General features: G+C 58.0%; 49 protein-coding genes and 2 pseudogenes (1 of these 51 only partly in view). 29 read left to right on the top strand and 22 right to left on the bottom strand.

All coding sequences use genetic code 11. The features are described 5' to 3' along the window. The 10 genes and pseudogenes from C5J22_RS19180 to C5J22_RS19135 form a co-directional block, all read right to left on the bottom strand. Positions 1-293: pseudogene (locus C5J22_RS19180) on the bottom strand (P-type conjugative transfer protein TrbG); the annotation flags it as partial. Between the two features lie 17 nt (positions 294-310). Further along, positions 311-973, bottom strand: a complete 663-nt coding sequence (locus C5J22_RS19175) for a conjugal transfer protein TrbF (RefSeq protein ID WP_105439484.1) — start codon at positions 971-973, stop codon at positions 311-313. A 20-nt stretch (positions 974-993) separates the two neighbouring features. After that, positions 994-2,175 (bottom strand): P-type conjugative transfer protein TrbL, encoded by a 1,182-nt coding sequence (gene trbL / locus C5J22_RS19170; protein WP_105439483.1) that lies wholly within the window; start codon positions 2,173-2,175, stop codon positions 994-996. After that, positions 2,169-2,369 (bottom strand): entry exclusion protein TrbK, encoded by a 201-nt coding sequence (gene trbK / locus C5J22_RS19165; protein ID WP_105439482.1) that lies wholly within the window; start codon positions 2,367-2,369, stop codon positions 2,169-2,171. Before trbK ends, trbL begins: the two co-directional genes overlap by 7 nt. Further along, on the bottom strand, positions 2,366-3,163 hold the full coding sequence (gene trbJ / locus C5J22_RS19160; protein WP_105439481.1) for a P-type conjugative transfer protein TrbJ: 798 nt from the start codon (positions 3,161-3,163) through the stop codon (positions 2,366-2,368). The genes trbK and trbJ overlap by 4 nt, the downstream gene beginning before the upstream one ends. Then, positions 3,141-5,591 (bottom strand): conjugal transfer protein TrbE, encoded by a 2,451-nt coding sequence (locus C5J22_RS19155; protein ID WP_105439480.1) that lies wholly within the window; start codon positions 5,589-5,591, stop codon positions 3,141-3,143. Before C5J22_RS19155 ends, trbJ begins: the two co-directional genes overlap by 23 nt. Positions 5,592-5,601: 10 nt before the next feature. Beyond that, positions 5,602-5,901: a conjugal transfer protein TrbD gene (locus C5J22_RS19150; protein ID WP_105439479.1), complete on the bottom strand. Its 300-nt coding sequence runs from the start codon at positions 5,899-5,901 to the stop codon at positions 5,602-5,604. Then, positions 5,894-6,277, bottom strand: a complete 384-nt coding sequence (locus C5J22_RS19145; protein ID WP_105439478.1) for a TrbC/VirB2 family protein — start codon at positions 6,275-6,277, stop codon at positions 5,894-5,896. The genes C5J22_RS19150 and C5J22_RS19145 overlap by 8 nt, the downstream gene beginning before the upstream one ends. Then, the gene (gene trbB / locus C5J22_RS19140) at positions 6,267-7,244 is read right to left on the bottom strand and encodes a P-type conjugative transfer ATPase TrbB (protein WP_105439477.1); all 978 of its coding nucleotides are present in this window, start codon (positions 7,242-7,244) and stop codon (positions 6,267-6,269) included. Before trbB ends, C5J22_RS19145 begins: the two co-directional genes overlap by 11 nt. Before the next feature lie 10 nt (positions 7,245-7,254). Then, the gene (locus C5J22_RS19135) at positions 7,255-7,878 is read right to left on the bottom strand and encodes an acyl-homoserine-lactone synthase (protein WP_105439476.1); all 624 of its coding nucleotides are present in this window, start codon (positions 7,876-7,878) and stop codon (positions 7,255-7,257) included. Positions 7,879-8,265: 387 nt separating this feature from the next. On the opposite strand from C5J22_RS19135, the gene repA reads away from it, so the two are divergent. The 4 genes from repA (at position 8,266) to C5J22_RS31290 (ending at position 12,890) form a co-directional block, all read left to right on the top strand. Then, positions 8,266-9,480 (top strand): plasmid partitioning protein RepA, encoded by a 1,215-nt coding sequence (gene repA, locus C5J22_RS19130; RefSeq protein ID WP_105439526.1) that lies wholly within the window; start codon positions 8,266-8,268, stop codon positions 9,478-9,480. After that, positions 9,477-10,499: a plasmid partitioning protein RepB gene (gene repB / locus C5J22_RS19125; protein ID WP_105439475.1), complete on the top strand. Its 1,023-nt coding sequence runs from the start codon at positions 9,477-9,479 to the stop codon at positions 10,497-10,499. The genes repA and repB overlap by 4 nt, the downstream gene beginning before the upstream one ends. Positions 10,500-10,654: 155 nt before the next feature. Next, the gene (gene repC, locus C5J22_RS19120; RefSeq protein WP_105439525.1) at positions 10,655-11,869 is read left to right on the top strand and encodes a plasmid replication protein RepC; all 1,215 of its coding nucleotides are present in this window, start codon (positions 10,655-10,657) and stop codon (positions 11,867-11,869) included. 664 nt (positions 11,870-12,533) lie between these two features. Then, a complete protein-coding gene (locus C5J22_RS31290; protein WP_172746702.1) occupies positions 12,534-12,890 on the top strand; it encodes a hypothetical protein in 357 nt (118 codons plus the stop codon). Positions 12,891-13,519: 629 nt separating this feature from the next. Here the strand turns inward: C5J22_RS31290 and C5J22_RS19110 are convergent. Then, a complete protein-coding gene (locus tag C5J22_RS19110) occupies positions 13,520-14,104 on the bottom strand; it encodes a hypothetical protein (RefSeq protein ID WP_105439474.1) in 585 nt (194 codons plus the stop codon). A gap of 15 nt (positions 14,105-14,119) precedes the next feature. Continuing rightward, positions 14,120-15,295, bottom strand: a complete 1,176-nt coding sequence (locus C5J22_RS19105) for a zinc-dependent alcohol dehydrogenase (RefSeq protein ID WP_105439473.1) — start codon at positions 15,293-15,295, stop codon at positions 14,120-14,122. Positions 15,296-15,854: 559 nt separating this feature from the next. Between C5J22_RS19105 and C5J22_RS32075 the strand changes: the two genes are divergently transcribed. Then, on the top strand, positions 15,855-16,004 hold the full coding sequence (locus C5J22_RS32075) for a transposase (RefSeq protein WP_105439472.1): 150 nt from the start codon (positions 15,855-15,857) through the stop codon (positions 16,002-16,004). Between the two features lie 270 nt (positions 16,005-16,274). Continuing rightward, positions 16,275-16,540, top strand: a pseudogene (gene repC / locus C5J22_RS31740) (replication initiation protein RepC); the annotation flags it as partial. A 249-nt stretch (positions 16,541-16,789) separates the two neighbouring features. Here the strand turns inward: repC (C5J22_RS31740) and C5J22_RS19095 are convergent. Continuing rightward, positions 16,790-17,953 (bottom strand): ATP-binding protein, encoded by a 1,164-nt coding sequence (locus tag C5J22_RS19095; protein ID WP_105439471.1) that lies wholly within the window; start codon positions 17,951-17,953, stop codon positions 16,790-16,792. Between the two features lie 347 nt (positions 17,954-18,300). On the opposite strand from C5J22_RS19095, the gene C5J22_RS19090 reads away from it, so the two are divergent. Beyond that, positions 18,301-18,543 (top strand): type II toxin-antitoxin system Phd/YefM family antitoxin, encoded by a 243-nt coding sequence (locus C5J22_RS19090; protein WP_040126068.1) that lies wholly within the window; start codon positions 18,301-18,303, stop codon positions 18,541-18,543. Continuing rightward, complete coding sequence (locus C5J22_RS19085) at positions 18,543-18,977, top strand: type II toxin-antitoxin system VapC family toxin (protein WP_105439470.1); 435 nt, start codon at positions 18,543-18,545, stop codon at positions 18,975-18,977. Before C5J22_RS19090 ends, C5J22_RS19085 begins: the two co-directional genes overlap by 1 nt. 88 nt (positions 18,978-19,065) lie before the next feature. On the opposite strand, the gene C5J22_RS19080 is transcribed toward C5J22_RS19085, so the two are convergent. Next, the gene (locus tag C5J22_RS19080; RefSeq protein ID WP_105439469.1) at positions 19,066-20,220 is read right to left on the bottom strand and encodes a tyrosine-type recombinase/integrase; all 1,155 of its coding nucleotides are present in this window, start codon (positions 20,218-20,220) and stop codon (positions 19,066-19,068) included. Next, positions 20,220-20,507 carry a hypothetical protein gene (locus C5J22_RS19075; RefSeq protein ID WP_105439468.1) on the bottom strand — a complete coding sequence of 96 codons (288 nt, stop codon included), beginning with the start codon at positions 20,505-20,507 and terminating at the stop codon, positions 20,220-20,222. Before C5J22_RS19075 ends, C5J22_RS19080 begins: the two co-directional genes overlap by 1 nt. Positions 20,508-20,677: 170 nt before the next feature. On the opposite strand from C5J22_RS19075, the gene C5J22_RS19070 reads away from it, so the two are divergent. From C5J22_RS19070 to C5J22_RS19025, 9 genes are all read left to right on the top strand, one after another. Continuing rightward, positions 20,678-21,808, top strand: a complete 1,131-nt coding sequence (locus C5J22_RS19070; protein ID WP_172746708.1) for an RHE_PE00001 family protein — start codon at positions 20,678-20,680, stop codon at positions 21,806-21,808. A gap of 85 nt (positions 21,809-21,893) precedes the next feature. Further along, a complete protein-coding gene (locus tag C5J22_RS19065) occupies positions 21,894-22,517 on the top strand; it encodes a hypothetical protein (protein ID WP_105439466.1) in 624 nt (207 codons plus the stop codon). A 12-nt stretch (positions 22,518-22,529) separates the two neighbouring features. Further along, entirely contained in the window at positions 22,530-23,630 is a 1,101-nt protein-coding gene (locus tag C5J22_RS19060) for an ImmA/IrrE family metallo-endopeptidase (RefSeq protein ID WP_105439465.1), read from the top strand. 22 nt (positions 23,631-23,652) lie between these two features. Further along, complete coding sequence (locus tag C5J22_RS19055; RefSeq protein WP_105439464.1) at positions 23,653-24,147, top strand: hypothetical protein; 495 nt, start codon at positions 23,653-23,655, stop codon at positions 24,145-24,147. A 15-nt stretch (positions 24,148-24,162) separates the two neighbouring features. Next, positions 24,163-25,152, top strand: coding sequence for a hypothetical protein (locus tag C5J22_RS19050; protein WP_105439463.1), 990 nt, complete (start codon positions 24,163-24,165; stop codon positions 25,150-25,152). Positions 25,153-25,377: 225 nt separating this feature from the next. Further along, positions 25,378-26,136, top strand: a complete 759-nt coding sequence (locus C5J22_RS19045; protein WP_245440466.1) for a DUF5677 domain-containing protein — start codon at positions 25,378-25,380, stop codon at positions 26,134-26,136. 23 nt (positions 26,137-26,159) lie between these two features. Then, complete coding sequence (locus tag C5J22_RS31735; RefSeq protein ID WP_245440465.1) at positions 26,160-27,233, top strand: hypothetical protein; 1,074 nt, start codon at positions 26,160-26,162, stop codon at positions 27,231-27,233. Between the two features lie 153 nt (positions 27,234-27,386). Next, positions 27,387-27,974, top strand: a complete 588-nt coding sequence (locus C5J22_RS19030; protein WP_105439524.1) for a helix-turn-helix domain-containing protein — start codon at positions 27,387-27,389, stop codon at positions 27,972-27,974. After that, positions 27,967-29,202 carry a type II toxin-antitoxin system HipA family toxin gene (locus C5J22_RS19025; RefSeq protein ID WP_105439461.1) on the top strand — a complete coding sequence of 412 codons (1,236 nt, stop codon included), beginning with the start codon at positions 27,967-27,969 and terminating at the stop codon, positions 29,200-29,202. Before C5J22_RS19030 ends, C5J22_RS19025 begins: the two co-directional genes overlap by 8 nt. Before the next feature lie 84 nt (positions 29,203-29,286). Here the strand turns inward: C5J22_RS19025 and C5J22_RS19020 are convergent, their stop codons facing one another. Further along, a complete protein-coding gene (locus tag C5J22_RS19020; RefSeq protein ID WP_105439460.1) occupies positions 29,287-30,426 on the bottom strand; it encodes a UvrD-helicase domain-containing protein in 1,140 nt (379 codons plus the stop codon). After that, positions 30,423-32,054 carry an ATP-dependent endonuclease gene (locus C5J22_RS19015; RefSeq protein WP_105439459.1) on the bottom strand — a complete coding sequence of 544 codons (1,632 nt, stop codon included), beginning with the start codon at positions 32,052-32,054 and terminating at the stop codon, positions 30,423-30,425. The genes C5J22_RS19020 and C5J22_RS19015 overlap by 4 nt, the downstream gene beginning before the upstream one ends. A gap of 151 nt (positions 32,055-32,205) precedes the next feature. Between C5J22_RS19015 and C5J22_RS19010 the strand changes: the two genes are divergently transcribed. From C5J22_RS19010 to qatD, 4 genes are all read left to right on the top strand, one after another. Continuing rightward, positions 32,206-34,056: a P-loop NTPase fold protein gene (locus C5J22_RS19010; protein WP_105439458.1), complete on the top strand. Its 1,851-nt coding sequence runs from the start codon at positions 32,206-32,208 to the stop codon at positions 34,054-34,056. Positions 34,057-34,370: 314 nt separating this feature from the next. Then, positions 34,371-34,943, top strand: a complete 573-nt coding sequence (gene qatB / locus C5J22_RS31730; RefSeq protein WP_245440464.1) for a Qat anti-phage system associated protein QatB — start codon at positions 34,371-34,373, stop codon at positions 34,941-34,943. 35 nt (positions 34,944-34,978) lie between these two features. Beyond that, complete coding sequence (qatC, locus tag C5J22_RS19000) at positions 34,979-36,214, top strand: Qat anti-phage system QueC-like protein QatC (RefSeq protein WP_245440463.1); 1,236 nt, start codon at positions 34,979-34,981, stop codon at positions 36,212-36,214. After that, positions 36,211-36,951 (top strand): Qat anti-phage system TatD family nuclease QatD, encoded by a 741-nt coding sequence (gene qatD, locus C5J22_RS18995; protein ID WP_105439455.1) that lies wholly within the window; start codon positions 36,211-36,213, stop codon positions 36,949-36,951. Before qatC ends, qatD begins: the two co-directional genes overlap by 4 nt. A 1,098-nt stretch (positions 36,952-38,049) precedes the next feature. Here qatD and C5J22_RS18990 read toward each other — a convergent pair. Together C5J22_RS18990 and C5J22_RS18985 are read right to left on the bottom strand one after the other, a co-directional pair. After that, entirely contained in the window at positions 38,050-38,637 is a 588-nt protein-coding gene (locus C5J22_RS18990; RefSeq protein ID WP_245440462.1) for a transglutaminase-like cysteine peptidase, read from the bottom strand. A 200-nt stretch (positions 38,638-38,837) separates the two neighbouring features. Then, positions 38,838-39,302 (bottom strand): hypothetical protein, encoded by a 465-nt coding sequence (locus C5J22_RS18985; RefSeq protein WP_172746701.1) that lies wholly within the window; start codon positions 39,300-39,302, stop codon positions 38,838-38,840. Between the two features lie 269 nt (positions 39,303-39,571). On the opposite strand from C5J22_RS18985, the gene C5J22_RS18980 reads away from it, so the two are divergent. After that, on the top strand, positions 39,572-41,128 hold the full coding sequence (locus tag C5J22_RS18980) for a hypothetical protein (protein ID WP_172746700.1): 1,557 nt from the start codon (positions 39,572-39,574) through the stop codon (positions 41,126-41,128). A 1-nt stretch (position 41,129) separates the two neighbouring features. Beyond that, on the top strand, positions 41,130-41,807 hold the full coding sequence (locus C5J22_RS18975) for a hypothetical protein (RefSeq protein ID WP_105439453.1): 678 nt from the start codon (positions 41,130-41,132) through the stop codon (positions 41,805-41,807). A gap of 683 nt (positions 41,808-42,490) precedes the next feature. Here C5J22_RS18975 and C5J22_RS18970 read toward each other — a convergent pair. Further along, a complete protein-coding gene (locus tag C5J22_RS18970) occupies positions 42,491-43,969 on the bottom strand; it encodes an NAD-dependent succinate-semialdehyde dehydrogenase (RefSeq protein WP_105439452.1) in 1,479 nt (492 codons plus the stop codon). 3 nt (positions 43,970-43,972) lie between these two features. Continuing rightward, complete coding sequence (locus tag C5J22_RS18965) at positions 43,973-45,253, bottom strand: 4-aminobutyrate--2-oxoglutarate transaminase (protein WP_105439451.1); 1,281 nt, start codon at positions 45,251-45,253, stop codon at positions 43,973-43,975. Positions 45,254-45,406: 153 nt separating this feature from the next. Between C5J22_RS18965 and C5J22_RS18960 the strand changes: the two genes are divergently transcribed. Then, a complete protein-coding gene (locus C5J22_RS18960) occupies positions 45,407-46,234 on the top strand; it encodes a MerR family transcriptional regulator (RefSeq protein WP_205837200.1) in 828 nt (275 codons plus the stop codon). A 153-nt stretch (positions 46,235-46,387) separates the two neighbouring features. On the opposite strand, the gene C5J22_RS18950 is transcribed toward C5J22_RS18960, so the two are convergent. Beyond that, on the bottom strand, positions 46,388-46,645 hold the full coding sequence (locus C5J22_RS18950; protein WP_105439521.1) for a transcriptional regulator: 258 nt from the start codon (positions 46,643-46,645) through the stop codon (positions 46,388-46,390). Between the two features lie 498 nt (positions 46,646-47,143). On the opposite strand from C5J22_RS18950, the gene C5J22_RS18945 reads away from it, so the two are divergent. From C5J22_RS18945 to C5J22_RS18925, 5 genes are all read left to right on the top strand, one after another. Next, positions 47,144-47,566, top strand: coding sequence for a hypothetical protein (locus C5J22_RS18945; RefSeq protein ID WP_105439450.1), 423 nt, complete (start codon positions 47,144-47,146; stop codon positions 47,564-47,566). Between the two features lie 192 nt (positions 47,567-47,758). Then, positions 47,759-48,001: a DUF982 domain-containing protein gene (locus C5J22_RS18940; RefSeq protein ID WP_105439520.1), complete on the top strand. Its 243-nt coding sequence runs from the start codon at positions 47,759-47,761 to the stop codon at positions 47,999-48,001. 336 nt (positions 48,002-48,337) lie between these two features. After that, complete coding sequence (locus C5J22_RS18935; protein WP_172746699.1) at positions 48,338-49,735, top strand: C1 family peptidase; 1,398 nt, start codon at positions 48,338-48,340, stop codon at positions 49,733-49,735. Further along, positions 49,732-50,274, top strand: a complete 543-nt coding sequence (locus tag C5J22_RS18930) for an OmpA family protein (RefSeq protein WP_105405179.1) — start codon at positions 49,732-49,734, stop codon at positions 50,272-50,274. Before C5J22_RS18935 ends, C5J22_RS18930 begins: the two co-directional genes overlap by 4 nt. A 51-nt stretch (positions 50,275-50,325) precedes the next feature. Further along, a protein-coding gene (locus C5J22_RS18925; protein ID WP_105439448.1) for a caspase family protein crosses the window boundary here: on the top strand, positions 50,326-54,069 show its 5' portion. The gene runs 12 nt beyond the window's last position; 3,744 of the gene's 3,756 nt are visible here — the first part of the coding sequence; its start codon is at positions 50,326-50,328; the stop codon falls past the right edge of the window.

Raw genomic sequence — 54,069 nt, 5'->3', positions numbered from 1 at the left:
ACTTTCCAGCGCACGGTGTCGCCGATGAGGACGTCGCGAACGATCTCGCCACCCTGAAGTTCTATGTCGCAGACCTGAAGCGGTGAGCAGATGACCGACGGCTGCGTCTCCCCAAACAGGAAAATCACCTTGCCGTCGGGTCCTGTCGTGACCAGCCCCGGTGTGCCGCGCCACTTCCTGGACAGATTTGTTCCCTTCACCTCGTTGCTCGTCATGCTTTGCGCCGGTGCGCCCGCCGCAGCTAAGAGTCCGGCCATGCAGCCGGCGGCTGCGATCATTCCCGTTTTCTTCATCGAAAGAATCCCTGCCCTTAGAGCTGTGCCGTCCAGTCGAAATCCCGGACGTAAAGGCCGATTGGATTGAGGCGGATCGTCGCCTCATCCTGTGGCGCGGTGAGCGTCACCGTTGCGATCCCGCGGAACCGCCGCGTGCCGGTTTCCTTGCCCTTGCGGTCCCGCTCGTATTCCGTCCAGTCGATCTGATAGGTCTGGTTCGAGATTGCCACGATGTTGTTGACCTCGATGGCAACTGTCGAGGACTTCGCCTTCTCGAATGGAGAATTGCCTCGAAACCAGGCGTTGACCTTCTCCGTCGACGGATCGGAAGTGCGAAGAAGGGCGTAGGTGCGGTCGATATATTGCTTCTGCACCACCGCATCCGGCGTGATTGAGCGAAAGCTTGTGACAAAGTTCCCGAGTGTCGCGCGCACCACGCGGACATCGGCGTACTCGATCTGCTCGGGGAAACCTGCCGTGACTGCGGTTCCGAGCTTGTCGACCTCGACGATGTACGGCACGAGCCTCACTTGCATGCTCAGATACATCGCGTAGCTGAAGCCGATGACGGCCATGACCAGACCGAGGACACCAACAATGCGCCATGCGGCTGCGGCCTTCACATAGGAGCCATAGCGTTCGCTCCATTCCTGGCGGGCGGCAAGATACGGGTTTTCCGGGGCGCGGTTCGCTGCCATTTACTCTTCCCTTGTCTCGATTACGGTTTGTCATTGCGTTCGGGAGAAGGCTTCGGCCCGCTATGACCGCGGCGCTGTTCATCTAACTTGGCGTTGGCCAAGCCGAGAATGGACCCCGCATAGGCGCCGGGAGAGCCGATTGCCTTTTCCTTGGCGGCCGAGCCTGCTGCTCGCGCGCCGGAACTGAAGCTTGCACCTATCCCCCGTAGGGCAGCGCCGGCGACGGATGAACCGCCAGCTCGCGCGGCTTGGCCAGCCGCAAAGCCAGCGCCGGCGGCGCCGGCGGCGAGGAAGCCGGCGCCCGCGGCGAAGGACGCCGCCTGCCCGCCGTGGCGGACCGCTTCCATTCCTCCGGACACCGATGCGCCCTGGACGACGCCTTGGATGATGCTTGGGACGTACATGGCGATGATGAAGACGACGACGGAGATTCCGGCAATGGCCAAGGTCGTGACGAACTGATCCGATGAGGCAGTCGGAGCTTGGGCAAGGCCAAGGAGGACGCTCGATCCTATCTTCGCGATCATCACCAAGGCCATGAGCTTCATGCCGACGCCGAAGGCATAGACGAGGTAGCGAACAGCAAAGTCTTTCGTGAAGGAAGAGCCGCCCAGTCCGAGCATGATCATGCCGGCGAGCAGGCCGACATACATCTCAACCATGACCGACACGAAAATCGCTGCGACCAGTGAGAAGCAGATAACGACGATGCCCATCGCCAACACCGCCGCGATCGCAAGCGCATTGTCTTCGAACACCCCGAACTGTGCCTGCTCCGACATCTGCGAGGCGACCCGGATGCCTGCATCGAACACTTCCGCGGGCGAAGCAGAACCACCGCCGGCGCCAATCTGGAAGAGGCTGTCGACCACTGCTCGCGCAAAGGTCGGACCTTGATTAAGGACGAATGCGAAGAACCCGATGAACATGATCCGCCGCACCAGTTCGGCGAACCACCTGTCCAATGAGGCTGACGCGATTGCCAACCAAACGGCCGCAATCCCGATCTCGATCGTTGCGAGAATCCAGAATAGGGATTTCGCCGCCTCCATGATGGTGGTCTCCCACCCTTTCGCAGCGGAGGAGACCTGGTTTTCCAGTTCCGTGAGGACCTGTCCCTGCTGCGCGAATGCGGGAACAGCATAGGCGAGGAGAAAGAGACCTGTAATCAGGAAACAGCGCCCAACAGTTACCTTCACCATCTCGGGCGCATCTCCGGGCCTTCCTTGATCGGCGGCAGCTCCTTGTTTGAGCCAAATATTTTTTCCCGGATGGCGCGCTGCTCCTCAGCGAGCGCAGGTTTGCCGGTGTTTCGAGAATTGACGATCAGCACTGTCGCCGCAGACGATAAAGCGGCGACGGCCAGAAGCAAGGTTATCAGGACAGAGCGGCTCACCAGCGCGGCTCCATTTTCTGGCCTTCCGGAATGCTCCTGACCTCGGCGTTGAAGAACTTTTCACGCCGCGCCTGTGCCAGGTCCTTGTCGGTCTGTTCCGTCTGAAGCCAGGTTCCCATCATTGCCATCTGTTGGGAGACGAGACCGCGAAGCTTTTGAATTTGCGCGACTTGCTGAGCGGAGATCTCGTGGCCGACCTGCAAAGCCTTCATTTGCCCATCTGCCGTCTCGGACATCGAGCGCAGTGACGACATCGTACCTTCCTCGCTATCGAATTGGTCGGCCGTGAGGCTCGCTGCCTTCAGCGAACTGGCGATGGTATCGCGGTTGGTGTCCGACCAGGACTGGTAGGTCGAGGAGAAAGTTGAGTTATCAGGCAAATTTGTCTTCAGGTCAGCGTAACTTTGGAAGCGCTGCTGAAGAACATCGTCGGCGTTGCCCATGGAAAATGAGATGCCCTGACCCTGCTCGACGATACTGCGCAACTGGTTGAGATCGCTTTCGACCTGCCCCCAGACATGCTCAGGAAGCTGCGCTGTGTTTTGCAGCATGTTCTCGTAGATCTTCAGCTGGTTCTGGATCTGCTCTGCAAGCTGGCTGATCTGGGTCAACTGATTGTCGACCTGGATTCCGGAACTCTTCATGAGGTCCACGAGCTGAGCATTGTTGGCGAGCTGTGTCCATTCCGTCGCTGCGCCGGTGGCTGTACCGGCTTCCACCGAACCTGTGGCTACGATCGTGAGGGCGGCGGCGGCCATGCACGCGAGCCTTCTATTTGAGTAGCGATGCGGCATCGTAAACTCCTCTCATTTCAAGCCAGCGGATCGGCCATTCACGGCCATGTTCGGATTTAAGGGCGCGGATTCGTTTGAGATCCTCTTTGCCCGCCGCGCCGACAAAGCTCAGGGCGACTGGCCCAAGCGACATGTCGAAGAGCCGCCGGCCTTCCGGCGTGGCGACGTAGTATTCGCGCTTTGGTGTCGCGGTTGCGACGATCTCGATCTGCCGCTCATTGAAGCCGATGCGCTCGTAGAATTCGCGCGTCCCCGGCTCGCGGGCGGCGCCGTTCGGAAGGCAAATCTTTGTCGGGCAGGATTCCTTCAACACGTCGATGATACCGGACCGTTCTGCGTCGGAGATTGATTGGGTGGCGAGAACGACGGCGCAATTCGCCTTGCGGAGCACCTTCAGCCACTCGCGAATCTTGTCGCGGAACACAGGGTGGCCGAGCATCAGCCACGCCTCGTCGAGCACGATCAGGCTCGGCGACCCATCCAAACGCTTTTCGATCCGGCGGAACAGGTAGGTCAGCACCGGCACGAGACTGCGCTCGCCCATATTCATCAGCTGCTCGATCTCGAAAGTCTGGAAGGCGCCGAGTGTGAGGCCATCTTCTTCCGCATCGAGGAGCTGGCCCATGGGGCCATCGACAGTGTAATGATGCAGTGCGTCCTTGATCTCGCGCAGCTGCACGCCGCTGACGAAATCCGAAAGCGAGCGACCGGATGCGCTTGCCATCAGTTGGACCTGCCGAGAGATGGCGTTGCGAAGATCTGGGGTGATAGCAACGCCCTGAAGGCCGACCAACATCTCGATCCATTCCGTCGCCCAGGCGCGGTCGGCACCAGTCTTGAGTTCGGACAATGGGCAGAAGGCCAACACCCTCCCCTCTTCCGCATCGTCGCCGCCGATCTCATAGTGATCGCCACCCGCTGCGAGCGTCAGGGGTAGAAGTGAACTGCCTTTGTCAAAGGCGAAGATCTGCGCATGTTCATACCGGCGAAACTGCGCAGCGATAAGAGCCAGAAGCGTCGACTTGCCTGAACCGGTCGGTCCGAAGATCAGTGTGTGGCCGACATCATCGACGTGCAGGTTCAGACGGAACGCTGTCGAACCGCTTGCAACCTGCATCAAAGGCGGGGAATTCGGCGGATAAAAGGGGCATGGCGCGACCGGGTTTCCGGACCAAACCGAGTTCAGCGGAATCAAGTCGGCGAGATTGCTGGTGTTGATCAGCGGCTCACGGATGTTGCAGTACCAGTTGCCCGGCAAACTACCGAGATAGGCGTCTGTGACGTTGAGCGTTTCGACCCGCGCCCCGAAACCTTCCGCCTGGATCAGGCGCCGGATCCCCTCGGCCTTCTCCTGGAGCGCCTCGCGATCGCTGTCGAACAGCACGACGACTGGGGTGTAATAGCCATAGGCAACCAACTGCGACGAGGCCTGCGCGATGGCGTCCTCCGTCTCGACCACCATGCTCATCGCGTCCTGGTCGATGGACCGGCTTTGGGTTTGGAATATCTGGTCAAAGAACGGCCGGACCTTCTGCTGCCATTTCTTTCGCGTGCGTTCGAGCTTCTGTCGGGCCTCTTCGGCATCGAGAAAAATGAAGCGGGATGACCACCGATAGGTCAACGGCATCAAATCGAGGCTGTTTAAAATGCCCGGCCAGCTTTCGGCCGGCAGGCCGTCGATCGCAACGACACCGAGGAAACGGTTTTCGACCTTTGGCGTCAGTCCATGCTCTAGCTCCGCGGTGGCGATCCAGTCGAGATACATTGGAACGTTGGGAAGCCGGATTGGGTGGCTTTCCCCGGTAATGCAGAAGCGGGCAAACTGGAGTAGCTCGTCGTATCGAGCAGTTCGCGCCCCTCCCCTTTCGACCGTTTCGCGAGTTTCCATTCGTCGGATCGAGAGTGTGTTGGCAAAATACTGCTCAAGCTCGCGCACCGCGTTCATGAACACGAAGAGCACCGTGTCCGCGTAGGACTTCTTTCGGCTTTCCCCGTCCGAGTAGATGTATTTGCTGAGCGCAGTCTTTTTGGGCTCGATGGGCCGGTAGGTCAGGATCAGCGCGTGCTTGCTCTCGAAATGCCCCTGCTCGCGCGCGAAATGCGCCCGACGCTCGGCGTCGATCGCGCGGGTCACCGGGTCGGGGAAATGGCAACGCTCTTCCGATGGGTAGTCGACGGTCGGGATGCGGATGGCCTCGACCTGAATCATCCAGCCACTTCCAAGCCGCGACAGAACCGCATTAATCTGCCTCGACAGCTCGTTGCGCTCGAGATAGGTGGCGCTTTCGGAATCCGGGCCGGCGAAGTACCAGCCCGCCATCAGGCTGCCGTCCTTCAAGAGGAGAACACCATTGTCGACGAGGCCGGCATAGGGAACGAGATCGGCAAAGGAGGGGCCGGTCACCCGGAAGCGTTTGAGAGCTACCATGGACGCCTCTTCAGTATCGCCGCCATGGCGAAGTGGTCGCCCTGTAGGCGGGCTCGTATGACATGTGCCTGATGTAGACTTGCCGCATCAGCGGGTCGGACTTCGCCATCATCCTGAGCGCCCCGACGACGAAGATCCAGACGGCGACGCCGAAGAGCGCGGAATATACGGTGAGAACCACGAAGATGAGAATGACGGCCGCTAGACCGGTGATCAGCACCAGCTCCCGGTCGGCACCCATGAGCAGGTTCGGGCGCGATAGCGCGCGGTGGATGCGAGTGCGTCGCAGGCCGGACAGGGACTCAGCCATGATCTCCCTCCCCTACTCCGTTCGAACCAATTGACGTGATCTGCTCGTCGACTAGCCCGATCGAAGCGCCGGTCGCGCCGAACAGGCCGACAATGTTGGTGGCGCCGAGCAGAATGCCGGCGACCAGAACGACGTAGACCAGTCGCCGCGCGAAATCGTTGAGCTCACCGCCGAAGATGAGCATTCCGCCGGCGATCGCTACGGCTGCAAGCGCGATCGCACCCGCGACCGGGCCAGTTATCGACTCCTGAATCTGCTGCAGTGGCCCTTCCCATGGGAGGCTCCCTCCCGAGCTGGCGAGCGCCGGTGCGACAGAGGCAAGAACGATTGGCGCCGACAGGAGTGCGATGGCGATGAGCGTATGCTTACGCGACATCGCGCGCCTCCTGTTCTTCGGTGAACCGATCGGATTCGATCTCGTACTCTCCGTTGATGAAGCGCTCGACTTGAATGATGTCGCGAACAAGCCGCCCCCGCGGCGTCCTCTCAATCGAAATGACCAAGTCGACGGCCTCTCCGATCACCTCGTGCATCGGCTGCTGGCTTGCCTCGGCGGTGAGCTGTTCGAGCCGGCGTAGCGCCGAGATGGCGGTGTTCGAGTGAATGGTCGCCACCCCGCCCGGGTGGCCCGTGTTCCACGCCTTCAGCAATGTCAGGGCTGCGCCGTCGCGGACCTCGCCAACGACGATCCGGTCGGGGCGCAAGCGCATGGTGCTCTTGAGAAGTCGCGCCATGTCGATCGTATCGCTGGTATGGAGCAGAATTGCGTTCTCGGCCGCGCACTGGATTTCCGCGGTGTCCTCAAGAATGACGAGGCGATCCTCCGGCGCGGAATTGACGATCTCGTGGATCACGGCGTTCGCAAGCGTGGTCTTGCCCGAGCCCGTTCCCCCGGAAATGACGATGTTAAGTCTCGCGGAGATCGCGCTGCGTATCGTCGAGGCCTGGTATTCCGTCATGACGCCGGTGCGGACATAATCTTCGAGCGGAATGAGACGTGATGCCCGGCGCCGAATCGTGAAGGCAGGCTTGGCGACGACCGGCGGCAACAGTCCCTCGAAACGGTGGCCACCGATCGGCAGTTCGCCGGAGATGATCGGCTGTTCCGTGTCCACTTCGGATTGAAGCGCATGCGCCACGGTCCCGATTACCATCTCCGCGGCAGCAGACGACATCTCGCCGGCTGGGGCAACGCCGTGACCAAGGCGTTCGATGAACAACTTTCCGTCCGGATTGAGCATGATCTCGACAACAGTCGCGTCGTCAAGGGCAACGCAAAGCTGATCGCCGAGTGCCTCCTGAAGTTTGCGGACAAGCCGGGGATGAGAGCGAAGCTGGTTCATGGGTTTCTCCTTACGCTGCCTGGCCGAGAGGGGTGAGTTCAGAGCGGTAATTGGAAGGACGGAGCCTGAGGAACGTGTCCGTATTTGCGGGTAGTGTGCCCGCCACGGCCATTGTCACGCCGATCTTCTTCGGCTCGCCCAAACGCCGCAGCGGCCATCCGACGCGGGCAAGGATGCGCTCGAATCGAAGATCGGTCACCGTGACAATCTCGGTGTAGCCATTCGCCATGCACCATTCGATGATGCCGGCGAACATGGTCAGCGTGGCCTCATGGACGGAACCGTCCCCCCTCCCCTTCACGAGAGCGGTGTCGACGCAGAAGCGAGAACTCTCGATCATCGTGGCATGGCCGTGGAGCTGACCATCAGGGAGAAGTGACGAGAAAACGTCCGTCACCATTGTCGGGCCGAGCGTAGGAAGGAGTCTCGCGCACCCCACAAGTTGGCCGGTCTCTGCGACGGCAAGAATATAGGTCGGCCGAAGCGCGTCAAAACTATCTGACTCACACCCCGCCGTTACGTCGACTTCCCAGCCCAAGCGATCGGAAAAGACCCGCGCACGAAGCTGATAGTGGATGTGTAGGAGATGCGCCTCTTGGATCGTCCGGGGCATTGAGAGCGCGAGAACCTGCATGATTTTCTCCGTCGTTGTTGGTCGGCGGGAAATCAGCACAGATCGGGAGGGGCCGACAGTTGTAGAATCCTACAAGCCTTCGGAAAGTGAGTCGCAGACGGACAAAGCTCTACTTCTTCACTGCGGTTGTTTGTTCGCCTAAACCCCGGGGGTTAGGTTGTAGGATTCACAGCAAAACATATCATGAACATATAGGAATGGTAGGCTTGCTAACCTACGGATGAAGAACGTAAAATTGTTGTGTCTGACATTTCCGAGTTTTTCCGTGTTAACCGATCGTTAACCTAAAAAGCCTTGCTCAAAAAACAGAATCGGCGCTTATTGCAAGTGGCGGAACTTTACCGGTTTCGCGAAAAATACCGCCACTGGCAACAAATGGGTTTTGAGATGGCGAAGACCGCCGCAAAAACAGCACCTGGAATTGAAGGATTGACCGCCTTGATGGAGCGTCATGCCGACGCCCTCTCCAGCCAACTTCAAGCACATCATCTCAAGGTCTTCGCACCACATTCTGAGAAGGGCATTCGAACTTTCGGGCCGTCAGAGGCGTCTAAGCTGCTCGGCGTTGGCGAGTCCTATTTACGCCAGACCGCGTCGGAGATGCCAGAGTTGAATCTTAGCATGAGCCCGGGTGGCCGGCGAATGTTCTCGATTGAAGATATCCATTTGATTCGGAAGCATATGGACCAGGTCGGCCGCGGGAACCGACGTTACCTGCCGCATCGCCGAAATGGCGAGCAGCTTCAGGTTATCTCTGTTATGAATTTCAAAGGTGGATCTGGCAAAACCACCACAGCCGCGCATCTGGCACAGTATCTCGCCATGCGCGGATATCGCGTCCTGGCGATAGATCTGGATCCTCAGGCCAGCCTTTCCGCGCTCTTCGGCAGCCAACCGGAAACCGACGTTGGTCCGAACGAGACGCTTTACGGCGCCATCAGATATGATGAAGAGCAGGTTCCGATCGAGCAGGTTGTCCGGGCAACATATATCCCGGATCTCCATCTGATCCCGGGCAATCTTGAGCTGATGGAATTTGAGCACGACACGCCGCGTGCTCTGATGAAGCGCAAGGAAGGCGACACACTCTTTTACGGTCGTATCAGTCAGGTGATAGAAGACATCGCGGACAACTACGATGTCGTGGTGATCGATTGCCCTCCCCAGCTTGGATACCTCACCCTTTCGGCTCTGACTGCCGCAACGTCAATCCTGGTCACTGTCCATCCTCAGATGCTGGACGTGATGTCGATGAACCAGTTTCTGGCAATGACATCGAACCTTCTGCGCGAAATCGAGAACGCTGGCGCGGAGTTCAAGTTTAATTGGATGCGCTATCTGATAACCCGCTTCGAACCGAGCGACGGGCCGCAAAACCAGATGGTCGGTTATCTGCGGTCGATCTTTGGGGAAAATGTCCTTAATTTCCCGATGCTCAAAACCACGGCGGTTTCAGACGCAGGCCTGACAAACCAGACCCTTTTTGAAGTCGAGCGTGGTCAGTTTACGCGCTCTACCTATGACCGAGCGTTGGAGGCGATGAATGCCGTCAACGACGAGATCGAAACACTGATTAAAAAAGCATGGGGTAGACCCACATGAGCCGGAAGCACATCCTTGGCGTCTCGACAGATGCGCCCGAGACGTCATCTGCCGACAATAGGGCGGCAAAGAACCGATCCATGCCGCTTCTCGGCGTGGCAAGGAAAGAGCGCGATCCCGCAACAAAGCTCACCGCGAACATTGGAAACGCACTGCGAGAGCAAAACGATCGTCTCAGCCGTGCCGAAGAGATTGAGCGGCGTCTTGCTGAAGGTCAGGCAGTGATAGAGTTGGATGCCTCGTCAATTGAGCCGTCTTTCGTGCAGGATCGTATGCAGGGGGACATCGAGGGGCTCCTTGCTTCGATCCGTGAGCAAGGACAGCAAGTCCCTATCCTTGTGCGACCTCATCCGGAGCAACCCTCCCGATATCAGGTTGCCTTCGGCCACCGGCGGCTCCGCGCAGTTTCAGAGCTGGGAATCCCGGTCAGGGCGGTTGTTCGCGAACTGACAGACGAGCAACTGGTCGTAGCGCAGGGTCAGGAAAACAATGAACGCGAAGATCTTACCTTCATCGAAAAAGCGCGCTTCGCACATCAGCTAAATAGGCAGTTTTCACGAGAGATTGTCATTGCCGCGATGTCGATCGACAAGAGCAATTTGTCGAAGATGCTTCTGCTCGTAGACGCCCTCCCCTCTGACCTGATCGGTGCGATTGGTGCTGCTCCCGGTGTTGGACGGCCTAGTTGGCAACAACTCGCCGAACTGATTGAGAAAACGTCTTCACCGGCTGACGTGTCGGAATATGCGATGTCGGAGGAAGTCCAAGCGCTGCCATCAGCAGAACGGTTCAAGGCAGTTATTGCCAGGCTGAAGCCCAGCCGGGTTGCGCGCGGACTTCCAGAGGTCATGTCCACCCCTGACGGCACCAGAATTGCACAGGTGACTCAGACCAAGGCCAAACTTGAAATTACCATTGACAGGAAGGCGACGCCTGATTTTGCGACCTTCGTCCTCGCGCATGTGCCAGCGCTGTATCAAGCGTATCGCGCAGAGAACCAATTGAAACAGGGAGAGTAACCCGCAAAAGAAAAGAGCCCCCTCAACGTCGCCGTCGCGGAAGCCCTTCTGTCTCTGTAGCAAGAACAGAATCGCATTTCCTCGAATCCTCGTCAAGAGTCTTTAGCGCCGTTTTGGTGAGCTGATTTCGTTTGCCTGCTGAAAGGTGAAAGATGATGCAAACGAGAAGTGTGACGACGCCATTTGGGCGGCGGCCGATGACGCTTGCGCTCCTGCGGCGCCAGACGGCGTTGGCCGATATCAAGAAAGGCAAGACAGCCGACAAGTGGAAGGTGTTTAGAGATGCGTCCGCCGCCATGGAGTTGCTTGGAATTCAGTCCAATAGTCTCGCGGTCCTCGATGCGCTGTTGAGCTTTCACCCGGAAACGGAGTTGCGTCAGGACGCACAACTGATCGTCTTCCCGTCGAACACCCAGCTCGCACTTCGAGCGCATGGAATGGCTGGCGCGACTTTGCGCAGGCACATAGCCGCGCTTGTGGAGTCAGGCTTGATCGTCCGGAAGGATAGCGCCAACGGAAAGCGATACGCTCGCAAGGATGGTGCCGGTCAGATCGAGACCGCATTTGGCTTCGACCTGTCTCCGCTTCTCGCGCGCTCCGAAGAGCTAGCTATGATGGCACAGCAGGTGACAGCCGCCCGAGCAGCATTCAGGATGGCCAAAGAAAGTCTGACGATTTGCCGACGCGACGTCCGGAAGCTAATCACGGCAGCCATGGAAGAGGGAGCGGATGGCGATTGGCAAGCGGTCGAGGACATCTATGTGGCGCTTGTGGGCAGGATTCCCCGTGCCCCGACGCTCGCTGACGTGACGGGCGTTCTGGAAGAAATGCGGATGCTCCAGGAAGAGATAATCAACCGGCTGGAAATCCGAGATAATTTAGCAAATAATAGCACCAATGCTGCTCATAGCGAGCGCCACATACAGAATTCAAAACCCGAATCCTTTAATGAACTTGAACCTTGCTCTAGAAGGGAGCAGGGCGCAAAGCCGAGCGAAATCCGCCGGTCAAGGAGCGAGGCCGTGAAAGCGTTCCCGCTAGGGACGATCCTGAAGGCATGCCCGGCCATCAACGATTATGGGCCGGGTGGCGAGATTAAAAGCTGGCGGGATCTGATGTCCGCCGCGGTGGTAGTTCGATCTATGCTGGGGGTCAGCGCGTCGGCTTACCAGGACGCGTGTGGAGCGATGGGGCCGGAGAATGCGGCAGCAGCGATTGCTTGCATTCTGGAAAGAGCGAATTTCATCAATTCTGCTGGAGGGTATCTAAGAGATCTGACGCGGCGTACCGAGCTCGGGGAGTTCTCGCTTGGTCCGATGATAATGGCATTGCTGAAGGTAAACGGCCAAGTTGGCCTAAAGGCTGGATAGCCGTTTGAGCTCTGATTAAGGGGCGGCATGTCGGGCAAGTCGCTTTAAATCTGCTCAAGCGCTGAGTGGTCAGTTGACCACGGAGCTAACTAGCTGAAAAGGAACGATTATTGACAGGCCAAGCTTTTATCTCCAGCCCGGAACTAAGGGAGGAGGTAGAGCTAACGCAGGTCCCCGGGATTTGTTTGGAATGATGCGAAAACTCATCGACCTGGCAAACGCGCTCCTCGGGCACGGCAGAAGATAGGAGCCGCCCTTGCCTTGACCAGCAAGGATACTCCAGCTTCGTCAGTTGGAATGGCATCCTTGTTTCCTTTAAAGAGGGCCTGCCGGACATTGGCCCGACCGCCGCGGATGAAAGCGCGGCCGGTCCATGCCCCGGACTGCCGTGCCACTTTTTTCGAATACAGCGAGGGCCGTACCCGAACCTTGATCAGTTGAAAGATTGAGGTCAGTCTGTAATAACCGAAAGATAACCATAGCAATGCGAGCGTACGGCAGCGGCAACATCGTCCTTAGTGCTCGAACCAGCCCGGCCCCAGTGATTGGAACCATCTGGGGCCATGTCATCGGGCGCGGTGGGGTAGGGGCTAGCACAGGATAGCTCCAGCTTTCTTGTCGCGACAGAAAATCGTCTTTCTCCGGTCCTTGCGTGAGGCGTTCCGTGTCATCCTATTTCTTGAAACAGCCCAATGGGAACCTTGCCGTTTTTACGACGGATGGGAGCAGATTTACGTTTTGCGGTATGACCGAAGCGGAAGCACTGGACTATGGTTTGAGCCGTTGGGGTACCGAAGCTGCACCGATGATCGCATCAGGCCTTGAAGATCGGTCTGTTACAGGATCTGGCGACGCGGGCGATGGGCTTTCCCGATGGCGCTCGGCGCTGACGGATATCGCCGCGAAACACGGCATTGATGGCGTTCGGAACGCCTTGGCGCACGTAGGGATGCCTGAAGCCGACATCCCTCAGTCAGCACTCGATGCAGCGCTTGAAGCGGCGAGGCCATCAAGCCCATAACAGAAGTCCACAGCCAAGCCTTGGCTTGTCCGGTCCTCTTCTCAACGCCAGCAAATTGGCAGACGTTGCACCACGCGTTGAAGAGTTCTCCGGAATTAGGAGCGTCGAGGCTCTGGCGCCAGATCTTTGGTTCGGGCCGTGATCAGCTTGAAGCACCTCAGGATGGCAACCATTGCCGTCTGAGCGGCGTTCGAGATCCAGGCAATGGAGGACGCTTACGACGAGTGAGAAAGGCAGGCGAACGAGAATCCATTTTGGGAGTTGGATAAAACAGGACGTAGGAACCCTAAATGTGCCGTCCGCGCTCACGAAGCCGTAGGAAGGCACGCATCTGGTCTAGCTTCGGTTCCTTGGGTCGAACCGACCTTGTTCGGCTTTATGAACGTAGTCGGCGGTTCACCAGCCCGCCCTTTAGGGGCCTGAGAAACTGCCGCGCGGAAATGGCGGTTTGGGAATCCCGGAGATGACGGCATCGTCGATGCAAGCCGATCAATTACGGCTCCTGACAGTGCTATCTCTCTGGAGCCTAGTTGACCGCGACCGGTGAGGTGTATTTGCGACCGTCGTCGCCTGCTTGGTTGAAAGGCGATCGCCCATGGCTCGCTGTTGGCACGCTGAGGGGGCCTTGATCACCCACCAGCGCTGTCAGGCTGTTCGGAGGTGCCAGTCGCTTTTCCGGGCGTTGACCTTAAATCCGCCAGCTGTTTACGGGCGCCGCCGCGCGAAGCCTCGACGCCTTTTGGAAAGCCGCTGCGGTCGTCATAGTTGCGAATCTGGCGCTGTCGCCTGGTATGGCGGGCGGCGCTTACGCCAGTTGCGATGATGTCGAGAAGGGTGACACCGGCGACCATAGCCAGCGCCAATGCGGCGTTGTCCCGCTTGCGGTTGTCAGGCCGCAGGGCCGTGGCCAGGGTTGCGATGTCCAGTGCGTCCCCGGCTATCCGGCTTGCAAGCCCTGCCTGCTTGTCCACCGACAGCGTCGTAAAGCCAGAGCCGATTTCACGCGCGCCGAAGGCTCGAACAAGGTTTTCCTTGCCGCGCATTCCGAGTGCAGTCGTGATCTTTCCAGCCGCAAAGATCTCGGCCAGGCCGAGACCGATGCTGAACCAGCCAAGATTGCGCGCCAGCCGATCGGAGGAGCTGAGCGAACTGGGGCCTGAGCGCAGCACCTTCGGATCACCTTCCGAGCGGATCATGTTGGTGAGAAGAGACATGTTCAAACCCTACCTTTACGGTTTCAGAACAACCTTGATGCAGCTGTCCTGCTTGTCGCGGAACACCTTGTACATTTCCGGACCCTCTTCGAGCCCGACGGTGTGGGTGATGACGAAGGACGGATCGATCTGGCCGTCCTCGATGCGGCGCAACAGGTCGTCGGTCCAGCGCTTCACATGGGTCTGGCCCATGCGGAAGGTAAGGCCCTTGTTCATGGCCATGCCCATCGGAATCTTGTCCACGAGACCGCTATAGACGCCTGGAATCGAGATGATGCCGCCCGGGCGGCAGACATAGATCATCTCGCGCAGAACATGCGGACGGTCGTTCTCCAACATCACGACCTGCTTGGCGCGATCCAGGAGGGTATCAGGCTGACGCATCGAGACATGGCTTTCGAGCCCCACCGCATCGATGCACTTTTCCGGTCCTTTGCCATCGGTCAGCTCGTTCAACCGCTCGACGACGCTTTCGTCCTTGAAGTTGATGGTGATCGCGCCGCCAGCTTCTGCCATTGAAAGACGCTCGGGAATGCAATCGATCGTAACCACCTGCCTGGCACCCAGAAGCACGGCACTGCGGATCGTCATCTGCCCGACCGGACCGCAGCCCCAGACAACCACCGTGTCGGTGGGTTCGATGTCGCATTGGGCAGCGGCTTGCCAGCCTGTCGGGAAAATATCGCCAAGGAAGAGCACTTGCTCATCTGTGAGGCTGTCGGGAACCTTGATGTGCGTCTTGTCCGCGAACGGCACCCTCAGATACTCGGCCTGACCGCCAGGGTAGCCGCCGGTCAGATGCGTGTAGCCGAATAGGCCAGCGGTGGTGTGGCCGAACGCCTTGTCGGCCAGATCCTTCTTGCGGTTAGTGCGCTCGCAGACAGAAAAGTTGCCGCGCTTGCACTGGTCGCATTCGCCGCAGGTGATGGTGAAGGGGACGACGATCCGATCGCCCTTCTTGAGGCTGCCGTTGATCCCCGAGCCCGTCTCGACCACTTCGCCCATCATCTCGTGCCCCATGATGTCACCCGGCATCATGGCCGGGATGAAATTGTGAAACAGGTGAAGGTCGGAGCCGCAGATTGCGCAGCTTGTCACCTTTATGATCGCATCGCGCGGATGCTCGATTTCGGGGTCCGATACGGTATCGCACCGGATGTCTTCCTTTCCGTGCCAGACTAAAGCGCGCATCGGTCTCTCCAATCTGCAGTCCTTCTTCAGCATGTGAAGCGGCCCGGATAATTGCGAAAGTGAATCCAGTACAGGGTTGCTCTCCGCCGGATCAGCGAACAAGACAGGGCCGCGAAGGTTCCGCGGTGGGCGGTGATTCTGCGAAGGCCCCCGCGGAGAGACGACATCCTGGTCCGTTTCTGGCTGCTGCGGTGGTCGTGAGGTCGATGCTGCATATAGTAAAACCCTGACAGCTGTCAGGGTTTTGGCGATGAACACTGCTTGAGGTGGCTGATGTCGAAGCAATCCTATTCCGGTCGAATGCCGCTAATATTCTGCAAATACAGGAGGCGGACGTAAAGGTAGGGGCGTCTTGCGATGTCAGGGTCCGCGGAGGTCCAACGCGAGCGGCGATTGATCCTGGCCAAGCCCGTTGCCTGGTCAGACGTCTCGGTAAGGCAGATACCTCAGAGGATCTTTATTAGAGCTGCGGCTTGGCTAAAAGCACCGCCTCGCGACGCCGTTCATCGTGAGGCGGTGATCCCGTCAAGCCGCTCGCGCAAGATCATCATTCCGCACGATGAAACTCGCCTACATCAAACGAAACCGCATCGAGCGCTGCTTCAACCGAATGAAGCACTTCCACCGCTTCGCGACGCGCTACGACCGCAGAACCATCCACTTTCAAGGATTCGTCTATCTCGTGGCCACTATGATTTGGCTGCGATGATTGTCGATTCGTCCTAGTGCCCCGGAAGGGGAGTGGCTTCACCTCCGCAGCAGGAAAGCGTGGTCGTCCTAGGACTGGTGACCACAGCCCGGAAGCTCCGCATAGCACCTGAATACGGCAGGTCGCTACCGACATTATTCAGAGCGAATGCCTGTAAATCTTTGCCAGCAGATTTGATCGAGCAGGAACCCCACGAGCGGGAAATGATGCCTCGGTGCTTCAATGACGGATGAGAACGAACCTACGTGCCTCAGCCAAAAGGGTGAGGCGGCCTGCCCCGAGATCGCGACGTTTTGGCCTGGGGGTACGATCGGAAGTTGGCGCGAAACAATGGTTGCTGCGGGGTCGTGAGTCGATACTGGGAATCAGGCTGTCGGCCTACCGGGACGCGTGCGAGGTGACGGGGCCAGAAAATGCCGCCGGGGTAGCCTGCAACCTCGCGCCGGTAGGGCACATCAACTCGGCGGGGCTATCTGCGTGACCTAACGCGCAAGGCTGAGCGGGGCAAATTTTCACTGGTGGCGGTTCTTGGGGCCGATCTACCCAAACCGGCCTCGGAAAGGTCTGACGCTTTGCCTTGTGGTACGGACGTATCGATCGGATCGCAGATCGACCGCAAATGGCTCGGGTCACACCGATCAACCTCGACAGAGATCATGTGTGGGGGCCGTCGCGAGACGTTCGGCAGCCGCACGCCAGCAGGGGAGGGCAGGGGTGAATGCGCGCCGCAAATCGGGGGGCCTGGCGCGGTGGAGGATCACGCTGTCCGCCGGACGAGCATTCTGCTATCGGTCAAGCAAAAGGCAGCCGGCGGCCGAGAGCGACATCGCGGTCACGTCGTTTGAGAGAGGAAAGGCCTCTCCACCGGGATAGACAACGATGCGTTTTTGCGGCTGGAGATCTTCGCAAGCCAGGTAAAAACCTTTTTCGAGTTTGGGCGACAGACTTCGCTTGATCTCTATTGCCCAGGGTCTTTGGCCTGGAGGGGTCAGCAGCAGATCGATTTCGGCGCCGGCCGCTGTACGGTAGAAGTTGGCCGCTGTACCGTCTGGCGATGCGGCGATCAGTGTTTCGATCACGAAGCCTTCCCAACTGGAGCCGACAATTGGATGCCCGAGCAATTGTTCGGCGCTTCCAAGTCCAAGAAGCGCATGGGCAATGCCGCTGTCCCTTACATAGACTTTTGGTGATTTGACCAGCCGCTTACCAACATTGGCATGCCAAGGTTCGAGGCGGCGCACGAGAAGCAGGTCGACGAGTAGATCGAGATAGGAAGCAACGGTCTTGCCATCAACTCCAAGGGAACGGGCGAGTTCGGCTGCGTTGAGGAGTCCGGACTGGTGGTGTGACAGCATGGTCCAGAACCGTCTCAGCGTTTCGGCGGGGATGCGCGGTCCCAGAAGCGGAATATCTCTTTCGAGATAGGTGCGAATGAAATCCTGCCTCCAGCGCATGCTCCCACGGTCACTGGAAGCAAGTAAACTATCGGGAAAGCCTCCCCGCAGCCAAAGCGTATCGAGGGCGTCTGCCGACACTTCCAATGCGTCGACAGGCTGCATTTCAAGATAGGCGATGCGGCCGGCGAGCGTCTCACCAGACTGTTTAAGAAGATCGATGGAAGCCGAACCGAGCAGCAGGAACTGGCCGGCGCGGCGCCCGGCCCGCCGGTTGCGATCGATCAAGCCGCGTAGGACTTGGAAAACATTCGGAAGACGGTGAACCTCATCGAGGATGACCAGCTTGTCGTCATGACTTGCTAGATAGAGCTCCGGTTCCGACAGCTTGGCTCGATCTGTCTCCGATTCCAAATCGAGATAGATGGAGGGGCGGGTTTTGCCGATATCGAGGGCCAGCGTCGTCTTGCCGACTTGGCGAGGGCCGAGCAGGGCGACAGCAGCGCTGTCGTCAACGAGGTCCAGGAGTTTGGTTCCAACTCTGCGTTCGATCATCCCTGCATTTATGGATCAGTTCTCCAGAATTGCAAGGTTATTCTGGCTCATGGGATGAACCGCGCCGCCTATTGTTCCTCCATGGGGCGTTGTTGTAGTAGCTGGATGCTTGCTGCACCGAGCGATGTCGTGACTGCTCCATCGCCTCAGGGAACGGAATGCGCCGATTGGCTGGATTGGCGACTTGCCGTTTTGCCATGGTTTTGTCGCGCGCTTTCGGGTGTATTGTAAAAATAAGGAACGCGCGAGAAAATGAACGGACGTGAGCGTTTTTTGGAAACTTCTAACTCTTGCTCAAATAACCTCATCTTGTTATATGACTACTATAGTTACAGATGGAGCCCGATGTGAGAGAAATCCAGCTCAAGGATGCCAAGGCGACGTTTTCTGCGGTTATCGACCAGGCCATCCATGGCAATCCGGCCATCATCACTCGACACGGCAAAAAGGAAGCCGTAGTGCTTTCATTCGAGGAGTATGAAAAACTATCCCGCGTGCCAAGCTTTGGCCGTTTGTTGGCAGCGTTCCCCGGCGATGAGACTGATATCCCTGCTCGCAGCAGCAACCCGCCCCGAGACGTTGATCTCTGATGTTCCTGGTCGATACGAACGTCATATCCGCCCTCGCCCCGTCCAAACGGCAAAGTTCCGGCCAGCTGGTCGAATGGCTCGATAAGGCAAGTTCGCAATTGTTTTTGTCGGTCATTTCGGCCGCTGAGGTCAAATCCGGGATCGCCAAAGCCGAGCGGGATGGTGCGACCACCAAGGCACAGCGGCTGAAAGATTGGTGGGAGAGCATCGAATATCTCTACGCGCAGAAGCTGTTACCGTTCGATCTCAGGTGCGCGCATGCCGCTGGCCGGATTCTTGATGACGCTCGCGCCCACCGGCCGGGTTTTGAAGACATTGCGATAGCCGCCACGGCTAAAGTACATGGGTTGACGGTCTTGACTCGCAATATGCGTCATTTCGGGCCCTTGGGCGTTCAGGTACTCGATCCGTTTGAGGCATTGCCGGAGTTGTAGGGGAGGGGGCTTTCTCGGGAAGTCCGGCAGTTCAAATGAGATTGGTCGGGAGACGACGACTTCTCAGTCGCACCGAGTTCATCCTGGTTTAAAGCAGCCGCGCCGCGCGACCACTGCGCCTGGTCGCGTTGTTATAGTAGCTTGATGCCTGCTGAACCGACCGATGCCGCGATTGCTCCATAGCGTCAGCGAGGGGGATGCCGCGGTTTGCCGCCTCGGTCAGATAGCCGGACCGCAGCCCATGCGCCGAAAACTCCCCAGCCTTCAGCCCGGCCATTTCCACCCGCTGCTTGATGATCGCATTGACCGACTGCGGATCGAGCGCCCGCCGCGACACAGTCCCCCAGCGCCCGATCGCCCGAAACACACTGCCGCTGTCGATCTTCGCGGCCGTCATCCAGGCATTCAGCGCCACGACCGGTCGGCCGGTGAGATAAACGAGCTCGTCCTGCTCGCCAGAGCTGTTCTTGGTGCGGCCGAGATGAATGGCGAGCGAGGGGAGGGGAGGGCCATCCGGCTCCTCGATCGGCGGCTCGACGGTCAGTTGTTCGCACCGCAGTCCGGCAATCTCGCTGCGGCGACGGCCGCCGGAGGCAAAGGCGACCATCAGCATCGCCCGGTCGCGCAGATCGCGAAGGCTGTCGGTGGCGCAGGTCGCCAGCAGTTTTGCCAGCACATCGCCGGTAACCGCCTTGGCGCTCTTGCGAAGACGTTGTCTTGGCGCGGCTCGGATCGCCAGCCGAATGGCTGATTTGAGGGCAGGGGAGGCGAAAGCGCCGTCAAAACCGCGCCATTTGGTCAGCGTCGACCAGTTCGCCAGCCGCCGGCGCACCGTCGATGGCGCATGCGGGCCGACGGATTTCAGGAAACCTTGGCTCCGAAGCTTTTCGTCGACGTCGGCCGGCATGCCGTGATCCGGATCGGCAGCACGTTTTTCCGGATCCCACAGGTGATGCGCGACGAATTTCAGCAGCAGCGCCTCGGGCGCCGGCCAGGGCAGCGATCGTCCGGTCGCCGCCAATCCCCAGGCTTCCAGATAGGCGAGATCCGAGGTCAGCGCCCGCAGCGTGTTGGCGCCCATCCCCTCGTTGACGAGATGGCGTAGCGTCTCGACGTCCTGGTCGGTGAGCAGCTCGGCCAGTTCGTCGCGGCGATCGATCGGCAGCACCGACGCGATGGTGTCGAGTTCGACAGACCGCCGCTCGACACCGGACAAACCGGCGGACTTGGATGCCTTCGGCATTAGTCGATCTCAACGTGCGGCCGCCAGCGGCGAATGATTTCGACGATCTCCGACTTATAGGCGTCGGGATAGGAAAGCGTCTGCTCGCGCGCCATCCAGGTGAAGACGGTCACAATGTCCTCGCAGATTTCAGGATCGAGATCGGCAAGGTCGGTCAGGTCGAAGCCGCCATGCACGTCGGCGTTCCACCACGCCAGCAGGAAGTTCGCCACCCGTCGCCCCTGGCCGGCATCCTGATGGGCGACATTGAGCAGCTTTTCGAGGGCGAACCGGACGTGATCATCCATGGCAGGAGCCTTTTCGGAAGGGCGGATTGCGCGACGATAGGGTGATTTGCTGGCTTTGTCGATCTACCATCGATAACCAGTACTTATCGATGGTTATATACTCAACTATCAATCATACCATGTGAGGAACCGCAATATTCATATAGAGTTCCTATAAGAAATCATTTACCATAATTTCAATGGCTTACGATATCGCGAAAATCAGCATGACAGCCCTGATCCGGCCGGCCTTCGACGCCGGTGTCGCTCTGACCCGTCTCGACGAGCGCATCGCCCGCTCGCCGGTCGGAAGCGGGTGGATCGAACGCCAAAATTTTGCCGATGCCTGCGCCTCCTTGTGGATCGACGGCGAACTCGTCCATCTCGAAGATCTCGTCCTGCACGACGCCACCCGCGATATTCGCACACCCACCCACGAACTGACAATCGCTCGCGACGTGCTGCGCACCCGCCGGCGCATTTCTGGCCAACTCCCCGGCTGGGCGCTATCGGCAGAGGGTATCCGAACTTTGCGACAGACGTCGGACATACATCCGGTCGGCGCTGAGGCGGTCGAGCCGGCCAGCGTCGTTCGGTCAGCGGTCGCCATCGATCCGGAAGGGGAGGGGGATGACACCGACGACGCCCAAGATCTCCCCGGCGTCGATTATGCTGCTATCGATGCGCTGCTCGCGCGCTCTGACGCTGCGATCGAACGAGCCAAAAAGCCCGGCCGGGCTCCGGCCGATCCGCTGGTCTATGATCTCGACTGGGACGAGGATGTCCGGCTCGATGAATGGCGTGGCGTGTTGCGTCAGGCCGAAAACTTTCCGGCGGTGCTGCAGGCGATCGTCGCCCTCGATGCCTGGAACGAGCTCGCTGTTCTGCAACACGCGCCCTGGCTTGGCCGCTTGCTGATCGCTTCGATCCTGCGGCATGCCGGCATCACCACTGGAGCGCACCTGGCCGCCATCAATGTAGGTCTGAAAACCATTCCCGTCGATCGGCGCCGCAGTCGCGATCGCGACGCTCGGCTGCTGGCCATCGCCCACGGGCTTTTGGCGGCCGCCGAGATCGGCATGAAAGAGCATGACCGGCTGACGCTGGCGAAAACGATGATGGACCGAAAACTGGAAGGACGGCGGACGTCGTCAAAACTGCCGGAACTGGTCGAGCTAGTGATGGCGAAGCCATTGGTGTCGGCCGGCATGGTGGCGAAGACGCTCGACGTGACGCCACAGGCGGCGCGGCGGATCGTTTTGGAGCTTGGCCTGCGCGAGATGACGGGGAGGGGGAGGTTTCGAGCATGGGGCGTCCTGTGAATTAGCCGAGTTCATTCTTCTAGCTTGACCATGTTAATTTTTTCCTCCACAAATGAGGTTGAGAAAATTAACATGAGTAGGCGGCATGGAAAATATCAGCCCAAAGACAATCACTGATCCAGAGATTGGCGACCTTTACCTTGCTCGTCTGGAACTTGAGCGTGAGAAATTGATCGCGGCAGGTCATCACGCACTTGCTGCTGCTGCTACTGCCTCACCATTGCATCCCACCAATGCCGCCGGCATGTTCGCGTATATGGACGGAGTGAGGGGCCTTCGAGCCGAAAACCTCGGTGGAAATTGGGAGATCTTTAGCGAGGAAGGTGTGGAAGGCATCCGCAATGATGTCCTCAAGCTTCGAGTTCTCTTTGCAAATGTCAATCAAGCCTGCCGCAAAGCGGATCCTAAAGCGCGGTCTCGAAAAGGCGCTGGCTCCGAACGCGTGGCTTGTGGCGATATGTTTGAAGCTGCCGGTATCGACCTCCCTATCAGCGTGGTCAAGTTTCATGGAGACCACAAAACATATTACCTGATGGTCGATCAGTTTGGCGCAATGGAACTCAGCTTACCTGTGGTGAAGAATGGCCAATTCCTTCGCTGTATCGATCGCGTATTTTTGATTGAGGGTGGCGATCTGGACACGGTCGATTTTGGCATCAATGAACCGACCAACGATCCGGATCTGGATATCGTCGTCAGTCGAAAATAAAGCCGAACAATCATGTTCAATGGAAAGAGACTCAGCCTCGCCAGAAAACGGCAGAAGCTGACAGCGAAGGAACTGGCAGAAAAGGCCGGCGTATCGCCGGTCACAATCACGCGGCTTGAAACCGGTCAGAACCAGGCTGATTCTGGAACACTTGAGAAACTCGCAGAGGTTCTCGGTTATCCCGTGCAGTTTTTCTTCAAGGAGGACCCTGCACTCCTTTCAGCAGAAATCGTCAGCTTTCGCAGCCTGTCGAGCATGACCGCGAAAGAACGAAACGCTGCCCTCTCGGCAGGCGATAACGGGGTCGAAGTCTATGAGTGGCTTGAAAATCGATACAATCTACCGGCGTTAGATTTGCCGCATTTCGACCCGGAATTGACACCTGAAGCTGCCGCCGATGCTCTCCGCCAGCACTGGGGCCTCAGCTACCAACCCATCGCAAACATGATGAAACTGATGGAGGCCAAAGGCATCCGCGTCCTGGGGCTAGAAGAAACCACGGCAAATGTCGATGCATTCTCGTTCTGGCAAAATGACAAAGCGTATGTGTTTCTGAATTCGTTCAAATCGGCGGAGCGTAGTATTTTTGATGCGGCTCACGAACTGGGCCATTTGGTCCTGCACAGGCATGGCCAAACCTCAGGTGCGGACGAAGATACACGCACGGCCGAGGTGGAGGCAAACCGCTTCGCTTCCGCCTTTCTAATGCCGGAGGAAGACGTTAGGGTCAGAATGCCCCGTCTTATAACGGCTGATCTCATTTTACGGGCGAAGAAAAGGTGGCGCGTCTCGGCAATGGCGCTGGCATACCGACTGGCACATCTTACCAGACCCATGCTCTCCGAATGGCAATACCGTTCCATATGTATCGAGCTTGGGAAACGCGGTTATCGCACGAGCGAACCTGATGGCATCCCCAGGGAAACGTCTGTGCTATGGGGGAAGGTTTTATCCCAGCTTTGGGCGGAGCGGAAAAGTCTCGTGGACGTTGCCGATGAGCTATCGCTTCCAATGACTGAGGTCGAACGACTTTTATTTTGTATTCTGCCCCAGCACGGTACCGACAATGAGGGTAGTGAAGTCCGACGCTCAAAGCTCAGTATCGTGAAATAGAGGTCAAGATTGAGTGGACGCGATGACCAGGGATCATACGAGTCATGGCAAATGGTCCGAAGCTGGGGTGCCCAAAAAGGGATGGTCATGTGTCGGGATCGAGGATTTGGGTGAGCCTTCCCAGCTTTGCGAAATGTGCGAAAGCGTCAACATCCGCTACGTCCATTATATGGAGCACGGCCAGACCACGGAATCATTGGCCGTTGGCTGCGTCTGTGCCGAACATATGGAAGAGGACTATGCCCGTCCGAAAGAACGGGAGAGGGGATTAAGGAGCCTCGCCAAACGCCGTAAGACATGGGCCGAGCGCTCGTGGAAACGTTCGGCCAAGGGCAATGATTACATCAACACCGAAGGGTATAATCTGACGGTATTCCCCAAAAATGCAGGCTTTGGCGTGGTGGTAACGAACCGCAAGAACGGTGCGACCCGCAGCGGCAACAAGGAATTCGCATCCGTGGAAGAGGCAAGGGCAGGGGCGTTGACCGCGCTGGTCTGGGCCAAGACGCACTTGTAGGCAGCGTGAGGAAGCATGACTGAGATCACCGAGGAAGAGCGACCGATCACTGTGCCCAGCATTGGTATTTCAGTCCAAGGCATGGAAGAAAAAGCAGGAGAGAAGCTCGCCTATTGCGTCGGCAATTATGTGCGGGAGTTGAGCCGTTACATCAATCTCGAGCGGCTGGACGGCATCACTATCGCCGTCGATTACAAGGAAGCGCTTCTCGCACTCGATAGAGGATATGAAACGGACCACCGCCTAACGCCCAGTTCCGAGCTGGTCGAAGGCGTTGCGATGGCGCCGAGCGTCATTCGAGACGGTATTCTCAAATCGCATTTGGTACTGAACGCTGCCTATATCTATTCACTGCCGGACGAGGAAGATGAGCACTACGCCCATTCCCTGCATCTGCTCGCTCATGAATGCGCACATGTCGAACTCACCATGACGACTGACAAGGCGTTCCCCGATACGCTGCTAAAAAAAATCTACGATAATGCCGCAGATGCCTGCGAAGGGCAGGTCGAAAACGCCTGCTGGGATGAGTATGCGGCTTGCCGTATCGCAGCCCCGTTCGGCCGAGATCCTTTGCAGGATTACACCAATGCATTCATCACCCATCTCGACGAAACGATGAACCGGGCAAACGAATGTATCCGGCGCTATCGCACCGATCACGACCATGACCGAATACTCTCCGAGGTCGTGCGGTATTACCAGAACCTGATGACGAGCGGCAGCTATCTGCTCGGCCATATGGACGGTCACGGCTTGACGATAGACGAGGTGCCTGCGGTCCGCGGGGCGCTGGAAGGGCATTGGTTCGCCCCGTTTTTCGAAAGGCTGCGCACCGCGCTAAGAGAACTGTGGTCCAGGTACGGGCAATGGGAAGATCGAAGCGAATTCGCACCGATCGGCGAGATCATCATCGATGTGCTGGGCGAGGGTGGCTTCTTCTTCCAATGGGACGAGCACGGTAATTGCGGCTTCCGCATTCCGTTCACGTCCGCCACGATGTAGGAATGGCCATGTAAAGACACGGGTGCTCTCCAGTATGAGGCTGACAGTACGGAAAGGCTGCTGCGGTCCAGTTCGCCTCTCTGAAAAAGGTTTGGTGCTGACGGCTTCCGACTTCCTGATTATCGCATAGTCGCATCGCATTCCGCTGAACCATTTGGCGGTGGGATTATCCTCCGGGATAGCTATTTGACTCCGCACGTACCGGTGGCAACCAGGAAGAATCGCATGAATGATGATCAGCCCCAGATAAATCAAGCATGGCTGCGATGGATGAGGGATTTCCGCATGGCTGCGGCGAAGCTCGCGGACGTGGACAGCTTCGATGCGCCGGAAGGCGAAGAGCCCGAACTGCTGTTCGTGAAATTCGCGCTGTTCGCCCGTGCCCTGACATTGTTCGACACGGCATTGTTGCTCGCTGAGCATGATAAGGTGCTCGATATGCGCAGTACCTGCCGCAAGGTCGTCGAATGCGCGATCCATATGGATGCGGCGCGCCGCAAGCCTGATTATCTGCAGGCGCTCAAGGATGACGAAGCCAAGAGTAAATGGTCGAGAGCCAAGGCGTTTAAGGACATGCAGACGGACCTTGATGCCGGGTCGCGTAAGCTGCTGCAGGAATTCCTGAATGACAAGAAGGGCGCGCAGTTAAAGCCGAGTGACCTGAGCAAGGACAGCCAGTTCCCGCGCATGGCGCACATGTATCGTGAGATCTCGGCCGACACGGCACATGTCACCTACAGCTCGCTATTACGGCATCGTTCGTTCCTGGCGGACGGGACCGCATTGTTCAGCCTCGATCCTCTGCTGGAGGAAGACGAGCTGCAGGAGACGCTGAACATACTCGGCCTCGCCGTTTTGCTGTGCGTCTTCAGCCTTGTGCGCATGATACCCACCATGGTGGGCGATGAAGCATTCTATGACCTGCATGCCCGCTATAAGGTGCTTGCCGCCGGCGGGCAGGCGCAGCTGGGTGAAACCGCATGAGGCGAGCGGAGTGAGGGGCTAATATGGATACGAGCGACACGCCGCGACAAGAGGTGCCTGCCTCCACGCTTCCGCAGATCCAGGTGACGGTACGGGGCATCACCAACCAGTACGGCGCCGAATGCCTCGGGCAGCAGATGTTCCACATTCTGCGCGAGGTCGGGGAATATATCGATATCAGCGCGCTCGACGGTGTGACCGTAGCGGTCGATTACGACGAGGCGCTGCGTGACCTCGATCGCGGCGTCGAAGGGCTGGCGCCGTTGAGCCGTACCAATGACGAGGGCTTGGCCGGCGTCGGAAAGAGTATCGTGGTCATGCGTGGCGACGCCGTTAAGACGCATATCGTTTTGTCGGCGGGTCCGGTATGCCCGATTGTGCTCGAGGAGGCCGATCGCGACGAAGAGGATTTCCGTACGGCCATTGCCATCATCGCCCATGAATGCGCGCATGTCGAAGAAAACGCCTTTCGCGAGGACCAATTCCCTGGCATCCATTTTCGTCCGCCGACCGGACATTTCATCCGCGATCACGAGCAGCATTTCGCCGAAGCCTGCTGGGGTGAATATGCGGTCTGCCGTTTGTCGGCGGGGTTCGCGGTCAACGAGGAAGCCCGTTTCCGCGACAATTTGGCCGTCCGGCTGAAGGATTGCCGTAGCAGGGCGCGCGATGCCATCCGGTCCTATCGCCTGCATGGTAATGTGGTGCGGGTCTTTGAGGAAGTCGGTATCGTCATCCTTGAGCCCTTGCGGATCGCATCCTACCTGTTCGGCCATCTGGACGGGATGAACAAATACGACACCCTCTGCGAGGTAGCGCCCGAATTGCCGACCGAGGATCAGGCTTTTGTCAGGGTCATCGGCCGGCTGGTGGAGCAGCTGCGCCGCCTATGGGATACGCGTGGGGGCTGGCCGAGCTATGATGCACTGATCGATGTTGGTGCAGTCGGGTTCCAGCTTTTCGAGGAATTCGGCGTGCATTGCCAGCCGCAACCTGACGGGCAGGCCTATATCAATGTCCCTTTCACAGCGGATACGATGCCGGGAGGGTCTGCACAGGCCGATCTGCGCATCCTGATGGGTGGCTACAGAGGCTAGATCCGTATTGTGAGCCTGCACTGTTGCGCCGATATATGATTATATATAAATCATCTGAGTGATGCGGTTCTGTATATCAATGTTGCACTCCTCTGCAGAGTTGTCTATATATTATACTGTATAGATGATATCATGTGATACAGGATAGTGATCGTGGCATACAAGACAGAGCATATAACGCAGCAATTACGCGCTGCCAGGGAAGGGCAGAAAGTAAGCCAGCGTGAGCTGAGCGCACGTTCGGGCCTGACGCAAAGCCATATTTCTCAGATCGAACGGGGCACGATGGAGCCCGGACTAGGCAGCCTGGTGGATGTGGCGCGTGCACTCGACCTCGAGATCGTACTTGCGCCAAAGAAGCTGATGCCGGCGATCCGCAATATCCTCGATAGCAGCTCGACGTCAAATGACGTCCTTACATCCGACCAGCGCAAACTTGTGGCTCGTCTCGAGCGATGGTTGGCGCAGTTCGGCTATGGGGCTGGAACAAGGGCCGACGCGGACATATTCAAGGATAGCCTGGCCCTCCTTCGGCATTTGCCTTTGACCCCTGACGAGCTGGGCATGCTCAAGCGGGCAGCCGACCGCCTGGAGACTTCCCGGGCCGATAAGATGTCACGGCAAGAAATGGGTGCAATCGCGCGCGAGATAAGACAGCTGCGCAACGCCGCAGTGCATCGCGACCGCGATGACGCGGTCCCGCGCTCGGCCTACGCACTGGATGAGGACGACGATGCCTAAAGTCACGGTGCTCGATGTCAAGCTAAACGGCGAACCAGTCGCCACCCTGACGAACCTGCAGGATGGCCGCTCGATCTTCGCATTCAACGAGGCCTATATCGAAGACGAGAAGCGGCCCACACTCAGCCTGTCATTCAAGGACCCGTTCGGCGCACTGGTTACGAAGTTCCGTCCGTATAACATAGTGGTCCCGCCGTTCTTTTCGAACCTGTTGCCGGAAGGCCCGTTGCGCAAATACCTCGCCGAGCGCGCCGGCGTAAAACAGACGCGGGAGTTTTTCCTGCTCTGGATGCTCGGCCGCGACCTGCCTGGTGCGGTAACGGTACACCCCTCCGACGGCGATGACCTGCCGCCTGATGATGAGCAGGCTTCTGTCGAAGCGCGACCGAATGCGTTGCGCTTTTCGCTGGCCGGGGTGCAGCTGAAATTCTCGGCCTTCAAGAACACCACGAAGGGAGGCGGCCTGACTATTCCGGCCGAGGGTACAGGTGGATCTTGGATCGTAAAGCTGCCCTCCCAGCAGTATAGCGGCGTGCCAGAAAACGAATTCTCAATGATGACCATCGCCGGCATGATGGGCATGGACGTGCCGGAGATCCAGTTGGTCGAGCTGGATGCAGTGAGCGGCTTGCCACAGGGCGTGGGCGAACTGCATGGGCAAGCGCTCGCTATTAGACGTTTCGACCGTACACCGGAGGGCCCGGTACACATCGAGGATTTTGCGCAAGTGTTCGGCGTGAAGCCGGATGACAAGTACAGCAAGGGCAATTACCGGATGATCGCCCGCGTCCTCGGCATCGAGACGAGCACGGCCGACGTGGCGGAGTTCATCCGCCGGTTGGTCTTCAGCACACTGATCGGCAATGGTGACATGCATCTGAAAAATTGGTCTCTGATCTACCCCGATCGCCGCACTCCTGCGCTCTCGCCGGCTTACGATTTGCTATCGACCATCCCCTATATCGAGGGGGAGGATACGGCGGCGCTTAACTTTTCACGCACGAAAAGAATGGCGGAGCTATCCAAGGATGAGCTTGCACATCTGGCAGCCAAGTCGGCGCTGTCCGAAAAGCTGGTCCTCGACACAGCACGCGAGACGGTCGAACGGTTTATGGATGTGTGGAAAAACGAGAAAAACAACCTGCCGATGGCCGCGAAGGTGCGCGAGACTATCGATGCACATCTGCCCACAATCGAGCTGTATCGGGAATTCAACGAAGCCACCTAGAAAAATGGCATCATCGGAAGATGATGCCCCACCGCCAAGGATGAAATAATAGATCTATGAAGGGTGCATTTCCGGAAATTTTCGCTACTGGAACAATGTGAATCCTGGAACGACTTCACCATCGGCAAGGTCATGGACCACCGCTACCGTATGCCTTGCGCGGGTTAGGGCAACATAGAGTTTTGCACGGGTTTCGGCTTTCAACGCCGATTGGGCGCCCTTCAGCCAGTCCATCATTTCTTTCGTCGGATAGATAATGACGCGGTCAAAACCGAGCCCCTTGGAGCGTCCGAACGTAAGCGACGGCAGTGCTGCAGATGCAACCTTAACGGCGGAACTCCATCGCAGCTGTACCGGTCGTCCGGTCTTGAGATAGCGTGGCAGATCGTTACGTCGGACGATGTAGAGACCCGCATCATCAGGGACCGGCTGCCTACAGTCGGCGCATTTACATGCCGTCGCTGCCGTCAATTTTGGATAGAGCTTCGACGATAGTTCGCAGATCGCGGTGCTATTGCGATGCGATGCCATGAGGCTGGTCACATCAATATCGCACGTGACTTTTCGGGGAAGTTCCGCCCGAATGAAGTCGGCAATCCCCCCATCCCTATACTTTTTAAGACGAGCCTCCAGATGAGTGACGTAGGTGACCTGCCGGGGATCACCCACCATGACGACGTTAGAAGGGCTCTTGAAGAGAGCGGTCAAAATGTTGAGGTCGTAGCCTGCAAGATCCTGGACTTCATCGACGAAAATAAAGGGATAAATACGGGAAAGCCGCTCGATGACGGCGCCGTCTGCTGCCTCGTTGCATCGCATCACCAGCCTCGCCAATTTGTCCGAATAGACGCGATTTCGACGGTCGAAGTAGCAGCGCCGGAAATCTTCTTCACCCCAATACACGGGGCGGTCTTGCCGGTCACGACCGCGAAAACCGGATCTCTGCGAAACCAGAAGCATGCCGGCAACTTCCCAATCGAACAGCTTGCCTTGAAAGGGCTTGATGCCGTGCTCGATTAGCAGGCTAAACCAGGTCTGGATATGCACGTTGCCCGGAACTGAGCCATGGATTTCGAAAAATTTGCGCCGGATCTCCTCTTCGTTCGATTCCGTGTAGGTGGTGATGAGGACGCGCTTCTTTTCAACAGCAAGCGCCTGCCTGACGAGGTAGGTGGTCTTCCCCGAGCCTGCCGCAGCTATGACAAGCTTATTCGGCCCCATCATTTGGCGATCGCATCCAGAATATACTTCGGGTAACTGATTTTTGTCTTCGCCGAGAAGATCGCCAGCGCGCACTCGGTCTTGTTGTTTTTCATATAACGATGAAGTTCATCGAGATTATGCTTGGTTTCAAAGAGCTCATTGAAGGTCTCAACGCTGTTCGATTTGACCAGTTTCGGCTCGAGGGTGTTGTAATTGAACGGTTTGCCATTGAGGACCAGGTCGCCCTTATCCACCAAAGGGTCATAGCAGATCTTGATATGTTCGACGTCCTCGTATTTGGCGTATTTCTTTTCGAGCGCAGCAGTATCGCCGTCATTATCGGTCGCGACCACGACCGGGATTTTCAACGCGGTCGCCAGTTCGAGAAAACGCAGGAATGAAAGTCCGACCGAAATGACATCGATTTCATCCTCGATCGGCAATTTGCCATCGTTGGCATCCATATAGGCCCGCTGGACGACCAACTCGTCCGCATCGCCTTCGACGAGGATCGACTTCTGCGACAACACGAGACGAAGCGTGTCGTAACCAGGCAGCTTATGGAAGAAATCACTCGCTTTCAGATCCTTGATCCGTGTGACCTTCGCATCGCGCAACAGTACCAAGTGGTCCAGTCCAAGTTTGTTCGCGACGAAGCTGCTATGTGTGGTGATGATGACCTGCTTGCCGCTATTGTCCGTGCTGATGTCGCCGATAAGCTGGTTGAGCTTTGAGTGCGAAAGGTGGTTTTCCGGCTCTTCGATCAGCAATACCGTTGCTTCGCTGTTCTTTTTGCTGCTCAGCGCAAGGCGTGTCTTGACGATGCACTGCTCGCCCTTGCCGATATAGTGGAACGGCACCTCGTTAATGTAGGTCATCAAGCTGTTTTCCCACGCATTGTGGGACGACATATCAACGGAAATACTCACATCTTTGCGGCTGATTTTCGCTGCTTCCGCCAGCCTTTTATTGATGGCGCCAACATTGCCGTCGGCCTTGAAAGCATCTTTCAATTTCCGGTGGGCCTGCGATATCGCCACACGTTCCTTTTCGTCGAGAAACTCCCTGACGATGCGGGAGATATACATATCCGAACCGCTCTGAACGCGTGTATTCGTGGAATCGATTAGCGCCGATTTGATGGGGACGCCTCGAGCCGTCGCCGGTTGGCGGGAGAACTCCGACCATTGAACCTGATAGAATTCCAAGGGTATCGAGTTGATCTCCTTGCTCTTCAGTAACTCTGTATAGGCACCGTCATATTTCTTATCGAACTCGATCGAGAAGAGGAGGCCGCGTGCTTTGTCGTTTTTCTCGGAGTTCCCGTTTCCGCGCAGGTCTTCCAACGCATCGCGATCACCGCTGAAAAACAGTTCGATCTGGATCTCCGGCGGATCGAGAGGTTGTTTCGAGGCGATGCTGTCCAGATACGCCCGCTCGACCTTCCGGTTAAAAAGATAGGGAGATAGTTCGTTGCGCAGGTATTTCCCGTTCAGCATACCCGTCAGGCATAGATGGATAGCTTCGAGCAGCGTGGATTTTCCGGCTTCGTTGTTGCCGACGATGATGTTGACACCCTGATTGAAATCGACCTCGAACCAGCTTTCGAAACATTTGAAGTTCTTGATTTTGACTTTCTCGATATACATCGACTTCCTTATTTCCAGCGACGCAAGAATTCCAAATTGACACAGCTTTGGCGCGAACAATACGTTGCAAATGTAGGGTGACGCGAATCATCGGCGCAACGTCTCGGTGCGATGGTTTTACTATCGATAGGCGCGACGTGGGAGGCCTTGAATGTGGGCAGATAATGAGACTGAAAGAGACTTCCTTAATTTTTCGGGAGTGGCCGACACAGTAGCGGAAATCATCGTCCAGGCGCGGGGGCGCCCAATTTCAATCGGTGTCTCGGGATCATGGGGCATTGGAAAATCCTCCATGATAAAATTGACCCAAGCATCCCTCGCTAACCGAGAGAGGAAAGAAGGCGAGAAGGACTTCGTCTTCGTCGAATTCAATGCTTGGCTTTACCAAGGTTATGACGATGCTCGCGCCGCATTGATGGACGTCATCGCGACGAAGCTAGAGCAGGAAGCAAGAGCGCGCGAAAGAGGAGTAGACAAGGCCAAGGCGCTCATCAAGCGCGTGAACTGGCTGCGTGCAATGAAGCTCGCTGCCGGCTCGGCGATAGCGGTGTCGATGGGACTTCCTCCAACTGGGCTCATCGGCGAAGTGTGGGGGCTGGGGCAGCGGTTTCTAGGTGGTTCCGTCGACCAAAAACTAATCGAAGACGCCAAATCGAAAGCGGGTGAGGTGGCAAGTGCTGCCTCCGGGCTTCTCAATCCGGCAGAGGAAACCTCACCTCCTAAGGAAATCCAAGCCCTCAGGGATAATTTCGAGGAGACCCTTGAGGAGCTTGGGGTAACTCTTGTCGTGTTGATCGACGACCTTGACCGTTGCCTCCCCGAGACGACGATCTCGACCCTTGAGGCCATACGGCTGTTCCTGTTTCTGAAAAATACGGCATTCGTCATCGCGGCCGACAACGACATGATCAAACACGCCGTCCGCAAGCATTTCGAAGGCGTTCCCGACGATCTACTTGTAACGAGCTACTTCGACAAATTGATCCAGGTGCCTATCCGCGTTCCTCCCTTGGGAACGCAGGAAGTCCGCGCGTACATGATGTTGCTCTACATCGAAAACAGCGACTTGAAGGACGACGTAAAGGAAAAGCTGCGGGTTGGAATAATCGATCAGTTGCGAAAGACGTGGCAGGGCGCGCGCGTCGACAAGGCATATGTAACGGGACTCCACGAGAACATACCGGCAGATCTTATCGGACGTTTTGATACGGCTGAAAGGCTTGCGCCTATCATGACGACTGCCTCGGGCATCGTCGGTAATCCCCGACTGATCAAGCGTTTCCTGAATGCACTTTCTATCCGCATGGCGATCTCCAATGCTCAGGGCGTCGGCGTGGATGAGGCGGTCCTCGCCAAGCTTCTCCTGTTCGAACGTCTCGGTAGCCCGTTGGCTTACGCCGAACTATTGAAGGCCGTTAGCCAAGACGATGACGGCAAACCCAGATTCCTGAAGGATTGGGAAGAAGCGGCCACAGAGGGAAAAGACCTAAGCCTTGCCGCGCCCTGGGATGCTCCTTTCTCGAGGGAATGGCTGGCTTTGCCTCCGCCGCTACACGATGCGAAGTTGTTGGGCGCTCTGTATGTCAGCCGCGAGCACGCGCCGCTCATAACGCCCGGTGACCGTTTAACGACCGAAGCGGCCGAAATATTGACCGCAATGCTCACCCACCCTGAGATGGCTGCGGCCCTGGTCGACAAATTGGCACGCGTGTCGCGCGTAGAAACCTCGATCATTATGGATCGTCTCTTGGACCGTGCTCATCAAGAACAAGAATGGGGAGTTCCAGCTATCCTGGAAGCCTGCCTCGCGGTTGCGAAAGCCGATCCTCAGCAAGGACTACGATTGGCGGCATTTCTGAACGATCGTCCACCGGCGCAGATTACCCCGGGGATCGTTCCGAAAATCGGAGACCAACCTTGGGCGGACGGCGTTTTCGAGAAATGGAAGCGCACGGGCGTGCCGCTGGTGGTCAAAAGAGCGATTGAGAAGGCCGAACAATAATGGGGACATCTCAATCGAGTAACGGACCCAAGGGAGGCGTCCCCATGGTGCCCGCGTGGACCCCCGCGCCACCGGCGGAAGATCCGCCTTCCGGTGATCAACCACCGGACGCGCCGCTAGACCCCGCTCCAGATCTAAATCCGCCGGAGCAGGAGCCGGTAGATGCCGCTCCCAACGAACCCGTTGCGCCTAAAGTGCCGCCACCAGCGGCCCCTCTCGCGCCCGGTCACCGGTTCGCTGGTACCCGCCGAAGCCTTGGCGAATTTGCGAAGGCCGGAAACTTAAGTGATATGCGCCGCAGCTTGGGAAACTACGTGCGTAACGGCTACGGCGGATCGAGGACGACGACCAGCAGATTTGGTGGGACCGCTTCCACCGCCAGTGCACTCGGCGGTATCCTCGAAACTATGGGGCAACAGCCCGCAGGCAGTGCGCTGGATCCGGCGCTTCTTGCGGGCCGCACCGCGAACGAGGTGATGGATGCTGTCGTCGAAGCGGTTCGGCCGGTCGACGGCACTCAGGACGCCGAGGCTGAACGAACCGCCATCAAGGACTCGCTTTCGGATCTCTTGGTGAAGTACCCTGATGCCGATTTGGCTGCCCTGACACCGGAACAGCGTGAATTCGCCATCGAGCGTTTCACCGCAATGGATGTTGCTCGTCGGTTCGAACTCGATGTCGGAAAAACAATCATCGAGAAAGCGCCCACCGCCACAGTGGCTCTTAGTCGCCTGAAACAGGTGCGTGACTACATCAAACAGACCGTAGCTGCTTCCTTTCGCAAACTCAGAGCGGCGGGCAAGAGCGTAAACTCGAACCGTATCGCCGCGGTGGTTAGAGATGCACTACGGGATACCTTTCAGGTTTTCGAGGGATACGCAGAATGAGGCTCGTTTGTGGACCTGGATCGTTCGAGCTTCCATTGGAAGAAGGCGATCTGCGTGTTGTCCTGTATGGTCAGCCACGCATCCCCTCGGAGGCAAGTGCGGGTGAAGCCGTCAAGGCAGAGCTTCGGCGAAAGGGGCTGAACCCCCATCGACGGGCATGGGATCTGCTTTCGATCGCACTTTCAATCATCACCGCCGACTTTTCGGTACTGCGAGATGACAGCGCCGATGGCTGGACTAGAGAGATTGAACTCGACGTCGCCGTTTCCGACCCAGCTTTCTGGAATACGATGGCCGACGAATTTCGGCAGGCGCTCGCCTTCCTGACAACGGACCGCTGGAAGCTTCGGTTTCATGACGGCGGCGTTTTACCCGCTCCGCCAAAGAAGATTTCGGTGCTGAAAGAAGACTGCGTCGTCTTGTTGTCCGGCGGACTGGACAGTCTCGTTGGCGCAATCGATCTGACTCGTGATGGATTGAAGCCGGTGGCAGTCAGCCAGAACGTTCGAGGGGACGGTCTGAAGCAACGGGATTTCGCACAGGAAATTGGTCTGACGAAGCACCTGCAGCTCAATCACGTTGCGACTTCCCCCACCGTGCAGGAAACGTCACAGCGAGCACGCTCTCTGATCTTTTTGACCTTTGGCGTGGTGGTAGCTACATCGCTGGAGAAATACGCAAAAGGCAACACCGCCCCGCTCTACGTTTGCGAAAATGGGTTCATTGCGATCAATCCGCCGCTCACCGGTTCCCGGCTTGGAAGCCTGAGCACGCGCACGGCGCACCCTCTCTTCCTAACGCGGTTCCAGAAGATCCTCGATGCCGCAAGCCTCAACGTGAAGATCGAAAATCCCTACGCCCAAAAAACGAAGGGCGAGATGCTTATCGAATGCAAGGACCAGATTTTCCTTCAGACCGAGGCTGCGCATTCGACCAGCTGTGGGCGCTTTCAGCGGTTCAATTACCGGCACTGCGGTCGCTGCGTTCCCTGTCAAGTGAGACGGGCAGCATTCGTCGCATGGGACACGAAGCGCGATACGACGGACTACGTCTACGAGCCCTTGGGAAAGGATGATGAAGACCACGCGTCGTTCGATGATGTTCGTTCCGTTGCCATAGCGTTGGCTTCGGTGAAAGCTGACGGCCTCGATCGGTGGCTTGGCCACACCTTGTCGCCTCCGGATATTGGTGATCGTAACGGTGTCCGCGGCATGCTATATCGAGGGTTAAGCGAACTCGGTGAGCTGCATCGACTATATGGTGTTAAGTGATTGACTTCCATTGCCATCTTGATCTGTACCCGGATCCTGTTGCAATCACGCAGTCCTGCGTGAGCCGGAATATCTATGTTCTCTCTGTCACTAACACGCCCTCGGCTTGGGAAGGCACGCTCGCTCTTTCACATAAGGCAAAGCGGATCAGAACGGCGCTTGGGCTGCACCCGCAGATTGCACATGAACGCCATGGCGAACTTCCCTTATTTGAAAGACTCCTGCCATCAGCCACATACGTAGGGGAGATCGGGTTAGACGGCTCACCCGAGTTGCGACCCCACTGGGAAACCCAAAAGCGGGTGTTTCATCGCATTTTAGATCTATGCGACCAGGCGGGCGGTCGTGTAATGACTATTCATAGTCGGCGGGCGGCCACGCAGGTATTGGATGCGCTCGAAGCGCACAAAGGCGCAGGAACACCAATCCTTCATTGGTTTTCGGGGACAAAGCGAGAGCTGGATCGCGCCGTCTCCATGGGCTGTTGGTTCAGCGTGGGACCAGGGATGATCCATGGTCAGAAGGGCCGGGATATCGTCAAAATGATCCCCCGTGATCGCCTGTTAACCGAATCTGACGGACCATTCACACAAATCGAGGGCAGGTCTGTTCTACCATGGGAGCTCGACCGCGTATTGTACGCGATCGCAGAACTGTGGTCGGAAGATGCGCTTGCGGTCGAAGGGCGGGTGGCGGAGAACTTACGACAATTGGGCTATGGTCGAGCCGAAAGCTAACCGCGCATAAGGGGCGCGATCGCTTGTCGAGAGCATCCTCCTAAAATCTGCGTTGCGTCAAAACCATGGGTCATTCGAATTATCGGGAAATGGATGTGTTTTCAGTACCTTGCAAAATTTCGTGCCGGTCGGTAGTTCGAATTGGTTCAAGGCGGACATCGCTGACTTTCGCAATATGGGCCTGCCGAGGAAACAGAAGATTAGTCCATTGAGTAGCGGCTTCGCGCCCCGCCTCCGCCATTGATCACCCTGTCTTTCATTTTGCCGTCTTCTCCGTCCTGGGGCTACAACCACATCACCTTGGCATTTTGCAATGCTGTGAGGGGAGGACGGCAACTACCTTGTTCTGACCCCATTCTAGCAACTCTTATCCGCGCACTCCGCCGTCGCCTGACGGCGCATTTTTCATGTGGTAGTATTGCTGGCAGGTCATGCCCCGACCCTTTAGCGCGCGGTCGATTTCGACCATCTTCGAAGGGCAGTTGGCGCCCCTTATGCTTGAGCTAAGCCGATTAATCCTTTCCGAGACCGTTCTGCGGCCTAAGTCACAAGGGCCAAATTCTTTATCCTTTCGCAATAACTGTTCTAGTTCTTCGGCAGTCTCGAACACCGTCCGGCAGGCCCTAGGATCATCTTTGGCCTGATTTGCAGGACGGTTTTGTGTCTGCTCCCTCGCCGATGTTTTCGGCTTTTTTGGCGAGGCAGTAGGACCTGCGACCCTTGAAGCCTGAAACCGGCATTCTTCCGAGTTGGCGGTCTGCTTGTATGTGCCACTCAGACTATTCCCACCTATATTCCCTGAAAACCGCGCAATATTACCCATCCAGTTCCGCGTCGAGAAGGACACGGATCCTCCAGACACGCGACCCTCAAATATCGTCCCGTTAGTGACGCTTCCCGATACTGTGCCCGATCCAGAGATTATAATTTCCAAAGAGCCGGATCCGTAACTGCAACTAATAGATCCGCTCCATGTACCCGCAGCAGAGACATTGGAGGCATAGCTATCGTGCGCGAGAAAGAGTACGGAGATGACGGCGGCCGCCGTCCTTAAGTTGAATTGCATGGATGACCCTCCCGACGATCCCTTCGCCATTTTTAAGGCTTACCGCTAATGTCACGAACATCTCTTACTTTGACCCAGCGGCTAGAATCGCTTTCAGATTGCCGCTTCAGAAAGGTGTAAGGCACATCACGCCAAAGCTTCACCTCATCGGTCAGCTGGTCTAGAATGAAGTCGCCTTTGTCGGTTATCACCACGAGCAGCGCAGTGCCTTCGCCTTCCTTCGTAATTGCAACTGTCAGGAGTAGGTTGGAAAGCGGGACGCCTTTATCTGCCAGCTCCCGTTGTTTTAGAAGAGCAACGTCTTCTACGTCGCCGGCACCCGTCGGGTAAGCCCAGTATTCCTCAACTCCATAGAGTTCGACGTCCGTCTTCGATGTAGTTCGGGCGTTCGCCCACCAATTAACATCCTTGAGCAGTTTCATTACCTCGGGCGTCAGTTTCAGCGGACCCATAGGTTTGATTGGACCGCCGCACTCGGTAGGGCTGCGCTTGCATTGTTCGTAGTGTCCAATTGGAGGATTGGCCACGCCCTGGATCAGCATCGTGGGCCCAGCCTCGTCGGCTAGGGCCACCGATGTCGCTGCAAACCACATTTTCGCGGTTATGAAGATCCGCCCCATGTCTGTTACAACCTCAACATCTGAAACATAGTCTCATTCGCTCCGAGCACGTTCCCGCTGCTTAGTCAGATCCACTCGCATGCTCTCGAATTCCGTGTCTATGAGCTCACGTGCCCGGTTGATGGCGCCAATTAACGAGACCTTACACGCGAGAACTGATGCGAGTTCTGTCTTGCTGATCCCGAGGGGTCGCGAAGAAATTAATTGAAGTATCCTTCCCTTTCCAGCCAATCTTCAATGATCCATTCAAGGACGGCTTCCGGTCTCGCAGGCGGGCTTTGATTTAGACAGAAATCCTCTATGGCTTCCCTGACCTTAGGCGACAGCGATATATTAGCCGTGCTCTCGACAAGTGGTGTTTCCGCCTCAAGGGCATCTTCTATCGGAAGCAGTCCTTTTTTCACCAATCCTCGCGCAGAGCCTTTGACCGTTTCCTCACACTGTCGAAAAGCTGCTTCGACCTCTTCACTAAAATTGGGGAGCCGCTTGTTTTCTGAGATAAATTCGCCGATCTCGGCCAAGCCCTCATTCGTCATTGTGTGATCAGATAGAACGAGCGACCACGCCACTTCCGAAATACCAAATGGCTGGTGCCGGCATTTCTGGCACGGGGTCCAGCAGCCGTGTTTTTCATTGCCGCATCTGATGCAGATCGCGCGAGTCATCCCCCCTCCCTCAGTAATTTAATAGATGCAGACAGTCCGGCGTAGGCTAACCAAGCTAATGTGTGCCGGCACTTCGCGCCGGCAAATGACGTTATCGGCGTCTCATGAATGAAACAAGCAAATTTGACTATATTTCGATTCTGTTGTTCATTCTTTCTCCGGTGGCCTGGAATAAGCGAATGATGCAAATTGATATGGATTTCGCGCAAGTCCTGCATCACGAGTATATCTTCGCGTTTTTGAGGGCTAATTAAAAGGGGCGTGTTCACGTGGGGAAAGGGCATTTCTTTGCGTCGATTTTCGAGGCCGCACGAGTTGTTCGCACGCTGTTTCTCAGCGGGGCTTTATGTATTTCTACGCTGACTCCGCAAATGTCTTCGGCGGCAAGCAACCAGACTTTGGCGGATGGACGCAAATGGGTGGTGCTTGCGAGCCGGGCCGATCTCGGCGAAGCGATCGAGATCGCGAAAACCTATGTGGGCCACCAGGTCAAGATAATGAATTCCGAGAATGGCTGGTTCGCGGTCGTTCTGGGACCCTATCGAGCCAAGGACATCGGCGAATTCAAAGGTGGTTTTCAAGGTCCTTCGATCCCAAATGACGCGTATCTCGCCCTGGGCAAGAATTTTCTTTCTGTTGCCTGGACCGATAGCGGGTCGGCGCAGGTTGCGGCCAGCAAGGCGCCGGAGGAGGACTTTATCACCTGGTCGCTCGACCGGTACGAGGAGACCTATGAAATCACGAAAATTCCACTGCGCTTTCAAAAGCAGGAAAGCGAGGACGGCGTTCTGATTTTCCGCGACGGCGAGCAATACATCAGAATTCAGGTGGACTTATCGACCACCGCCGAAGATCTGCTGAACACGATCAAAGGCGAATATCCCGGCAACGACCTCGCCGACGGCGGGGATAAGGACTTCCAGATCATCAAGTCGGAAGTCGGAAAGAGTACGGCCTATGCCTATGTAACCGCCCAGTCCCCGGATGGTTCGCATCGACAGGTTGAATTTGCCACAGCCGGTTGCTGTGACGGAAACTACCTTAGGTTCATCTTCCAATATCCCAGCGCCGCGAAAGTCGACTGGCTGCAGGCCTTCTACAAGCATTTTCAGGCGGAACCCGTGCAGGGCAATTTCACTCACGCGTTCTATATCAAAAGCGAGTGGGAAATGCCGCTGGCGACGACACCGGCCTTGAGCGAGCGCGACCGCCTGTACGATGCCTGCGCCGCTAGCTGGAACAAGCTAAACTTCCACGGGCAGCGGGCCAATAAGGCCATGGCCGTCTACGAGGTTGGCAAGCAGGTCTATTGCTCCTCCCAATGGCGGCAGGCAACGTTGGCCGCGGCGAGGTCGGCGGTCCAGGAAGCATGCAAGAAGAAAAATGCCAGCAGGTGCCATTTGTTTGCGCTGGGCGATGAGCTCAGCCAATGGGCAAAGGACGCACGAAACGATGCGGAATATGGCGGTCGGGAAGCGAAATACCGACAGTACCAACAGAGCCGCAGGCAGCCGTCGGCTCCCGTCGCTCAGAGCGATGACGGCGGAAGCCTCTTCGATGACCTTCTCGGCGCGGCGGGTAGTATCGCGGAGGGCGCGCTAATCGGTGCCAATATCGGGGCCACGATCAGCGGTGCCGGATCGAGTGTGGGATCCAGCGGAGGCAGCGGCAGTGGCGGCGGGGGCAAATGCGCTCATTTCAGATCTGCCTATGCGACATGTGAACGAAGTTGGCGCAATATCGGGGGAGGATCCTCTGGGCAGGCGGGCAGCTTCAAGGCATGCATGGACGTCAACCGCAATGCGATGATCAGTCTGGGTTGCTGAAATGTCTTATCGTCCCACCACGTTGTTGGTTGCCATCGCAACAGGCATCGGCTTGTCGTCGGTTTTTCCGCGAGTTGCCGCCTCGGCCATGAGTTGTAGCGACCAACTGATCCAGATGACTGCCGCCTGCATGGGTGGCGACCTGACGAAGGCCGCCGAGTGCCGGCGTCGTGCCGAGTTGCGCGGCTGCTCCACACCGGGCGCCGCCCACGCGTGCGATATGAACGAAATGAGGGCGAATATCGATTGGGTTTTCCGGGATGCCGGCGCGCGACAGACCTATGCGCGCGGTCTTCGGAAAGGACTTGAACCAGAGGAGGCAGTCATCGAGGCGCAGCAGCACAATCCGCGAGTCATGAACCAGCTTCAGGGATGCCGGGACTTCATATCCGCCTATCTTAACAAGCCCCCGATGTCCCCTCCGTCCGCCGCCGATTGTTCGTGCGTGTCGATCATCCCCGGCGGAGCGGGATATATCGTATCCAATTCCTGCCCGACCTCTTTCGGGTTTCTGGTCGAAATCGTCGATAGCGCAAATGCCGCCCGCAAAACTCGTATGGATTTGGGCAGCATTGAAGGCGGGCAAAGCAAATCGGTCAATGCTCCCGCATTTGCCGTTCCCTCGATCGGTTCCACCACTCTTTCCAGAGGAGGGAAGTTGCAATTCTGCCCTTACTGAAACGAGCGACGCTCGAGGCACCCAGACGACGACAGTACTCGCGGCGGACATGAGCGGACCCTGAGTTTGACCTGCAAACACTACGCTGTCCGGCTCAAACGCCTCCTGGGGAGGGCGCCATGATGCGTATGAAGGTCGATCGATCGCCACGACCGATCGAACAGTTCAGGGGAGTGCTGTTCAAGGCCGTGGTAGCGCCGTAACAACCACCCGACTCCTCATTCATTCCGGGAGCTGCCTCGAAGTATTGCGCAGTGGCTTTCGCCCCGGGGCAGGGACCAGATCGAATCCGGCAAGAAATACTTCCCGTTCGTCATGCGTTCTGCCCCGGGTCGGGGCCACTTGCGACGATCTCGATGCTCCTGACGTTGACCTATGCACTCGATCCGGTTTCGGCCCCTATCATGCTGGCAGATTGTCTTATATTTATGCCCGCCTTCCACCGCGATCGCAGCTACACGCGCGCCGAGGGTTCTGTCTCCGCCGACAGTGTCGCTGTACTCGCGCCGCCGTCATTCTGGACCTCCTGCAGCGCCACGATGTCCGGCGAGCCTACAAGTCCGACGATTTACTTTGCTATTGCTGCGAACTTGTCGTCACCCAGATCGTCGTCGATATCATTCTTGGATAGAATGGGTCGCGGAAATGCCTCCGCGGTCCATTTCAGATGCACTTTGGCTGTGTCAGATGCTCAGGCACAGATACTTGATCTCGATATAGTCCTCGATGCCGTATTTCGAGCCTTCGCGGCCCTGGCCCGATTGCTTGATGCCGCCGAATGGCGCCACCTCCGTGGAGATCAGGCCGGTATTAATGCCGACCATGCCGTATTCGAGCCCTTCCGCCACTCGGAAAATCTTCGAAACATCCTTCGAATAGAAATAGGAGGCGAGGCCGAATTCAGTATTGTTGGCCATCTCGATCACCTGCTCCTCGGTCTCGAACTTGAAGAGCGGCGCGACAGGCCCGAAGGTCTCTTCGCGCGCGACCTTCATGTCCGTGGTGACGCCGGTCAGGATGGTCGGCTGGAAGAAAAGACCGCCCCGGGCATCCGGCTTGCCGCCGATGGCCACTTTGGCACCCTTTTCGAGCGCGTCCGCAATATGCTCCTTTACCTTCTCGATCGCTTTGTCGGTGATCAAGGGCCCGGCATTCACGCCGGGCTCGAAACCATCGCCCACCTTCATCGCACCGACCTTCTCTGCCAGCTTTTTGGCGAACGCATCATAGACACCAGATTGGACATAAAGGCGGTTCGCGCAAACGCAGGTTTGGCCGTTGTTGCGGTATTTGGAGATCATCGCCCCTTCGACCGCCGCATCGAGATCGGCATCGTCGAAAACGATGAAGGGCGCGTTGCCGCCGAGTTCGAGGCCGAGCTTCATGATCTGCTCGGCGCCTTGGCGCATCAGGATCTTGCCGACATTGGTCGAGCCGGTGAAGGTCAGTTTGCGAACCTTGTCGTTCTCGGTGAATTCCTTGCCGATCGACGGCGAATCCCTGGAAAGCACGACGTTGAACACACCGGCTGGCAGGCCCGCACGCTCGGCGAGCAGGGCCAGCGACAGCGCCGAAAGCGGGGTCTCGGCGGCGGGCTTGGAGATCATCGCACAGCCGGCGGCCACAGCGGGCGCGAATTTTCGAGCCAGCATGGCGTTCGGGAAATTCCAAGGGGTGATCGCGGCAACCACACCGATCGGCTGCTTGATGACGATGATCCGCTTGTCCGGCTGGTGGCCGGGGATCGTGTCACCATAGACGCGCTTGGCTTCCTCGCCGAACCATTCGACATAGGATGCGCCGTAGAGGACTTCGCCCTTGGCCTCCGCCAGCGGCTTGCCCATTTCCATGGTCAGGATCGTGGCCAAGTCGTCGGCGTTGGCAACCATGAGGTCATAGAGCTTGCGAAGGATCGCTGCGCGCTCCTTGCCTGTTTTCTTCGCCCATTCCTTCTGGGCCTTGTAAGCGGCGTCGATCGCACGGGCCGTCTCGGCGCGGTTCATGTCGGGCATGACAGCGATCACGTCGCCATTGGCCGGGTTGGTGACGTTGAAGGTCTTGCCGCTATCGCTGTTGGCAATCCATTCGCCTGCTACCAGGGCCCTGTCGGTTGCGAGCGAAGAATCCTTCAGCTTGGAAAGCAGTGCGTCTGAAATCGCCATAGTTCAGGCCTCCTTGGCGCATTCGCGCAGGGTGTCCTCGAGAATATCCATCGCCTCGGCGAAGATATTGTCCTGGATGGTGATTGGCGACAGGAAGCGAATAACATTGCCGTAGACGCCACAGGTCAGCAGGATCAGGCCCTTGTCGAGCGCCTTGGCGCGCACCGCGTTGGCAAAATTCGCATTGGGCGCCTTGGTGCCGGGAATATTGAATTCCACGGCGTTCATGAAACCGGGGCCTCGGATACCGGCGATCTGCGGCACTTCCGATATCAGCGAATGCAGGCGCTGCTTCAGCCGGTTGCCGAGTGAATCAGCACGTTGGTTGAGGCCTTCTTCCTCAATCACGTCGAGCACGGCATTGCCGGCCGCGATGCCGATCGGGTTGCCGCCATAGGTGCCGCCGAGGCCACCGGGGCCGGGCGCATCCATGATCTCGGCGCGGCCGGTGACCGCAGCGATCGGGAAGCCGCCGCCAAGGCCCTTGGCCATAGTGGTGATGTCGGCGACGACGCCGAAATGCTCCATGGCGAAAAGTTTTCCGGTGCGGGCAAAGCCGGTCTGCACCTCGTCGGCGATCAGCAGGATGCCGTGCTTGTCGGCGATTTCTCGCAGCTTGGTCATGAAGGCGCGCGGCACCTCATAGAAGCCGCCTTCGCCCTGTACCGGCTCGATGATGAAAGCCGCGACGCGGTTGGGATCCACATCGGCCTTGAACAGGTTGTCGAGCACGGCGAGGGAATCCTCCATCGTCTGGCCATGCATTTCGATCGGGAAAGGCACGTGGAAGACGTCGGGCATCATGGCGCCGAAACCGGTCTTGTAGGGAACGACCTTGCCCGTCAGCGTCATGCCCATGAAGGTGCGGCCATGGAAGGCGCCGGTAAAGGCGATAATTGCAGAACGGTTGGTGGCGGCACGCGCGATCTTGACGGCGTTCTCGACAGCTTCCGCGCCGGTGGTGACGAAGATCGTCTTCTTGGCGAAACTCCCCGGCACTGCCTTATTGAGGCGTTCGGCGAGCGTCACATAGTTCTCGTAGGGTACGACTTGGTGGCAGGTGTGGGTGAACTGATCGAGTTGGGCTTTCACCGCAGCGATCACTTTCGGGTGGCGGTGACCGGTATTGACGACCGCGATGCCGGCCGCGAAATCGATATAGCGGCGGCCCTCGACATCCCAGAGTTCGGCATTCTCGGCCCGTTCGGCATAAACCTGCGTGGTAACGCCGACGCCACGCGATATCGCGTCGGTACGGCGAGCCGCAATGTCAGAATTCAACATGGAAGTCCCCTGAGAATGAGTGTGACGGATGATCTACAGGCTGGAGTGAAGAGCGCTCCTCCAGCGGCCTTGAAAATAATCTTTGCATTTTTTCTGTAGAGTTGCAATACGACTTTCATGAAAATCCGGGGCGCCAAACCAGGCAGAAGTCGCATGATGGATAACAGGATTCGCTATAAGATCGCAGAAGCCGCCCGCATGGCAGGCGTCTCGCCATCGACGCTTCGGCTGTGGGAAAGCCAGGGCCTCGTCGATCCCGTTCGTACCGATTCCGGGCAGCGCCTTTATGACTCAGCCCATGTCGAACGCCTGAAGCGGATCAGCTGGCTGAGATTAGACAAGGGCCTTAATCCGGCGGCAATCCGGGAGACGCTGAAGTCGGAGGAACAGGACGGGACGGAGGAAACGCCAGCCGAGGTCGGCTCCTCGTCAGGTGGTAGGACGATCGGTGCCAAGCTGCGTCATCTTCGTCGCGAGATGGGGTGCACGCTGGAGAAAGTGGCCGCCACGACCGGCATCGCATCCTCGCTGCTCTCTACCTTCGAGCGAACCTCGCAAGGGCTCTCGGTCAAGGCGCTGCATGACCTCGCCGGATTCTACGGCACTACCATTGCAGCGCTGACCGGGCAGGCCGAAACAAGCGCACGCGAGTCACTGGTTCGAAACGGCGACTGGACGGCATGGCCGCCGACGTCGTCAGGCGTGACCGTCCAGAACCTGACCATCGATCGCCGGCAAATGGAATGTCATCGCTTCCAGCTCGCGCCCGGCGCTTCGAGTGAAGGGGCCTATAGCCATGCGGGCGAGGAATTTCTCCATGTGCTCGTGGGCAGGATGGAGCTTATTCTCGACGGCGACCAGTTCTTCGAGCTCAGAGAAGGCGACTCCTTTTATTTCGAGAGCCGTCGCCCACACAGTTGGCGCAACAGCAATGACGGCGAGACAGTTCTGATCTGGGTCAATACGCCGCCGACGTTCTGAGTGCTTCGAAGATCAATCGAGTGGGCCTGGTCGACGCCCGCGTCCTTAACGCTGGCGCACGGGCAAAGGCGGAGCAAATCGGGGTGCCGATGTGCATGGCGGTCACCTCCAAGTAAAGGCGGCCTTAGAAGAGCAAGGATGAGTTTACGAGGACTATTTCTCGGCGTGGGACGGTTTTCGGAAACGCACGCCAGCTCCTCCACCGTTTTCTGGTATGAACTCGACACCTACGCTCTCAAGCGCAAGCTGGATAGCCTTCAGATTGGCAGTTGTAATTGGCGATGATCCATTGTCCGCCTCGGCGCGCCGGACCGTCGAAATTCCGAGCTGAGCCGCGGCAGCGAGATCATCAGCGCTCCAGCGCACCAACCCCCTTGCCGCGCGTATCTGTGCTCCGGTGATGAATTTCATCTTAAATCCCGTTGAACCTTTTTCGTTCATATGATATGAAAACATTCTCTCATTCCCTCGTGCAGATTTGCATTTGGGGCCGAGCGTATGAGACGGTTGCGTCTACTGTTGCGAACAGCATCGGCAACCTGACCACAATTTAGCTGTCTGGAGCTTGGATCATGGCTGATTCTGAGAATAGCAGAACTTTGTCTGCAATCACCCGCCGAAAATTACCGTGGGCCAAACTGGAAGCGATGCTCACGGACCTCGTTTTGATCGGAGGCGGCCCCAATGGCCTCTTCCGGGAATAGGGATGCCTCCCCCGAGACCACGCGCAGAAACTTCCTTGCACGCGCTGCGGCTTCGATCGCTGCCGCGCCCGCCCCGGCAGGTGCAATGGTGCGGACGGAGAGGTCGGAGCAAGACGATCCGGTAGTATCACTTTGGAGAGATTGGCTGGCCGCCCACAGGCTTTGCGGGGAAGCCTGCCGTCGGCAGCAAAAGCTTGAGACGGAGTTGCTTCGAGAATTTGGTGGTTTCCCCCGCACGAAAGTCCTGCTTTCCGAAGACTGTGGTTTCATCTGGGCCTATTCCGGTCGGGAGATCGACCGTCTTTTGCCGAACGCTGATCAGGATGAAATGCGGCGGCAAGCAAGGGCCGCATTGGCGGCCCGCCGGCGCGAATGGAAGGCGGCGGACAAGCGGGCCGGATATACCAGGGCGAAGAAAGCCGAGGAGGAAATCGCAGATGTCGAGGAGGCTTTGGCAAAGGAATTGTGGAATGCGGCGCCTCAATCTGTCGCCGACGTCGCGGTGAAGCTGCATTCCCTCCTGGAAATGGAGGATCCACGCTCTGCCATCCAGGAAGCGCCGTGGCCTGAGCTTCGCACGATCCTTGCCGATCTTGTGCGGATTTGCGCAGGTCCGAATGCGATCTGAGTAATACCACCTCCCGGCCAGTATATGCACATGGAGTGGCCGATCATCAGCATCCGCATCATCAGCTCGAGGTCAACCGAGGAACGGCCGGTAGCGCTGTGTGATCCAGGCCGCGCCTGGGACCAAAGCCCTAACCCAGGAACGAGCCCTGACCACTTGCGTTCATCAAAGATCAGAACCCTGGAGCACCTGATGGACCATGATCTCTGGGATGAGCCAGTTGAGGTCGTTATTGGCCCGGGCGATCACTTCAAGAGCGTTCGCGGCAGCAGAGACGCCTTGGCATACTTGATGACTTGCTGGCCCCAGAAAGGAGGAGACTCCTTTGCTTTAGCCAAGCGCGCCTGCATGGAAGCTGCCGAAGGTCGAGGCGATCCGTCCACGGCGGCATCAGCGTTCAGAGTGGCCGCGAGCGACGCGGGCATTCTTCGTTGAGCGTCCGCAGGCCGTCGCCGCCTTCAGTGACGCCAAAACCTGCAGCGCTGGCTTGACCATGACCTTGGTATCTTTTGCCGATCGCTGCGCAAGCGCCTCCGATATGAGTAGGCGGCAGATGTTGAGCTGTCGTCGGGGGTGTGTTTTACTCGACTTGGGCTTGGGGGTTCAGAAATCATGGGACCGGAACGCAAGGCTGGGCTGCGCTTCTTGAATGGATGCGTAATCGCCGTCTTACTGGCGGGAGATTGTTTTGCGCAGGAAACGCAGTCAGGACCGCCCGCGACTGAACGCCCCGATCCGCCTGGGACGCGCTATTCGACCGGATTGAGGCCGATGTCCAATACAGAGATGCGGGGCGTGCCGGAACTGCCGCGGTTTCGAGCTTTCTTGCCGGAATTCGCAGAGCTATCGGCCCGATTTCCGCGCCCTCGTCAACAAGGCGCCCTGGGTTCCTGCGCGGCGTGGGCGGTGGGCTATGCGACGCGCAGCTACTACACTTCGACTTCCGAACGGAAACCGCTGACCGATGCCAACATCGTCAGCCCCAGTTATCTCTATCACCGCGCACGCAGGGGCGCCTGCGACGAAGGTTCGAGCGTGGCAGATAATGTACGTGTGCTCAGGCAAGGGGCTCTTTCGCTGGCGGATCATCCATACTCCGATCGCTGCGAAACCATTGCCCCAGAACTAGCCAACCGTGCAAAAGCCTTCAAGGTCGACGACCTGGCACGGCTCGACCATACGCGCGTCGACGATGTGCGCGGGCGACTTGCCCAGGGGGAGCCGGTGATCTTGTCTCTTAGGATCTGGCCCAGCTTCCACGACTATCGCGGCGGGATCTATCGCGTCGGATCGACAAATGGGGAAATAAGCTACCACGCTGTGGCCACCACCGGATATGACGATCGTCGTCAGGCGCTGCGTGTCGTCAACTCCTGGGGCACAAAATGGGGGGAGGCCGGCTATATGTGGCTGTCCTACGACGCCTACGCTGCCATGGCCGTCGAGGCCGTGGTATTGAGGGTCGCAGGGTTCACTCCAACGCCGCCCGTCGAACCGGTCGATACCGTCGAACTGACCAAGCTCGTAACCGACGTCAATACTCGGACCTGCGCCAACGTCGCGTTCCGCAAGGAGGGCGAGAGTGTCATCGTCTCTGGGTTCGTCGGCAGCGAGGAGGATCTTAAGCGGATCAAGGATCTGGCAGCAACGAAATCGGTGTTGAACATTGACGGCCTCGCCGTTGCGTCCTGGCCGCAATGCGAACTCAAGCAGATCCTCGCGCGGGCGGCTGTGGAGCCTGACAAGCCTGGCGTCACGGTCGCGGATGTGACTGCACTCCACTCTGGGCGGCTGCTCGACGTGACAGTGCGCGCTCCGCAACATTTCAGCTATGCCTATGTCAGCTACGTCCAGGCCGACCAGACCATCGTTCACCTGGCGCAACCGCAGGGGCCCGGAAGCCAGCTAGAGCCGGGGCAGGAACTGCGCTTTGGCGACGGGAAGGAAGGGCGTTCTAAATTTACCGTCTCTCCGCCGCTCGGCCGCGAGATGATGCTGGTCGTGACCTCACGCAGCCCATTGTTCGAAAAGACACTCCCTCAGGTCCAGACCGCGCGCGAATATCTGTCGCTGCTGCGCAAGGCGCTGATCTACCGTCCGCGTGCGGATCTCCCGGAACGGGTCATCGCGGCGTCTACGATCGAGTTTGAAACGAAGGCAGCACCATGAAGATATTTCCGCTGGCGGCATTGGCCGCTGCCCTCTCGTGCCTCCCAACAAGGGCGCTGGCCCAGGATCTCAGCTCGGACCAGATTCGCTGCAAACTCGACCCCACCTGCGTCAAGCCGGGTTTCCGCTCCTTGCCCTTCGGCAAGAGGGGCGTCACGGTCGATCCGGCTCCAGCCGAGGACAAGCCCAACGCCGTCAGCCTGCACGTTACCTTTGCCTATAATTCGGCAGAGCTGCTCAACGATTCCCTCATCACGCTCGATGCCTTGGGCACGGCACTCGTTGATCCGAGCCTTGCGTCGGCGCGTTTCATGATCGCAGGGCACACGGATTCCCGTGGCACAGACGAATACAACCAGAGGCTCTCCGAGCGCCGGGCAGACGCGGTGGCGCGCTATCTGGCCGACAAGTTCAAAATAGATTCTGGCAAGCTGGAGGTGGCGGGCTTCGGCGAGAGCGAACTCTTCGATGCCCGCAGGCCGGAGGATCAGATCAACCGGCGGGTACAGGTGATCAATCTAAGCGCCAACGCCCAGTAGTGGCACAGTGCGCTTATCGCCTTACGCTAGTAGGGTTGGGAGGGTGAGGCGATGAAACGTGGAGCCTGGATCGGTTCCGGCCTGTGGACATACGCGCTGATCGGCCTCGCATTCGCGTTGGCCGCGCCAGATGCGCTTGCCGCCGACAACATCCGCGAAATCAAACGCAAACTGTGGGTGCTAGGCGAACTCTCGGGAACCAACCTCGACGGCGAGGAGGACCATGGCTACCGCGATAGCCTTGCGCGCTTCGCGTCGACCCGCAATCTGCGCGTAAGCAATGACGACGAGGCGGCATCGCTACTTGACCGGGCCATCGATGAGAAGACGCGGCAGGTTGCCGGACCCTATGACGATCCCCTCCCGTTCGACCGCCCATCCTTCTCTGGAGACTGGGTGGCCAAGCTCGTGATCGACGCCGAAGACAATGTCGTACTTGCGGGAAGCTGCTCGAACATTGCACGCTTCCGCCTTGACACCGGATTGCCGGCTAAAAGTTTCCCCGGAGCCCCGGGACTCAATTTCACCTACAGCAGCAGCATGGACGAGATCATTTGCCTTGCCGCCTGGGACGACAAGGCGCAGGGTCTGGTCGTCATCGATGCCATCACGGGCATGCTTGAGGATTTCATCCTCCTGCCCGGAATGGACAGTTTCTCCTTGGGCCATCTCGAAGTCGACGGGACGGGCACAGCCGTCTGGGTCTTCGGGACGAACGGCTTGTGGGCGGTGGATCTCGTGACGCGCGAGGCCCGTCGGGTGGTTTCGAAGCTGCCGGACAACCTGCCTCAGAACATCGCCGTTTCGGATGACGGATCACTAGTGGCGATCGAGTTCACCTACGGCATGAAATCAGGCAAGAAGGGCTTCCCGAAGGAGATACGGACATACGATGCGGCGACTGGGCGCCAGTTGTCCGCGGTTTTCGATGTGGAAGGTCTGAGGCTAGCACCGCAAGGCGACCGCTATCTCGCCGAGAAGGAGGATGTCTATCAGGTTCTTGACGCCCGCACCGGCAAGCGGCTCTTTTCGAAGAAGTTCGAAGGATTTTATCCGGAAGATGGAATGGTTTTTACGTCGGATGGTTCGGGCGCTCTTCTTGCCCACTACAATGCTGAAAACAACCGATCCATCCTGAGGTGGGACTTCGCGAGCGGCGGCGTCACCACGATCTCTCATATCGGGCAGACAGGGAGCTACGTCCGTTTCGATGAACCACGCGGAGAGGCCTACACGGTCGGTAGCGACGGCGTGTTCCGTTATCGCCTCCAGACCGGGGAAGCATTGACACCGCCAAGATCTGTCGACCGGGTCGAATTCGTTGCGGCGGCCGTCAGTCCGGACGGCAAGACGGCCGTGGGAATAGGTCGGGACTCCGCTTATGTGCTCGATACGGAGAGTGGACAAGTCCGCCACCTGGTGATCTCCGGCTGCACCATTGGAAGCTCTGTCGATCTTTTCAACAGCACATCGCCAGTTGGCTTTTCCAACAACCGGCGCCTCGCGCTCGGCTGCGAGGATGGATCCATCAAGGATCTGGATATCGACACCGGGGTGGTCATCCCGGTCGGCAACTTCTCGGATGATGGCCCAGCTCATCTAGTAACGTCGCCTGACGGGTTCTACCTGGCCGCCATCTATTCGGATCACAGTGACGGCAAGAGCAAGTACACGCTGATCGTGATCGAGCGCAGTACCGGCCGTGTGATCCTGCGAAAGAAGACTGCCGAGAGGCTTTCCGGATTGGGCTTCGCCGATGCCGGCCGGCGGATACTCTATGGAGAGGGCCATTTCGCCGTCGTGATCGATATCGACTCCGGAAAGCGGGTGGCGGGCCAAGAGCTCAAGCTGGAAATGACCAAGTCCGGCCGGACCACACGCTGGTATTGGGGATCGGTCGGCTGGGTCATTCCCGATTCAGAAACGGGCGACGACACACTGTTCAGCGCCACGGGCACCGGAGGGCTCGTCTACAGCTATGCCCAGGGAAAGTTCTCGCTGCGAGCAGGAAATCTCTGGGCCAGCAACGATTCGGTCGCCGGTTTTGCCAGGTGGGGGCGTGTAAAAGCGCTCGCTGACCAGAAGCTGCTCACAGTACAAGGGGCGGGCGGTCCGGCAATCGGTCGTCTAGGTGCGGGCCAGTGGACTGCTCGGCATGCCCCGGTCGGCGGAAAGGTCCTCGCGCTTGGGGCGCAGAACAAGGGCCGCTTCGTTGTGGTCACCGACATCGGAGCAATCCTGCTCTATGACGAAGACAGGCCGGCCCCTATCATGACGACTGTGTTGAGCGCGGAAGGAAATTGGCTGACCCGCATCGAAGGCGGCTATTTCGCCGGGACGAGGGGCGCGGCGGAAAACCTGTTTCTCGCGCCGAGCGCACAGGAGACCATCACTGTCGACAGCCTTTTCGACGCACTGTACAGGCCAGATCTCGTGGTGAATACGGCTTCGGGCGTTGCCCCTGAACAGCAGGCGGATCGGGGGGAGGGCATCAAAACGCTTTTGAAGGATGGTCTGCCGCCTACCGTGGCCATTGTATTTCCATCAAACAACGGAACCGCGGACGATGAGAGCATCGTTGCCAAGGCAAACATCATTCCGTCGACAGGCGGTGTGGGCCGTATCGAGTGGAGGGTCAACGGTATCGTTCGGGTGGCCCGCAACCTCACCTCAGGTGCCGCGGTACGCCAAGGGGAGCCTGTCGCTGTCGAGGACAGACTACTTCTGGAACCAGGAAATAACCTTGTCGAGCTGAGCGTATTCAATGCGGCGAATGGCATCGCATCGATCCCTGCAACGATCAATGTGAACTGGGGCGATCCAGCCTCATCGGCGCCGCCGCGTCTTTTCGTCCTCGCGGTCGGCATCAATCGCTACTGGGACAGCAGGCTGAGCCTCAATTTCGCGACCGACGATGCCAGCGAGATCGTACGGGGCTTCAAGCTCGCAGGCGGCGACCTGTTCGACGACGTCAAGAGCTGGCTAATTACCAATGAGCAGGCGACGCGGGAAGGGATAGGTCTCGCCTTCGATGATATCGCCAGGAGCATCCGCTCGACCGACGTCTTCGTCCTCTTCGTCGCCGGCCATGGCAAAACACTGGATGGCCGGTACTTTTTCTTGCCTCACGATTTCAAATATTCCGGAGAAGCCTCCATCGCGGCGCAAGGCATCGGGCAGGATCACTGGCAGGCCTGGATGACGCGTGTCGCAACTCGCAAGTCACTGCTGATGTTCGACACCTGCGAGAGTGGAACGCTGACGCAAGAGCGCACCACGCGCGGCTTCGACCGGCTCGCCGCGCTGGACCGGCTAACGAGGGCGACCGGCCGTTCAATCCTTGCCGCTTCCAGTGACGACGGTCCTGCACTGGAAGGTTTCCAGGGGCACGGCATCTTCGCTTACAGCGTGCTTGAGGGGCTAGGCGTCGCAGACTCAAACCGCACTGGCCTGATCCAGGTGACGGCGCTCGCGTCTCATGTCGGCGCGCGGGTGCCGGACCTATCCTACGGCAAGTTCGGCATCCGGCAGGTCCCTCAGATGAAGCTGATCGGCGAGGACTTTGCCATCGGCAAGGCGGTGAGCGCCCTCGCGGCTGTAGCAGACGATTTCGTCCCGGCGCAGCCGACCCATGTGGTCGTTTCCCTCGCTCCCCTCACCGATGCTAAGGCATCTGCAACAGGCGAAACACTCGCGCCGGGCGCCCTGCTCCGGGTCGTCTTTGAAGGGGGCGGGCGCTCGGAAGTCGCCCGCGCCGGCAAGCGTATTGGCTTCGTCCCGACGACCAGCCTTGCT

The organism is Neorhizobium sp. T25_13 (genome assembly GCF_002968675.1).
Taxonomy (GTDB): domain Bacteria; phylum Pseudomonadota; class Alphaproteobacteria; order Rhizobiales; family Rhizobiaceae; genus Neorhizobium; species Neorhizobium tomejilense.
The sequence above is the reverse complement of the archived record's forward strand: the minus strand, read 5'-3'. Positions and strand labels throughout refer to the sequence as shown.

Excerpts from the sequence above, each read along its gene's own strand:
- C5J22_RS19080 (WP_105439469.1), bottom strand. The coding sequence starts at position 20,220 with ATGCCGAAGGCATCCAAGTCCGCCGGTTTGTCCGGTGTCGAGCGGCGG.
- C5J22_RS19065 (WP_105439466.1), top strand. The coding sequence starts at position 21,894 with ATGGAAAATATCAGCCCAAAGACAATCACTGATCCAGAGATTGGCGAC.
- trbJ (WP_105439481.1), bottom strand. The coding sequence starts at position 3,163 with ATGCCGCATCGCTACTCAAATAGAAGGCTCGCGTGCATGGCCGCCGCC.
- C5J22_RS18950 (WP_105439521.1), bottom strand. The coding sequence starts at position 46,645 with ATGAAATTCATCACCGGAGCACAGATACGCGCGGCAAGGGGGTTGGTG.
- C5J22_RS19060 (WP_105439465.1), top strand. The coding sequence starts at position 22,530 with ATGTTCAATGGAAAGAGACTCAGCCTCGCCAGAAAACGGCAGAAGCTG.
- C5J22_RS18965 (WP_105439451.1), bottom strand. The coding sequence starts at position 45,253 with ATGTTGAATTCTGACATTGCGGCTCGCCGTACCGACGCGATATCGCGT.
- C5J22_RS31735 (WP_245440465.1), top strand. The coding sequence starts at position 26,160 with ATGGATACGAGCGACACGCCGCGACAAGAGGTGCCTGCCTCCACGCTT.
- C5J22_RS19155 (WP_105439480.1), bottom strand. The coding sequence starts at position 5,591 with ATGGTAGCTCTCAAACGCTTCCGGGTGACCGGCCCCTCCTTTGCCGAT.
- C5J22_RS19020 (WP_105439460.1), bottom strand. The coding sequence starts at position 30,426 with ATGATGGGGCCGAATAAGCTTGTCATAGCTGCGGCAGGCTCGGGGAAG.
- C5J22_RS18930 (WP_105405179.1), top strand. The coding sequence starts at position 49,732 with ATGAAGATATTTCCGCTGGCGGCATTGGCCGCTGCCCTCTCGTGCCTC.
- C5J22_RS19045 (WP_245440466.1), top strand. The coding sequence starts at position 25,378 with ATGAATGATGATCAGCCCCAGATAAATCAAGCATGGCTGCGATGGATG.
- C5J22_RS19150 (WP_105439479.1), bottom strand. The coding sequence starts at position 5,901 with ATGGCTGAGTCCCTGTCCGGCCTGCGACGCACTCGCATCCACCGCGCG.
- C5J22_RS18960 (WP_205837200.1), top strand. The coding sequence starts at position 45,407 with ATGATGGATAACAGGATTCGCTATAAGATCGCAGAAGCCGCCCGCATG.
- trbB (WP_105439477.1), bottom strand. The coding sequence starts at position 7,244 with ATGAACCAGCTTCGCTCTCATCCCCGGCTTGTCCGCAAACTTCAGGAG.
- C5J22_RS18940 (WP_105439520.1), top strand. The coding sequence starts at position 47,759 with ATGGACCATGATCTCTGGGATGAGCCAGTTGAGGTCGTTATTGGCCCG.
- C5J22_RS19050 (WP_105439463.1), top strand. The coding sequence starts at position 24,163 with ATGACTGAGATCACCGAGGAAGAGCGACCGATCACTGTGCCCAGCATT.
- C5J22_RS19025 (WP_105439461.1), top strand. The coding sequence starts at position 27,967 with ATGCCTAAAGTCACGGTGCTCGATGTCAAGCTAAACGGCGAACCAGTC.
- C5J22_RS18990 (WP_245440462.1), bottom strand. The coding sequence starts at position 38,637 with ATGGGGCGGATCTTCATAACCGCGAAAATGTGGTTTGCAGCGACATCG.
- C5J22_RS19095 (WP_105439471.1), bottom strand. The coding sequence starts at position 17,953 with ATGATCGAACGCAGAGTTGGAACCAAACTCCTGGACCTCGTTGACGAC.
- C5J22_RS19135 (WP_105439476.1), bottom strand. The coding sequence starts at position 7,878 with ATGCAGGTTCTCGCGCTCTCAATGCCCCGGACGATCCAAGAGGCGCAT.
- C5J22_RS19105 (WP_105439473.1), bottom strand. The coding sequence starts at position 15,295 with ATGCGCGCTTTAGTCTGGCACGGAAAGGAAGACATCCGGTGCGATACC.
- C5J22_RS19110 (WP_105439474.1), bottom strand. The coding sequence starts at position 14,104 with ATGTCTCTTCTCACCAACATGATCCGCTCGGAAGGTGATCCGAAGGTG.
- repB (WP_105439475.1), top strand. The coding sequence starts at position 9,477 with ATGAGCCGGAAGCACATCCTTGGCGTCTCGACAGATGCGCCCGAGACG.
- C5J22_RS19015 (WP_105439459.1), bottom strand. The coding sequence starts at position 32,054 with ATGTATATCGAGAAAGTCAAAATCAAGAACTTCAAATGTTTCGAAAGC.
- C5J22_RS18985 (WP_172746701.1), bottom strand. The coding sequence starts at position 39,302 with ATGACTCGCGCGATCTGCATCAGATGCGGCAATGAAAAACACGGCTGC.
- C5J22_RS19075 (WP_105439468.1), bottom strand. The coding sequence starts at position 20,507 with ATGGATGATCACGTCCGGTTCGCCCTCGAAAAGCTGCTCAATGTCGCC.
- C5J22_RS18970 (WP_105439452.1), bottom strand. The coding sequence starts at position 43,969 with ATGGCGATTTCAGACGCACTGCTTTCCAAGCTGAAGGATTCTTCGCTC.
- C5J22_RS18935 (WP_172746699.1), top strand. The coding sequence starts at position 48,338 with ATGTCCAATACAGAGATGCGGGGCGTGCCGGAACTGCCGCGGTTTCGA.
- C5J22_RS19175 (WP_105439484.1), bottom strand. The coding sequence starts at position 973 with ATGGCAGCGAACCGCGCCCCGGAAAACCCGTATCTTGCCGCCCGCCAG.
- C5J22_RS19145 (WP_105439478.1), bottom strand. The coding sequence starts at position 6,277 with ATGTCGCGTAAGCATACGCTCATCGCCATCGCACTCCTGTCGGCGCCA.
- C5J22_RS19055 (WP_105439464.1), top strand. The coding sequence starts at position 23,653 with ATGACCAGGGATCATACGAGTCATGGCAAATGGTCCGAAGCTGGGGTG.
- C5J22_RS19010 (WP_105439458.1), top strand. The coding sequence starts at position 32,206 with ATGTGGGCAGATAATGAGACTGAAAGAGACTTCCTTAATTTTTCGGGA.
- trbL (WP_105439483.1), bottom strand. The coding sequence starts at position 2,175 with ATGGTGAAGGTAACTGTTGGGCGCTGTTTCCTGATTACAGGTCTCTTT.
- repA (WP_105439526.1), top strand. The coding sequence starts at position 8,266 with ATGGCGAAGACCGCCGCAAAAACAGCACCTGGAATTGAAGGATTGACC.
- C5J22_RS19085 (WP_105439470.1), top strand. The coding sequence starts at position 18,543 with ATGTTCCTGGTCGATACGAACGTCATATCCGCCCTCGCCCCGTCCAAA.
- C5J22_RS32075 (WP_105439472.1), top strand. The coding sequence starts at position 15,855 with ATGAAACTCGCCTACATCAAACGAAACCGCATCGAGCGCTGCTTCAAC.
- C5J22_RS18975 (WP_105439453.1), top strand. The coding sequence starts at position 41,130 with ATGTCTTATCGTCCCACCACGTTGTTGGTTGCCATCGCAACAGGCATC.
- repC (WP_105439525.1), top strand. The coding sequence starts at position 10,655 with ATGCAAACGAGAAGTGTGACGACGCCATTTGGGCGGCGGCCGATGACG.